Annotated in this window: 45 protein-coding genes, 2 tRNA genes and 1 pseudogene (1 of these 48 running past the window's edge); 16 read left to right on the top strand and 32 right to left on the bottom strand. The window is 66.2% G+C overall.

Annotation, left to right across the window (positions count from 1 at the left end; genetic code table 11):
* From OEX18_10440 to OEX18_10370, 15 genes and pseudogenes are all read right to left on the bottom strand, one after another.
* Window positions 1–2,169, bottom strand: the 5' portion of a protein-coding gene (locus tag OEX18_10440) for a Smr/MutS family protein (GenBank protein MDH4337675.1). The gene continues 198 nt to the left of window position 1, outside the view; only the first 2,169 of its 2,367 coding nucleotides appear in the window; it begins with the start codon at window positions 2,167–2,169; the stop codon falls past the left edge of the window.
* Window positions 2,170–2,225: 56 nt separating this feature from the next.
* A complete protein-coding gene (locus OEX18_10435; protein ID MDH4337674.1) occupies window positions 2,226–2,765 on the bottom strand; it encodes a CvpA family protein in 540 nt (179 codons plus the stop codon).
* 5 nt (window positions 2,766–2,770) lie between these two features.
* Complete coding sequence (locus OEX18_10430) at window positions 2,771–3,211, bottom strand: GatB/YqeY domain-containing protein (GenBank protein MDH4337673.1); 441 nt, start codon at window positions 3,209–3,211, stop codon at window positions 2,771–2,773.
* Between the two features lie 78 nt (window positions 3,212–3,289).
* The gene (locus OEX18_10425) at window positions 3,290–4,000 is read right to left on the bottom strand and encodes a 16S rRNA (uracil(1498)-N(3))-methyltransferase (protein MDH4337672.1); all 711 of its coding nucleotides are present in this window, start codon (window positions 3,998–4,000) and stop codon (window positions 3,290–3,292) included.
* 51 nt (window positions 4,001–4,051) lie between these two features.
* On the bottom strand, window positions 4,052–5,179 hold the full coding sequence (gene dnaJ, locus OEX18_10420) for a molecular chaperone DnaJ (GenBank protein ID MDH4337671.1): 1,128 nt from the start codon (window positions 5,177–5,179) through the stop codon (window positions 4,052–4,054).
* 193 nt (window positions 5,180–5,372) lie between these two features.
* Window positions 5,373–7,169: pseudogene (dnaK, locus tag OEX18_10415) on the bottom strand (molecular chaperone DnaK).
* Between the two features lie 120 nt (window positions 7,170–7,289).
* On the bottom strand, window positions 7,290–8,021 hold the full coding sequence (locus OEX18_10410) for a nucleotide exchange factor GrpE (protein ID MDH4337670.1): 732 nt from the start codon (window positions 8,019–8,021) through the stop codon (window positions 7,290–7,292).
* Between the two features lie 29 nt (window positions 8,022–8,050).
* Window positions 8,051–9,079, bottom strand: coding sequence for a heat-inducible transcriptional repressor HrcA (gene hrcA / locus OEX18_10405; protein MDH4337669.1), 1,029 nt, complete (start codon window positions 9,077–9,079; stop codon window positions 8,051–8,053).
* Entirely contained in the window at window positions 9,073–10,185 is a 1,113-nt protein-coding gene (locus OEX18_10400) for a coproporphyrinogen III oxidase family protein (GenBank protein MDH4337668.1), read from the bottom strand. Before OEX18_10400 ends, hrcA begins: the two co-directional genes overlap by 7 nt.
* A gap of 120 nt (window positions 10,186–10,305) precedes the next feature.
* Window positions 10,306–10,905, bottom strand: coding sequence for a signal peptidase I (gene lepB / locus OEX18_10395; GenBank protein MDH4337667.1), 600 nt, complete (start codon window positions 10,903–10,905; stop codon window positions 10,306–10,308).
* The gene (gene lepA / locus OEX18_10390) at window positions 10,906–12,717 is read right to left on the bottom strand and encodes a translation elongation factor 4 (protein MDH4337666.1); all 1,812 of its coding nucleotides are present in this window, start codon (window positions 12,715–12,717) and stop codon (window positions 10,906–10,908) included.
* A 4-nt stretch (window positions 12,718–12,721) separates the two neighbouring features.
* A complete protein-coding gene (locus tag OEX18_10385; GenBank protein ID MDH4337665.1) occupies window positions 12,722–13,438 on the bottom strand; it encodes a DUF5683 domain-containing protein in 717 nt (238 codons plus the stop codon).
* Window positions 13,439–13,487: 49 nt separating this feature from the next.
* A tRNA-Sec gene (locus OEX18_10380) sits at window positions 13,488–13,582 on the bottom strand.
* 158 nt (window positions 13,583–13,740) lie between these two features.
* Window positions 13,741–13,815, bottom strand: a tRNA-Asn gene (locus OEX18_10375).
* Between the two features lie 338 nt (window positions 13,816–14,153).
* Window positions 14,154–15,917, bottom strand: coding sequence for a T9SS type A sorting domain-containing protein (locus OEX18_10370; GenBank protein ID MDH4337664.1), 1,764 nt, complete (start codon window positions 15,915–15,917; stop codon window positions 14,154–14,156).
* A 425-nt stretch (window positions 15,918–16,342) separates the two neighbouring features.
* On the opposite strand from OEX18_10370, the gene OEX18_10365 reads away from it, so the two are divergent.
* Window positions 16,343–17,461: a T9SS type A sorting domain-containing protein gene (locus OEX18_10365; GenBank protein ID MDH4337663.1), complete on the top strand. Its 1,119-nt coding sequence runs from the start codon at window positions 16,343–16,345 to the stop codon at window positions 17,459–17,461.
* A 6-nt stretch (window positions 17,462–17,467) separates the two neighbouring features.
* On the opposite strand, the gene OEX18_10360 is transcribed toward OEX18_10365, so the two are convergent.
* The 8 genes from OEX18_10360 to OEX18_10325 form a co-directional block, all read right to left on the bottom strand.
* A complete protein-coding gene (locus tag OEX18_10360) occupies window positions 17,468–18,700 on the bottom strand; it encodes a hypothetical protein (GenBank protein ID MDH4337662.1) in 1,233 nt (410 codons plus the stop codon).
* Window positions 18,697–19,668, bottom strand: coding sequence for a metallophosphoesterase (locus OEX18_10355; GenBank protein MDH4337661.1), 972 nt, complete (start codon window positions 19,666–19,668; stop codon window positions 18,697–18,699). Before OEX18_10355 ends, OEX18_10360 begins: the two co-directional genes overlap by 4 nt.
* 155 nt (window positions 19,669–19,823) lie before the next feature.
* A complete protein-coding gene (locus OEX18_10350; protein MDH4337660.1) occupies window positions 19,824–20,219 on the bottom strand; it encodes a RidA family protein in 396 nt (131 codons plus the stop codon).
* A gap of 50 nt (window positions 20,220–20,269) precedes the next feature.
* Window positions 20,270–22,102 (bottom strand): glutamine--fructose-6-phosphate transaminase (isomerizing), encoded by a 1,833-nt coding sequence (glmS, locus tag OEX18_10345; protein MDH4337659.1) that lies wholly within the window; start codon window positions 22,100–22,102, stop codon window positions 20,270–20,272.
* A gap of 39 nt (window positions 22,103–22,141) precedes the next feature.
* Window positions 22,142–23,503, bottom strand: a complete 1,362-nt coding sequence (gene glmM / locus OEX18_10340; protein ID MDH4337658.1) for a phosphoglucosamine mutase — start codon at window positions 23,501–23,503, stop codon at window positions 22,142–22,144.
* Window positions 23,504–23,652: 149 nt separating this feature from the next.
* A complete protein-coding gene (locus OEX18_10335; protein ID MDH4337657.1) occupies window positions 23,653–24,357 on the bottom strand; it encodes a hypothetical protein in 705 nt (234 codons plus the stop codon).
* A gap of 216 nt (window positions 24,358–24,573) precedes the next feature.
* Complete coding sequence (locus OEX18_10330; protein MDH4337656.1) at window positions 24,574–26,115, bottom strand: MarR family transcriptional regulator; 1,542 nt, start codon at window positions 26,113–26,115, stop codon at window positions 24,574–24,576.
* A gap of 511 nt (window positions 26,116–26,626) precedes the next feature.
* On the bottom strand, window positions 26,627–28,957 hold the full coding sequence (locus tag OEX18_10325; GenBank protein MDH4337655.1) for a glucosamine-6-phosphate deaminase: 2,331 nt from the start codon (window positions 28,955–28,957) through the stop codon (window positions 26,627–26,629).
* 216 nt (window positions 28,958–29,173) lie between these two features.
* On the opposite strand from OEX18_10325, the gene OEX18_10320 reads away from it, so the two are divergent.
* Window positions 29,174–34,012: a T9SS type A sorting domain-containing protein gene (locus OEX18_10320; protein ID MDH4337654.1), complete on the top strand. Its 4,839-nt coding sequence runs from the start codon at window positions 29,174–29,176 to the stop codon at window positions 34,010–34,012.
* 39 nt (window positions 34,013–34,051) lie between these two features.
* On the top strand, window positions 34,052–36,055 hold the full coding sequence (locus tag OEX18_10315; GenBank protein ID MDH4337653.1) for a cohesin domain-containing protein: 2,004 nt from the start codon (window positions 34,052–34,054) through the stop codon (window positions 36,053–36,055).
* A 74-nt stretch (window positions 36,056–36,129) separates the two neighbouring features.
* Here the strand turns inward: OEX18_10315 and OEX18_10310 are convergent, their stop codons facing one another.
* Genes OEX18_10310 through moaA form a run of 7 tightly spaced genes read right to left on the bottom strand, consistent with a single transcriptional unit; the run spans window position 36,130 to window position 40,935 of the window.
* Entirely contained in the window at window positions 36,130–36,552 is a 423-nt protein-coding gene (locus OEX18_10310; protein ID MDH4337652.1) for a molybdenum cofactor biosynthesis protein MoaE, read from the bottom strand.
* Window positions 36,553–36,554: 2 nt separating this feature from the next.
* Entirely contained in the window at window positions 36,555–36,800 is a 246-nt protein-coding gene (locus tag OEX18_10305; GenBank protein ID MDH4337651.1) for a MoaD/ThiS family protein, read from the bottom strand.
* Window positions 36,797–37,012 (bottom strand): hypothetical protein, encoded by a 216-nt coding sequence (locus OEX18_10300; protein MDH4337650.1) that lies wholly within the window; start codon window positions 37,010–37,012, stop codon window positions 36,797–36,799. Before OEX18_10300 ends, OEX18_10305 begins: the two co-directional genes overlap by 4 nt.
* A 4-nt stretch (window positions 37,013–37,016) precedes the next feature.
* Complete coding sequence (locus OEX18_10295; GenBank protein ID MDH4337649.1) at window positions 37,017–38,249, bottom strand: molybdopterin molybdotransferase MoeA; 1,233 nt, start codon at window positions 38,247–38,249, stop codon at window positions 37,017–37,019.
* A complete protein-coding gene (locus OEX18_10290; GenBank protein MDH4337648.1) occupies window positions 38,246–38,998 on the bottom strand; it encodes a sulfite exporter TauE/SafE family protein in 753 nt (250 codons plus the stop codon). Before OEX18_10290 ends, OEX18_10295 begins: the two co-directional genes overlap by 4 nt.
* Window positions 38,998–39,909, bottom strand: coding sequence for a bifunctional molybdenum cofactor biosynthesis protein MoaC/MoaB (gene moaCB / locus OEX18_10285; GenBank protein ID MDH4337647.1), 912 nt, complete (start codon window positions 39,907–39,909; stop codon window positions 38,998–39,000). Before moaCB ends, OEX18_10290 begins: the two co-directional genes overlap by 1 nt.
* On the bottom strand, window positions 39,910–40,935 hold the full coding sequence (gene moaA, locus OEX18_10280; protein MDH4337646.1) for a GTP 3',8-cyclase MoaA: 1,026 nt from the start codon (window positions 40,933–40,935) through the stop codon (window positions 39,910–39,912).
* Between the two features lie 158 nt (window positions 40,936–41,093).
* Here moaA and OEX18_10275 point away from each other — a divergent pair, with 158 nt between their 5' ends.
* From OEX18_10275 to nrfD, 10 genes are all read left to right on the top strand, one after another.
* Window positions 41,094–42,320, top strand: a complete 1,227-nt coding sequence (locus OEX18_10275) for a LeuA family protein (GenBank protein MDH4337645.1) — start codon at window positions 41,094–41,096, stop codon at window positions 42,318–42,320.
* Window positions 42,320–42,796, top strand: coding sequence for a (2Fe-2S)-binding protein (locus OEX18_10270; protein MDH4337644.1), 477 nt, complete (start codon window positions 42,320–42,322; stop codon window positions 42,794–42,796). Before OEX18_10275 ends, OEX18_10270 begins: the two co-directional genes overlap by 1 nt.
* A gap of 4 nt (window positions 42,797–42,800) precedes the next feature.
* Window positions 42,801–45,146, top strand: a complete 2,346-nt coding sequence (locus OEX18_10265; protein MDH4337643.1) for a molybdopterin-dependent oxidoreductase — start codon at window positions 42,801–42,803, stop codon at window positions 45,144–45,146.
* Complete coding sequence (locus OEX18_10260) at window positions 45,124–46,065, top strand: FAD binding domain-containing protein (GenBank protein ID MDH4337642.1); 942 nt, start codon at window positions 45,124–45,126, stop codon at window positions 46,063–46,065. Before OEX18_10265 ends, OEX18_10260 begins: the two co-directional genes overlap by 23 nt.
* Window positions 46,043–46,945, top strand: coding sequence for an XdhC family protein (locus tag OEX18_10255; protein ID MDH4337641.1), 903 nt, complete (start codon window positions 46,043–46,045; stop codon window positions 46,943–46,945). The genes OEX18_10260 and OEX18_10255 overlap by 23 nt, the downstream gene beginning before the upstream one ends.
* Window positions 46,942–47,544 carry a nucleotidyltransferase family protein gene (locus OEX18_10250; protein MDH4337640.1) on the top strand — a complete coding sequence of 201 codons (603 nt, stop codon included), beginning with the start codon at window positions 46,942–46,944 and terminating at the stop codon, window positions 47,542–47,544. Before OEX18_10255 ends, OEX18_10250 begins: the two co-directional genes overlap by 4 nt.
* Window positions 47,545–47,563: 19 nt before the next feature.
* Complete coding sequence (locus OEX18_10245) at window positions 47,564–47,782, top strand: hypothetical protein (protein ID MDH4337639.1); 219 nt, start codon at window positions 47,564–47,566, stop codon at window positions 47,780–47,782.
* 111 nt (window positions 47,783–47,893) lie between these two features.
* Entirely contained in the window at window positions 47,894–48,673 is a 780-nt protein-coding gene (locus tag OEX18_10240; GenBank protein MDH4337638.1) for a hypothetical protein, read from the top strand.
* Window positions 48,670–49,479, top strand: coding sequence for a 4Fe-4S dicluster domain-containing protein (locus OEX18_10235; protein ID MDH4337637.1), 810 nt, complete (start codon window positions 48,670–48,672; stop codon window positions 49,477–49,479). The genes OEX18_10240 and OEX18_10235 overlap by 4 nt, the downstream gene beginning before the upstream one ends.
* On the top strand, window positions 49,479–50,684 hold the full coding sequence (gene nrfD / locus OEX18_10230) for a polysulfide reductase NrfD (GenBank protein MDH4337636.1): 1,206 nt from the start codon (window positions 49,479–49,481) through the stop codon (window positions 50,682–50,684). Before OEX18_10235 ends, nrfD begins: the two co-directional genes overlap by 1 nt.
* Window positions 50,685–50,689: 5 nt before the next feature.
* Here the strand turns inward: nrfD and OEX18_10225 are convergent, their stop codons facing one another.
* A complete protein-coding gene (locus OEX18_10225) occupies window positions 50,690–52,249 on the bottom strand; it encodes a GMC family oxidoreductase (protein MDH4337635.1) in 1,560 nt (519 codons plus the stop codon).
* 396 nt (window positions 52,250–52,645) lie between these two features.
* On the opposite strand from OEX18_10225, the gene OEX18_10220 reads away from it, so the two are divergent.
* Window positions 52,646–53,857, top strand: a complete 1,212-nt coding sequence (locus OEX18_10220) for a hypothetical protein (protein MDH4337634.1) — start codon at window positions 52,646–52,648, stop codon at window positions 53,855–53,857.
* A 321-nt stretch (window positions 53,858–54,178) separates the two neighbouring features.
* On the top strand, window positions 54,179–55,678 hold the full coding sequence (locus OEX18_10215; GenBank protein ID MDH4337633.1) for a T9SS type A sorting domain-containing protein: 1,500 nt from the start codon (window positions 54,179–54,181) through the stop codon (window positions 55,676–55,678).
* Window positions 55,679–55,807: 129 nt separating this feature from the next.
* On the opposite strand, the gene OEX18_10210 is transcribed toward OEX18_10215, so the two are convergent.
* Entirely contained in the window at window positions 55,808–56,968 is a 1,161-nt protein-coding gene (locus OEX18_10210) for a serine/threonine-protein phosphatase (GenBank protein MDH4337632.1), read from the bottom strand.
* Between the two features lie 117 nt (window positions 56,969–57,085).
* Between OEX18_10210 and OEX18_10205 the strand changes: the two genes are divergently transcribed.
* A complete protein-coding gene (locus OEX18_10205; protein ID MDH4337631.1) occupies window positions 57,086–57,667 on the top strand; it encodes a VTT domain-containing protein in 582 nt (193 codons plus the stop codon).
* The last annotated feature ends 4 nt before the right edge of the window (window positions 57,668–57,671 follow it).

Below are 57,671 nucleotides of genomic sequence, written 5' to 3'. Positions count from 1 at the left end.
GGCGTCCTCGCGCAGCATGCCGCGCACGTGCACCTCGGTCTCACCCACCGGTTCGTAATCCACACCGACGGCCGGCGGCGGCGGTGCCTTGTGTACGGGATCCGCGGCGGCGCGGTAGATCTTCCCGATGCGCGCGCGGATGCGCTTGCCGCCAATGTCCACCACCGCGCTCTTGCGCACCACCTCCACCACCACGCCCGCGGGCTTGCCACCCGGGCTGAGCGACACGCGGTCCCCCACCGCCACCGACGCCAGCGCGTCTGCCGCCGGTTCGCTGTCGCGCGCGCGCGCGCGCACGTCGCCCATCAATCGTTCCACGCGCTGGCGGCTCTCGCGGATGGTCGCCTTGTCCGCCGCGCGCTCACGCAACTGCCGCACGATGTCCTCGATCTCGCGGCGCGTCTGCGCCAGCATCTCCTCCGCCTCGCGCGCCGCCTTGCGCGAAGCCTCCTTCCTGGTGAGGGAGAACGCCTGCTCCTTTTCCTGCGCCGATGCCGTCAGCTTCTCGAGTTCGCGGCGCTCCGTTTCCAGCGCCTCGCGTTCTCGCTCCATCGCCGCGTAACTCTTCTCCAGCCGCGCCAGTGCGGACTCCAGGCGGAACGCGTCGCCGCCCAGAATCGCCTCGGCGCGCCCCACCAGTTCCGCGTCGAAGCCGGTGCGCCGCGCGGTGTCGATGCCGCGGCTGCGCCCGGCGATTCCCTGCAATAGACGAAACAGCGGTTGCGCCGTCTCCTCCGCGAAGGCCATGGATGCGTTGGCCACGCCGGCGGTCTCCAGCGCGAACGTCTTGATGCGCCCGTAGTGGGTCGTCGCGATTACCGCGGCCCGCGAGGCGAGCAGGCGCTCCAGCGTTGCGATGGCGATGGCGGCCCCCTCGTCGGGATCGGTGCCGTCCCCGATTTCATCCACCAGACACAACACGCGCGGATTGGCCAGCCGCGTCATGCGCGTCAGGTGGGAGAGGTGCGACGTGAAGGTGGAAAGCGACGACTCCAGGGACTGCTCGTCGCCGATGTCCACCAGCACGCGCTCGAACAACGGCAGTTCACTGCCATGCGCGCACGGAACCGGCAGGCCGCACTGCAGCATCAGCACCAGCAGCCCCACCGTCTTGAGCGCCACCGTCTTGCCGCCCGCGTTGGGACCGGTGATCACCATGAGGCGCTGCCCGCCCTCCAGGGTGAGATCCAGCGGCACCTGCGACGCCAGCGAACCGGCCCGGTTCAGGGCGAGCGTGAGCAGTGGGTGCCGCGCGCGCACCAGGTGCAGGCGCGGGGTGTCACCGCCGGAGATGTCGGGGGTGATGCAGCCAAAACGCGCCGCGAACGCCGCCTTGGCGCGTAACGCGTCCAGCCGTTCCACCACGTCCGCGTTGGCGGTGATGGCCGGTGCCGCCTGGCGCACGCGATCGCTCAACGCGCGTAGGATGCGGTCGATCTCTTCGTGTTCGTCGGCGAGACGCGTTTCGAGTTCGTTGTTGAGATCCAGCAGCGCCATGGGTTCGAAGTACAACGATCCCCCGGTCTGCGAGGCGCCGTGCACCAGCCCCGAGCCGCGTTTGACGCGGCCGCGCGGCACCACCAGCACGTGACGCGTGCCCATGACGGTGGCATGCGCTTCCGTGCCGATCTCGCCCAGCATGCGCTCCGCGCGTTCGCGCAGGCTGTTGCGTGCCGCACGGATGTCGCGGCGGATGGCCTTGAGGGCGGGGGTTGCGTCGTCGCGCACCTCTCCCTCGGCATCGAGCGCGCGGTCGATCTCCGCTACCAGCGTCTCGTTGGGTGTCGCGCCGGCGGCGATCGCGGCCAGCGCCGGAAACGACTCCCCCGCGGCCGCCACCGCGCGTCGCAGCTGTGCAATGGCCCGCTCGCCCTCACCGATGCGCCGCAACGCTTCGCCGCTGCCGCGGGCGCCCCCGGCGATCTCCGCCACCGCCCCGCGATAGGACGTGTCGGGGATGGCGATGTCGCCGGCGTCTTCGCGCATGCGCCGGTACTCGTCGATCTCGCCCAGCGACGTGCGGATCGCATCGGCGTCGTTGGTGGCGCGCAGGCCGGTGACGGCAGCGCGCGCGCCGGCGTTCACGCACGCGGATGCGACCAGCGCGAACACGTCGTGGAGCCCGAGTACCCGGGCGGCATGGTCGAAGGGCGGTGACTGAACGGTCATGCGGATCCTGCGCGGGCGGAGTGCCCGCGAACATTGTGAGTCAGGGAATGCGCCCGTCAGACGGGAGACGCGGCGGCGCGCATCGCGATTCCAGCCGCGATATGTCCGCTTTCCTGCGGAAAGACGGCCTCGAAGAGCCAGCCCGCAACGGGTTGCACGAACGCGCACACCGACGAGTCTTCGAGTCCGGAACGCAGGTCGTCGGGAATGGGCAGTTCGAGGAGCACGGTGGTGACGACACTCGTCACCAGCACCGCGGCCACCAGGCCCAGGGCGGCGCCGGCGAAGCGGTCGATGATACCCAGCAGCGTCATGTGCATCATGCGCTGGGCGGAGATGGCCACAAAGTGAAAGGCAACCATCCCACCCACGAACACGGCGATGAACGCGATCACGAGCGACGGCGTGTGCGGAATGGATGTGAACTCCGCGATCTGCGATGCAAGCCAGCTCGCGATGACGGCGGCGACGAAGAACGACACCACCAGGCCGACCAGTTCGATCACCTGCCGCGTGAACCCCTTGATTGCGCCGGTGATCATACCGATGGCAAGCATCCCCAGCAGCACGACGTTCACGACGGTAACGTCCGACATCCGCCTCAGCCCATCAACTCCCGCACCAGCGCGGAAACCACCTTGCCGTCCGCCTGCCCGCCGACCTCCGCCATCACCGACTTCATGACCACGCCAAAGGCCTGCGGGCCCGTGGCGCCCGCGGTCTCGATGTGCTTGCGCACCACAACGCGCAGGTCCGCCTCACTCAGTTGAGGGGGCAGGTAGGCCATGGTGATGTCCAGCTCCTGCTGTTCGCGCGCGGCGACTTCCTCGCGCCCGCCCGCGCGGGCGGCCTCCATGGCCTCGCGGCGCTTCTTGGCATAGCCGGTGAGCACCTTGCGCTCGGACGCCTCGTCGAGGTCCTCGCCCTGGGCGATGCGCTCGTTCTTGAGTTCGGAGAGGAGCATGCGAACCACGCTCAGGCGAAGCTTGTCGCCGGCCTTCATAGCCACTTTCATGTCTTCGGTCAGTTTCTGGGTGATCATGTTAACCTCTTCGCAGTGTAGGAGATAGGCTGCCGGGTGTCAATTTCCCCCGCACGCGGCGGTGTCCCGCGCCGCCGGTCAGCCCGGCAGGGATAGAAGCGAAACCAGCACGGTGGCCGCGGTTTCGGCCCGCAGCCGCTGGCGCGACAGCGCCACCCGCCGGGCACCGCCGGCAAGCAGGCGGTCGGTCTCGCGCTCCGAGAAACCGGCCTCGGGCCCCACGATGGCGAGCGTGTGGCCGCGCACGGCTCCCGGCGCCAGGGGTTCCCCGCCGGCATCGGCCAGCACCACGGATTGGTATCCGTCGAACGTGGCCACGAGCCGTTCGACATCCAGCGCGGGCCGCACGGGTGGCAACCAGTCGCGCCCGGACTGCTTCATCGCCGACACCGCCACGCGCGCCACCCGCTTCGCCAGCGCGGGCGTCCACACCCGCACGTGGCACCTCTCCGCATGAACCGGCACGAATTCGGTGACACCCACCTCCACGCACTGCGCAACCGCCGCATCGAAGTGCGCGCGCTGCAGGAGCGGAAGCGCCAACGCCAGGCGGCGCCCGGGCGGAGCGTCGGACTCGACGGCGGTGACACGCGCCAGGGTGGCGCGATCCTGCACCTCATCGACCGTGGCGATCACCATGAGTCCCCTGCCGTTGGTGACGCGGATGGTCTCCCCGCTGCGAACGCGCAGTACGCGCTTGAGATGCGTGTGCTCGTCGCCAGCGATGCTCACCCGGGTGTCGTCCGCTGTCATTCCCGGCAGGTAGAAAGAAAACGTGTGTGCACTCATGGGGCCCATTCCGCGCACGCCCGGCCGCACGGGCACCGGGTGGAGCTTCGGTCAGTCGACTCGCGGGGCCCGATCGGAGAGGGCCTTCTCGAGTTCCTTGAGGATTTCCTCTTCCTTCTTCGAAACCTTGTTCGGCACCCAGGCGATCACGCGCACCAGCTGGTCGCCGCGCCCGTGTCCGTTGAGCCTCGGAATGCCCTTGCCCTTGAGCCGCAGGATCTTGTGCGATGGTGTGCCCGCGGGGACCCGCAGCAGCACCTTGCCCTCCAGCGTGGGCACCTCGAGTTTGGTCCCCAGGGTGAGCTGGGTGTAGGTCAGGGGGATGTCGATCAGCACGTCGTTGTCGTGGCGCACGAAACGACCGTCCTCTTCCTCTTCGATCACCACATAGAGGTCGCCGTTACGGCCACCGCGCCCGGCTGCGTCGCCGTGTCCGCGTACGGTGATGTAGTTGCCGCTCACCACGCCGGGGGGAATCTTGACCTTCACCGTCTCCGACCCGCGAACGGTACCGGTGCCGTTGCAGTCGTGGCAGCGGTCCCGGATGATGGTGCCCTCGCCGTCGCACGCGCTGCACTCCACCACATTGATGAACTGTCCCAGGATGGTGCGCTGGACCTGCTTGATCTGCCCGGTGCCCGAACACGTCTGGCAGGTGGCCGGCGTCGAGCCGTCCTTTGCGCCGCTGCCATGGCAGGTCTCGCAGTCCACCAGCCGCGTCACCCGGATCTGCTTCTCGACGCCCTTCGCAATCTCCTCCAGACTCAGGTGCACACGCACCTGCAGATCCCGGCCTTTGCGGGAGCGTGTGGCGCCACCACCGGCCGCGCCGCCGAAGCCGCCCTCGAAGCCGCCGAACTCGCGCATGAACGCGCGCAGCGCGTCGGAGAGATCGAAGCCCTCGAAACCCCCGCCGAATCCGCCCCCGAACGGGCTGCCCGCACCCGCACCGCGGCCCATGCCCGCATGGCCCACCTGGTCGTAGATGCGGCGGCGCTCTTCGTCGCTGAGGACCTCGTAGGCCTCGGTGGCTTCCTTGAACTTGTCCTCCGCCTCTTTGTTGCCGGGGTTCTTGTCGGGGTGGTACTGGAATGCGAGCTTGCGGTACGCCTTCTTGATCTCGTCCTTGCTCGCCCCGCGCTGGACGCCCAGAACCTCGTAGTAGTCTCGCTTGCTCATCGCGGGGGAATATAGCCCACGGTCAACCATCGCGTCAGGGACAATTTCACGGCCACAACCAAACGCACACGCGCCCGGGAAGGCCCGGGCGCGTGCGCTGGCTTCGTCCCGCCGCCGGGTTCGTTACCGCGGCCGCAGGGCGACTCAAGAAACTTCCGGTCTATTCGACGCTGCCGCCGCCCTCCGGGGCGCTGTACATGAGTTCGGCAAAGCGGTGCATGATCGTCTGCAGATTGGCCGTGGCCTGGCGGATGGCTTCCAGGTCCCGTTCGTCTGCATTGCGCACCACCCGGACGTCGACCATGGCGGACTTGATCTGCTCGAGGTCCTGCGAGGAGAAGCGCTCGGCGTAGTCCTTGAGCGTCGCCTCGGTGGAGTACAGCAGAATGTCGGCCTGATTGACGACCTCCTGCACCTTGCGTTTGACCTGGTCTTCTTCCGCGTGCTTCTCGGCGTCCTCCACCATTTTCTGGATCTCCTTCTCGGAGAGTCCGCTCGCCACCTTGATGGCGATTTCCTGCTGGCGGCCGGTGCCCAGATCCTTGGCCGACACCTTGACGATGCCGTTGGCGTCGATGTCGAAGGTGACCTCCACCTGCGGCACGCCGCGCGGCGCCGGCGGAATCCCCACCAGGTCGAAGCGGCCCAGCGTGCGGTTGTCCTTGGACAACTCGCGCTCACCCTGCAGCACGTGCACGCTCACCGCGGGTTGGTTGTCGGATGCCGTGGAGAAGATCTGTGTCTTGCGCGTCGGCACGGTGGTGTTCCTCTGGATGAGCCGGGTCATCACGCCGCCCAGTGTCTCGATGCCGAGCGACAGCGGGGTCACGTCGAGCAGGATAACCTCTTCCACCTGGCCGGTGAGCACGCCGCCCTGGATGGCCGCGCCCTTGGCAACCACTTCGTCCGGGTCGACGCCCTTCTGCGGGTCCTGATTGAAGAACTTCTTCACCGATTCACGAACCGCCGGCATGCGCGTCATGCCGCCCACCACGATTACCTTCTGGATCTGCGTGGTGCTGATGCCCGCGTCGTGCAGTGCCTGGCGGCACGGGTCGATGGTCTTGCGGATCAGCGGCTCCACGAGGTTCTCGAGCTTGGCGCGCGTCAACTGCAGTTCGAGATGCTTGGGACCGCCGTCGTCCGCGGCCAGGAACGGCAGGTTGATGGTGGTCTCCAGCGTAGTCGACAGCTCGATCTTGGCCTTCTCGGACGCGTCGCGCACGCGCTGCATGGCCATCTTGTCCTGACGGATGTCCACGCCGCTCTGGGACTCGAACTCCTCGCACACCCAGTCCATGATGACGCGGTCGAAGTCGTCGCCGCCCAGGTGGGTATCGCCGGAGGTCGACTTGACCTGGAAGACGCCGTCGCTCAGCTCGAGGATCGAAATATCGAACGTGCCGCCGCCAAGGTCGTACACGGCCACAACGCCGTTGTTCCTTTCCTTGTCGAGGCCGTAGGCGAGCGCCGCCGCGGTGGGCTCGTTGATGATGCGCAGGACGTCGAGGCCGGCGATGCGACCCGCATCCTTGGTGGCCTGGCGCTGCGCGTCGTTGAAGTACGCGGGCACGGTAATGACGGCCTTTTCCACCGTCTCGCCCAGGAATTCCTCCGCCGTGGTCTTCAGGGTCTGCAGGATCATGGCGGCTATCTCTTCCGGACGGAAGGTCTGCCCCTTGACGTTGAGCAGCACCTCACCGTTCTTGCCCGCCTGCACCTGATAGGATACGCGGCCCGCCTCTTCCTTGACTTCGTCGAGGCGCGCGCCCATGAAACGCTTTACCGAGTAGATGGTCTGGGTGGGATTGGTGATCGCCTGCCGCTTGGCGATGTGTCCCACCAGCCGCTCGCCGTTCTTGGCGAATGCCACCACCGATGGCGTCGTGCGCAGCCCTTCGGGCGTGGTCACGACGGACGGACTGGCATCCTCGATGTAGGCGATGCACGAGTTCGTGGTTCCGAGATCGATCCCGATTACCTTCGACATCTCCGGCTCCTTGCGCGCGTGATATCCAACCCCGCACGGGTCGCGCCGGTGCGGCATTCCAGCATGGGAGACGCCGCACGGCGCGCCGTGCAAAACTCGAAATCTCAATGAGTCCCGCTGCTACTTTGCAACGATGACCCGGGCGGGACGAATGAGGACTCCGTTGAGGGAGTAACCCTTCTCGAGGACCTCGGCGACGTGGCCGGATGGAGCCTCGTCGGTCTGGATCTGCCCGACCGCCATGTGGACGTTCGGGTCGAAGGGTTGGTGGAGGGCTTCGAGCTCGGTTACCCCGAGTTTTTGCAGGCCTGAGAGCAAGTTGTTATAAATCAACCGAATACCCTGAACAAACTCGCTCTCTTCGGCCCCCGCCACCACTGCAAACGCCCGCTCGAAGTCGTCCAGCGAATTGAGCACCTCGAGGATGACTTCGGACTTTGATTGCTGCTTAAGCAATTCCCATTCCCTGGCGGAACGCTTGCGGTAGTTTTCAAACTCGGCGGCCGTACGCAGCCAGCGGTCCTTGTGGTCCCTGGCCTGCTCGGCAAGATCTGCCGCCTCCTTTTCGAGGCGGTTCTTATCGCGGGTCAGTCTTGCGATGACCTCGTTCTTCTCCTGGAATCGATCCAGGATCTCCTTGCGCGACACGCGGCGGCTCGCGCGCGCGGCGCCGGCATCTCCTCCGGCCCCCGATCGCGCTTCGGCCTCGTCGTCCGTGTCATCCGGGGCGAACGCGTCGTCGCCGTCGTCGTCGGGCTCGACGTCGAGGTCGTACACCGGGGGCTCACGATCTTCGTCGTCGTCCGAGGCGGCGTCGATCTGGGTCTGATTCTGCCGTTCCTTCTCGTCCATCAGAACTCCCCGGTTCGGGAAACAGTTGCCTACTGAAAGAACTCTTCGCCGATGGCGCGCAGTTCTCGTGATACGGATCCGACCAGCGAAATCGCATGGTCGTATCGCATCCTCGTCGGCCCCATGAGACCAACAACCCCCCGCGCCGCGCCCATGCGATATCCGGCCGTAACGAGGCTGAACGGCCTCAGGGACTCATCCCCGTGCTCGACCCCGATGGTCACCTGGGTCCGGTCGAGGGGGCGGCTGGCGAGAATCGAAGTCAAATAGTCGCGGTTGTGCAAGATTCGTAACAGGAGATGCAGGGTTCGCGGATCGGAGAGCTCGGGCTGGTCGAGCATGCGCCCGCGCGCCTCGAAACACATCTCAACCGCCGGCGGCCCGGAAAAAATTTCTTCGCGCCGCGACGTGATCTCGCGCACAACGATCCCCTCGTCGGTGACATTGTCGCGCACCAGCTCGCCCAGTGCGGCGCGGGCGCCGTCCAGGCTCATCCCGCCCACCAGGCGGTTGAGCAGCCCCTCCACGGCCGACACGGTCTCGGGCGACGGCTCGCGGCCCAGGCGCAGGGCCACCGTGCGCTCGTAGTCCGGCACCAGCCGCACCACCACCAGCAGACGCCCGCCGTTGAGTTGGAACAAGCGCACCCCGCCCACGCGGCACTCCTGCACCACGGCGCCGTAGACCAGGGCCACGTTGCGCGACATCGCACCCAGCATTTGCGAGGTGTGCAGCATGAGCGCGCTGATGTTGTCGCCCTCGGCACGCAGTTCCTCCCGTACCGCGGGAAGCGCCTCACCCGCCGCGAGGGTGCGCTCGGCTTGCAGTTCGTCGACGTGGAGGCGATAGCCCTCGTCGGTGGGGATGCGCCCGGAGGACACGTGCGCCTTGGCGATCAACCCTTCGCGCTCCAGTACCGCCATGCGGTTGCGGATGGTGGCGGTGCTCATGGCAAAGCGCCCCGCATCGCGCACGCGCCGCGAGCTGACGGGGTCGCCCTCGCTGACGTACACCTCGATGATGGTGCGGAGTATTTCGCGATCCTTCTCGATCAACATGTCGGTTCGTTTGTGGCTGCGGGCTCCGCAAGACGGAGCACCAGGTCATTCAGGATCAGGAAACCGCGCTCGGTGCTGAACACCCGCCCGTCGCGCATTTCAACGAAACCCCCGGCGGCAAACTCGCCCACGCGCGCGGCATCCAGCCACTCCGCCGGGGCGCCCCGGTCGGTGCGCAGCGCCAGCATCACCCGCTCGATGGCCCCGCCGCCGGCGTCGTCGCGCACACGGGCCGCCAGGTGTTCCCGGCCCGAGCGCCGCAGGTAGGCGTCGAGCGACGGTTCGTTCCAGAAGCGCCGTCCGCCCAGCGCGGAGTGCGCGGCCGGTCCCACCCCCAGGTAATCCCCACCATCCCAGTAGGTCCGGTTGTGGAGGGACTCGAATCCGGGGCGGGCGAAGTTCGAGACCTCGTAGTGCCGGAACCCCCCGGCACGCAACGTCTCGCACACCCTCAAGTATTCATCAGCAACGCGGTCCGGGTCAACCGCCTCGAAGAAGCGCTCCACCTCGTGCGACATGTCCCCGCCGGGCTCCAGGCCGTACACGGAGAGGTGCCGCGGCTGCTGCGCCAGCAGCGTCCGCAGGGTCGCGTCGAGATCCGCCGGCGTGGTCTTCGGCACACCCAGCAGAACGTCGAAACTCACGTTGTCAAAACTCCCGCGCACGATCTCGATGGCGCGCGCGTTTACTTCCGGGGCGCAACGCTTGAGCACCTTCTGCCCCACCGGATGCATGGACTGCACACCCAGGCTGGCCCGATTGACGCCCAGCCCCCTCAGGAACGCCACCCGTGCCGGCTCGACGTCCTCGGGGTTCATCTCCACGGTGAACTCGGCGGGCCCGCCCGCGGGAAAGAACGGCGCGATGGTCTCCACGATGCGCGTCCAGCACGCGTCGCCGAGAACGGTCGGCGTTCCCCCGCCCACGAACACCGTGCGCAGCTCGAAACGCTCGCCGAGGTCGTCGAGCGCAAAGCGCATCTCGTCCAGCAGCGCGCCGGTGAACGCCTCCTCGCGGCTCTTCTCCGCCGGAACGTGATAGAACGAGCAGTACGAGCACCGCCGCGTGCAGAACGGAACATGGATGTAAAGCGAGAGTTGTTTCATGTGTTTGACCGGGCGGCGGGCGCGCGTGACACCGATCCGACGCGATTTCCGCAGCGCGATTTCAAATGTTTCGCGCGAGGACCATGAGCGGAGGAGCGGTGTCGCGCGCACCCTCGACTTTCAACGAATGATGTCGCCGATGCGCGAGAAGCGAATCGTGTGCGAGCGCGGATTCCAGGAGAAATAGATGAACATCGCCTTGCCCATGATCAGCCGCTTGTCCAGCGGTCCCCAGGCGCGGCTGTCCGCACTGTTGTCCCGGTTGTCGCCCATCATGAATATGTGCCCTTCCGGCACCGTGAAGGGGCCGAAGTGGCGATCCGGGCGCGAACCGAACACGTACTTGGTGAAGTCCTCGTCCTGGAGGATCCCGTCGACGTACAGGTGGTTGTCCACCAGTTCCACCGTCTGCCCTTCCACCGCGACACAGCGCTTGATGTAGTCGATCTTCTCGTCACCCGGGTACTTGAATATGATGATGTCGCCCGGCTTCGGGTCGCGAATGGCCGGCAGGCGGACGTCGAGCAGGGGCAGCTTGGGACCGTAGACGAGCTTGTTGGCAAAGAGGAAGTCACCCACCAGCAGCGTGTCTTCCATGGACTCCGACGGGATGCGAAAGGCCTGCACGAAGAACGTGCGCACGAACAGGGCCAGGGCCACCGCGAGCACGATGATTTCGGTGTACTCGCGAATGACTGATTTCTTCTGCTTCTTTGCCATTTAGCTCGTTCTCTCCACTTTGAGGACCGCGAGAAAGGCTTCCTGTGGAATCTCCACCTTGCCGACCATCTTCATACGGCGCTTGCCCTCCTTCTGTTTCTCGAGGAGCTTGCGCTTGCGAGTGATATCGCCGCCGTAGCACTTGGCGGTGACGTTCTTGCGCAGCGCCTTCACGTTGGTGCGCGAGATCACCTTGGAACCCATGCAGGCCTGGATGGCCACTTCGTACATCTGGCGCGGGATGACCTCCTTGAGCTTGGAAGCAAGATCCCGGCCCATCATGTACGCGTTCTCCTGGTGGACGATCATCGAGAGCGCGTCCACCGGGTCGCCGTTGATGGCGATGTCCAGCCGCACCACGTCGCTCTCGCGATGCCCGATGTAGTCGTAGTCGAGGCTCGCGTAGCCCCTGCTGAGGCTCTTCAGCTTATCATAGTAGTCGATCAGGATCTCGGCCAGCGGCATGTCGTAGCGCAGCACCGCCCGGCCCCGAGTCACGTACTCCATGCCCAGGTATACACCGCGGCGCTCCTGGTTGAGCGACATGATGGCGCCCACGTAGTCCGAAGGTGTCACGATCTCCACCTTCACGTAGGGCTCGCGCACATGCTCGATCTTGCCCTCCGCCGGGAAGTGGGCGGGATTGTCCACCACGATCTCCTCGCCGTTCTTCTGGCGCACGATGTACTCCACGTTGGGCATGGTGGTTATCAAATTGAGATTGTACTCGCGCTCCAGCCGCTCCTGGATGATCTCCATGTGCAAGAGGCCCAGGAAGCCGCAGCGGAAGCCGAACCCCAGCGCGGTGGACGTCTCCGGCTCGAAGATGAACGAGGCGTCGTTCATGCGCAGCTTCTCCAGGGCGTCGCGCAATTCCTCGTAGTCCTCTGCGTCCACCGGGTAGAGGCCGCTGAACACCATGGGTTTTACGTCATGGTAGCCGGGGAGTTGCGCCTCACAGGGATTCGCGTCCAGGGTGATGGTGTCGCCCACCTTGGTGTCGTGGATGTCCTTGATCCCGGTGACCACGTAGCCCACCTCGCCCGCCTCCAGCACCGGCGCCGGCACCATGCTGATGCGGAAGTACCCCACCTCCATGGTCTCGAAGGTCTTGCCGTTGGACCACATGCGCACCAGGTCGCCCTTGCGCAGGCGCCCCTGCTTGATGCTGACGTAGATCACCGAGCCGCGGTAGGTGTCGTAAAACGAGTCGAACACGAGGCCCTGCAGTTTCCCGTCGCGGTCGCCCACCGGCGCCGGGACCCGCGCCACCACCGCTTCCAGCAGGTCCTCGACGCCGGTGCCCTCGCGGGCGCTCACGCGCACGATCTCCTCGGGCTCCGCGCCGATCAACTCGTGGATCTCCTCGGCCACTTCGTCGACGCGCGCCGCGGGCAGGTCGATCTTGTTGATGACCGGCAGCAGTTCCAGGCCGTGATCCACCGCGAGGTAGACGTTGGAGACCGTCTGGGCCTGGATGCCCTGCACCGCGTCCACCACCAGGATGGCGCCGTCGCAGGCCGCGAGGCTGCGCGAGACTTCGTAAGTGAAATCGACGTGACCCGGCGTGTCGATGAGATTGAAGAGGTAATCCCTGCCGTCCCGCGCGCGGTAGACCATGCGGATGGGATGGCTCTTGATGGTAATGCCCCGCTCGCGCTCGAGGTCCATGGTGTCGAGCACCTGGGCACGCATCTCCTTGTTGGTGAGCGTGCCGGTCTTCTCCAGCAAGCGATCGGCCAGCGTCGACTTGCCATGGTCGATGTGCGCGATGATGCAGAAGTTTCGAATGCGATCCTGCGGAAACGTCATGATCTCACTTGAACGATAGTCCAAACCCCAGTGTCAGGTAACTCACTTCGCCACCGGTGTGCGGAACACCCGCATCGGGCGGCGGTGGTGGCGTGTACTCGCGCACGTCGTAGAGGTGCGCGTCGATCCACGAGTCCAGGATGCCGATCAACCACACGGCACCGGTCCACCACATGTAGGTGCGCGCCTCTTCCTTGTAGAAAGCCGCCAGCTGGTCCGCCTGCCGGTAGTTGAACGATCCCGGCGTATACTGGTCCCGCTCCACCGTGTAGGCCTCGTAGTTCTTCCAGTTGAGGATCATTCGTCCCGCGTAGAACGACGTGAACCCCACCATCAACCCCACCTTGAGGCGCCGTCCATTGTACGTCTGCCCCAGCCCGGGCAGCAACATGGAGCAGATCATGGCCGTGCGCGGGTTCTTCTTGCGCTCCCACGTGGTGCGGCCCTCGACTTCGCTCGAGCCCATGCGCCCGAGAATTTCCTTCATCTCCACCGGATCGTAGTCGCTCTTACCCTTGAGGGTTCCCGGAATCCCCAGCGAATCGGTCACCGTGATCGAGCGTAGCGAGTCCACCGGAGCCGCGGCCGTGGTATCGGCGCGCACCGCGGTGGTATCCGTGGCCGCGGCCTGTGCGCGGCTCGGCGCAGGCCCGGCCGCCCCGGTTGCTGCCATGAGCGCTGCGATCACCCAGATGACGACGATCTGTCTTTGCAATGGCACTCGTTCAATCCACGGGGACGCCGGAACGCATCGCTCGTGCAGGACAGAGTGGCGGGAATGTGTGGGAATCGAACCCACCTCGGACGGCATCGCCCGACAAAGGGATTTGAAGTCCCCGGGGTCCACCAGGGCCCATCCATTCCCCCGGGCGGCCGATCCCGGCCCATAAACGAGGTGCCCTTTCGGGCACGTTCGGCACGCTGGAATATAACAGACGGGCGGACGACCGTAGAAGCGGAGAATTCGGGCCCGCCCGGAGGGCTAACAGATTGCGGGCCAAGGGGATTTCCCCGGGGAGGGAGTGGCTGCGGGGGGAGGATTCGAACCTCCGATATCCGCATTAACAGTGCGGCGTTGTGCCACTCAACTACCCCGCAGTGGATGATATTCTACAGCAAGTTACGTGCACGCGCCTACTCACGTGACCTTGCGTGTGTACGCGCCCGATGGATCGCGGGTCCGCACCCTTGCGGACCGGTCTACGGGACCCGGCGCGCAGCGCGCGCTGTGGGATGGAACGGACGACCGTGGAAACCCGGTCGCATCGGGCCCTGTACTTCTATGAGCTGCGTGCAGGAAAGGTGAAAATGACGCGAAAGATGATGCTCCTCAAGTGATTTGAAGCGGCTGTCATCAAGTTGATTCAGGTTGGAGAGGGTCGGCGTTGCCGACCCTCTCCTCATTGTTGGTCTACATGAACGCGCAGTGAGCCGGTCTAGCGCACCACCGTCATCCGGCCGGTCGCGGTGGAGCGGGCGCTGGTGACCCGGTAGAAGTACGTGCCGGTGGGCAGCGGCGAGCCCTCATCACTCAGGCCCCGGAACCAGTAGTTGTTCTCGCCACGGACGCCCGCGCGACGTTCCGTGAACACGCGCCGTCCGGCGACGTCGAACACGTCGACGGTGGCAGGACCATCACCGGAGAGTGTGAACGTGATCCGCGTGCTGGACGCAAAAGGATTGGGCGAGTTGATCAGCGCCGGACCGAGCAGCGGCCCACCCCTCACGCCGGTTGCACCGTCGCCGAGCGAGCCGTCCGCGTTTACGCCCTGCGCGTAGATGTCCTCATCGGGCGGATCGTTGCGCTGGTCCTGCCAGACGATTACGGCGCCGTTCGACGTGTCTGTGACCGCTCGGGGTGCGTACGAAAAATGGCTGCAGATGCGCGCACCCTGGTCGGGCCAGTCCGCCCAGATGTCTCCCGTGACCGAAGAGAGATGTTGCGCGTAGACGTTGGTGTACGGCGGCAGGGCGCGGTCGTCGCTCCACGAAACGATCACGCCGGTGCTGGTGCGCACGAGGTCGGACCAGTTGAGGTACGCGCCACCGCTGACGTTGGCCACCGTCATCACCGGCACGCCATAGGAACTTCCGCCCCAGAGGGCATTCCCGCTGGCGTCGATGCGCTGCGCCTGGATGTGCGCCTGGCTGTCCACCAGCCACGCGATGTACACGCCACCGGCGCCGTCGGAGGTCGCGATGGGCCACGTTCCGTAACCCGCCGGGTCCGACACCCGCACGCCGGCGCCCCACTGCGGCGTACCATTCTGATCCAGGCGCTGCGCGTACACGGCGGGCACGGACAGATTGTCGAAGCCCATCCAGACGATGACGGCGTGGTTGTCGAGGCTGGACACCACGCTGATGTTCTGCTGGGTCGTGCCCATCGTGGGCGCGACGATGATACCGTCCGTGGCCCAGTTCATCGAACTGCCGTTGAAGCGCTGTGCGTAGACGGCGCTTCCGGCCACACCCGACGTGGGCCGGAAATCTCGCCACGCGATCACGATGCCACCGGTTCCGATTTCCGCCATGCTCGCAGATCTCTGCACGTTGGCTGCGAGAGAAACCGGAACGCCGACCGGGTCGAGGCCGGCATCGCCGGCGCCATCCATGACCTGGAGATAGAGATCACCGGGGTCACTGCGTTCGTCGTTCCACACGACGACGGTTCTTGGCGGGGTGCCGAGGAAGCTCGTCGGCTTGGGGAGCACGTCTTCGAGGTACTGCCCGCCGGGGTTGTCGCACACCGGGAAGCCGGAACCCCCTGACAGCAGATTTCCGTTGCCCATGATCCAATCGAAGTAGACTTTCGGGTCGCTGGCACCGTTTCGGTAATCGGTCCACAGGATGGTCACGCCGCCCGCGCCGTCCGATGCCAGCTGCGGCTGGCCCTGGTCACCCGTCCACATGGTCACGGCCTTTCCGTTGAGTGGCGACCACAGCCGGTTGCCGCAGTTGTCCAGTTTCTGGATATAGATATCGACGTCCGGGGAGGAGGACCAGTCTTCCCAGGCGACAAAGGCGCCGCCCGTGCCGTCGGAGACCACGGTCGTCCGGTTCGTTCCGGCCGGGTAATGACCGGTGGTGACCGGCATGTTGATGGAGGGGCCGCCCGGGTAGCCCGCGCGGGCGGTCAGCGGGCCCAGGCTGCAGAGGGCAACGAACAGCAAAGGCATGAGAATGCTGCGAATACTCATGATGTTCCTTTCGCGAATGGGGGGTCTCTTCCGGCAGTAATGATTGTACCAGAGCAGGACGGATCCGGGTGGAGTAGCCGACGGCGCGTCCGCAGCTGATCGCGTTGAACAAGAGAAAAGACGCTCCGTTACTGAACTACGATGGATGGGAACAGCCGGTGAATTGTGTTGCTCCACCCGGCGGCAGCACGTGCGCGGTCAGGCTGGTATCCGCACTGATCGGTCCGATCAAAGTTACGTGCTTGCAAGTACTGATCGGCCTCGCCCCCAATCCGTGCCCAGCAAACACCCATTGTGCCCCGGCCACCCAGGCCCGTTATTGGACGCATTCGCGACTGCCCCTCGCGACGATGCTTTCAACAACATCGCCCCGGGCGTGGCCGCGCGGATCCCCCGACTCGTGTGCCCCGCGGAAGGAGACCTCCGTGCACCGAGTCGCTCGAAGCGGCAACGCCGCCGCATGCCTTGCACCCGTGCTCCCGCTCCTGATCGTAACCACCTTTCCGGATTCCGCGGGCGCTCGCCCCGTACGCATCATCGCCTTCAACGCGCCGCCCAACGTGGCCTACGACGCACAGCTCAACGGTGTATCGCGCCAGACCATCGCCTCTTCGGAGACCGGATCCCTGGATTACACCTTCGAGGCAATCGACGGCGACATCGCCTCCTTCGAGACGGCCGATCTCGCTCCACCGCCGCCGCCGCTGCTCGCGTCCGTGGTCCCCGACGGTGCCGGCTGCGCGCTTGCCTCCTGGATTCCGAGCGGCGACCCCACCGTGGTGGGCTACGTGCTCTACGCCGGCGTTCGTTCGGTGGCGTCGGGCGAGGCGGCGTACTACGACGTGGCGGTGAACGCGGGAAGCGGTTCCAGCGCCAGCGCGTGCTCGCTTCCTCCCGGCGTGAACTACGTGGCGCTTCGCGCGCGCAACTATGCGGGCGTCCTCAGCGCCTTCTCCGCGGAAAAGGCCGTCACCATCACCACGGTGGCGGTGCTGTTCACGTCTTTCGACGCGAATGCGGAAAAAGACGGTGTTCGTCTCTCCTGGGAGGTGGAGACGGACGAGGTTGTGCAGGGTTATCGCATCTATCGAAGCGAGGGGAACGAGCCGGAGGCGGACATCGTGGACGAGCTTCTATCCGCAAACACGCGCGAGTTCGTGGACGGCGGGGCGCGCAACGCCACATCCTACGAGTACGTGCTCGGCGCCACGCGCGAGGACGGCAGCGAGATCCGCTCGGTACCGATCACGGTTTCGACCCCCGGGATTCCGCTCGAACTGGGGCAGAACGCGCCCAACCCGTTCAATCCCTCCACACAGATCCCGTTTTCCCTGGACCGGGGCTCACGCGTGGTGGTGCGGGTATACGACGTGCAAGGCAGACTGGTAACCACGCTGCACGAGGGAGAACTGGCCGAGGGGCGCCACGCGCTCACATGGAACGGCCGGGATGAGGCCGGCCAGCCGGTGTCGTCGGGGATATATATCTACTCCCTCACCGCGGACCGGCGCACGATATCAAAGAAGATGACGCTGCTGAAGTAGGCGGCGCTACTCGAGAAGCACGGCGCGGGCCACCAGGTCGCCGGCGCGGGTACGGATGCGAATCAGGTAGACCCCGGACGACACCGGGCGACCGTTGGCATTGCGCCCATCCCACCGGATCGAGTTGTCCCCCTCGGGAAACGCCATATCGCGCACCAGTGTGCGAACCCGGGCGCCCTTGACCGACCACACTTCGGCGGTGACCGTCATCGCGGACGGCAACTCGAAGTTGACCGACGTCTGCGGATTGAACGGATTCGGGACGACACCCTTCAGGCGAAACTGGTGACTCGTAGGCTGCCGAACGACAGTTACGCTGGTCGTTGGACGGCACGAAACCGGAATCGTCATGGGTGATCCCCCGCGATCGTGGAAAACCTGCACACTGCAATTTGCGGGAGCAACCGTGTGCGGTGTCGCGCAGATGCCGAGCGTGGTCTGTCCACCCGGTGGCAGCCGGTGAGACGTCATCGAGGAATCGATCGCAAACGTCACGGTGCCGCAACCGGCGATACCGCGGATCGTGAGCGTGTCCACCCCGCTGTTGGCGAGGACGACCGTGGCACACGCGGTGGTGTTGAGCGGGACGTCCACCAGGCTCACCGCCGCGGGCGCGGCGCTGAGCGCCGGTGGCACGAGGGACCGGTATGAAACCAGGAACTCCCAGTCGCCGGTGAACCCGATTGCACGGGCATCCTGCCATACGCCACCCGAGTTGACGAAGTTCCTCCCCGCATGGCAACCGTTGCCATCGTGCACCACGCTGGGACTGAAGATCATGCCCGCGTTGCTGTTTGCCAGTTCCAGCGCCACGGTGAAGCTTCCCGCGTCGACGCGTATCGGCCCCACTGCGAACTCGTTGGTGGTCCCTGCGTTCAACGTCGGCAAATCGATCGAGTACGCCGGGACGCCCAGGCTGGGCGGGGTGCCCAGATAGAGGCGGACGGCACGCTCCGTAAACGCGCCTCTGACGCCAAACTGCGCCGCCCACACGACGCTCACACCCGTGATTTCGATTGGATACGCTGAAGCGGGAGCGTTGAAGACCACGGCGATCTGGTCGCCCGCCACAAAACACGGACATACCAGCTTCCCGCCTCCGCTGAAGTACTGCACCGTCTCGCGCGCGGCGGCTGGCGCCGCCTGCATGACCGCGAACAGCGCGGCCAGCATCACCGCTATTGCGCGGGCCGCCTTCCCCGTTCCCCGCCCGCTGCTCGTGCGACAGGCTGTATTCACTGCGCCACCACCGGGGTGTTCAACGCGACGGTCTTCTGGTGGGTCCATCCCCACTTGCCGCCCGCCCAGACCAGCGTGTTGTTGACCGCGTCCCACCCGAATATCCAGCTCGCCGCACTCAGCGTCGTGGGCGTGATGCGGATCACGACGAACGACTCCGGATACGCCGTGGTAGGCGCCTGCCGCACCGAACCAGGCGTATAGGTGTCGTACCCCTCCCAGACGTAGTGCCGCGAATAGTGGTCGTGCCCGAACATGATCGCGATCACGTTCTTTCCGGCGAGCATGCCGCGATAGGCATCGACCGCCAGCGGATCCCACTCCGAGATGTAGCCGGTGGGCGCGCTCACGGGCCGGTGGTGAAAGAGAATGACGGGAGTTCCCGCCGGCAGCCCCGACAGACTCGCGTTCACGGTGGCGATACTTGCTACCGAAGGCAGATCGCTCAGACTCTGAAAACGAACGCCTCCGATATCGACGTTGTAGAGGAGATCGCCGTGGCGCTGGACGATCATGTCCCGCACCGGCTGGCGGTCGTGGTTGCCGTCGCACTCATAGACCGGCCACGGCACCCCGCCCGTGCAGCCGTTACCGGAATAGTCGGTAAAGAACTGGACTGGCGACGCCGCGTCCTCTACCAGGTCACCGAGCACGAACACCGCGTCCGGCGTTGCCACCACGCCCCCGATCGACGCCGGGTACGGCGTGCCCGGAAGCGCGCGCACCGCGCGCAACTGGTTCTGCTCGGTTGAGTCCGCGACGAAACCGTAGTGCGTGTCGGCGATGACGAAGATGGTGATATCCGCCCGCGCGGCGGGTGCAAAGCACAGTCCCGCCAGGGCGACCAGCGCCAGGAGAGGAATTCGAAAGGATGGGGGGAACGCGCAGCGCGCCGGGCAGGACCGCGTGCGCGCAGGGTCTACATAATCCAACAGCCGGGTATCACCCGGCTGCCCAATCGTGCTCATACGTGCTTGGCGGCTCCAGCGCCTGTTGTTATGGGAACCAGTATAGCATCACGATTTCGTTTCTTCAAGAGGTGCGCGCGGCGTCAAAAAAAGGGCCGCGTCCTGAAGACGCGGCCCCTTTTCCGGCTCAAGAAACCTGATTCTCCACTCCTCTATCAGGGCGACGTCACCGGGCGGCGCATGGCGATCACGTCGATCTCCACGAGCGCATCCATGGGAAGGCGCGCCGCCTGCATGGTAGAACGCGCCGGCGGGTCTTCGTGGAACATGTCGCCGTAGACCTCGTTCACCGCGCCAAAGTCATCCATGTTGGCCAGAAAGATGGTGGTCTTGACCACGTGCTCGGGGGTGAGCCCGGCCGCGGTGAGGATGGCGCGCAGGTTCTTCAGCACCTGGTCGGCCTGCTCCGCGGCGGTTTTGCCCTTTATCTTGCCCGACGCGGGGTCGATACCGATCTGCCCGGAGATGAACACGAAGTCCCCCGCGCGCATCGCCTGGCTGTAGGGTCCGATGGGCTTGGGGGCGTGGACGGAATGCAGGGGAGATTTCATGGGTCACTCCTTCTTCTGTGGTCGAACCAGCGCCGCAGCAACGGGCGGCGCTACTCGACCGTCACACTCTTGGCCAGGTTGCGCGGCTGATCCACGTCGCAGCCGCGCAGCACGGCAATGTGGTAGGCCAGCAACTGCAACGGCAGCACGGTCAGAATCGGGTACAGGAAGTCGAGCGTGCGCGGAATGGTGATCACGTGGTCCGCCATCTCCGCCACCTCCGCGTCGCCCTCGTTGCAGATCACGATGATGCGCCCTTTGCGCGCCTTCACCTCGGCGATGTTGCCGAGGATCTTGTGGTAGGCATTGTCGCGCGGGCACATCACCACCACCGGCATATTCTTGTCGATGAGCGCAATGGGGCCGTGCTTCATCTCGGCGGCCGGGTAACCCTCGGCGTGGATGTACGAGATCTCCTTGAGCTTCAGCGCACCCTCGAGCGCCACCGGGAAATTCGCACCCCGTCCCAGGTACAGGAAGTTGGTGTCTTCCGAGTACACCTTCGCGATTTCCAGGATTTGATCGTTCTGGTCGAGGATCTGTTTGACCTGCTCGGGCAGGCGCTGCAGGTGCTCGATCTGCTCCTGCCCCTCGCGCTTGGACATCACGCGCAGGCGTCCCAGCAATAGTGCGAGCAGCGACAGCACGGTGATCTGCGAGGTGAACGCCTTGGTGGAGGCGACGCCAATCTCCGGGCCGGCGTGGATGTACACGCCGCCGTCGGACTCGCGGGCGATGGTCGAGCCCACCACGTTGGAAATACCCAGCACGCGCGAACCCCGCCGGCGCGCCTCGCGCATGGCTTCCAGCGTGTCGATGGTCTCGCCGCTCTGGCTGATGGCCAGGGTGAGCGTGCCCGGGTCGATGATGGGGTTGCGGTAGCGGAACTCGGAGGCGTACTCCACCTCCACCGGGATGCGGGCGTGCTCCTCGATGATGTACTCGCCAATCAGGCCCGCGTGCCAGCTGGTGCCGCAGCCGAGGATCATGATGCGGCGGATCTCGCGCAGCTCGTTGTCGGTCATGTTGAGACCGCCGAGCTTGGCGATGCCTTCGTCGTAGACCAGGCGCCCGCGCATGCCGTTGGTGATGGTCTCGGGCTGCTCGTAGATCTCCTTGAGCATGAAGTGATCGAAGCCGCCCTTCTCGATCATCTCCAGGTCCCAGTCGACCGAGTGGACCTCTTTGTTGGTGGTCACGTTGTCGAGTGTCTTGGTGACGAAGTGGTCGCGGTACACCGTGACCATCTCGTGGTCGTCCAGGTAGATGACCTTCTGGGTGTGCTTGAGAATGGCAGACACGTCGGAGGCGAGGAAGTTCTCGCTCTTGGCGATGCCGATGATGAGCGGCGAGCCGTTGCGCACACCGATGATCTTGTCGGGCTCGCGCTTGCTGAGGATGACGAGCCCGTAGGTGCCCTCCAGCTGCAGCACCGTCTTGCGCACCGCTTCTTCCAGCGGTGTTCCTTCGGTGTAGAACTTCTCGATGAGGTGCGCGATCACCTCGGTGTCGGTCTGGGTGACGAAGTTGTGGCCTTCCTTGAGAAGGCGCTGCTTGAGTGCGGTGAAGTTCTCGATGATGCCGTTGTGGACGACGGCCAGCTCACCGTTGCAATCGGTATGCGGGTGGGCGTTCTCGGTGTTGGGCTCGCCGTGCGTCGCCCAGCGCGTGTGCGCCATGCCCACGGTGGCCTTCCACTTGCGGCCGTTCACCAGGCCCTCGAGCTCGGAGATCTTTCCCTTGGTCTTCTCGACGGTGAGGGTGCTGTTCTCCAGCATGGCCACGCCCGCCGAGTCGTAGCCGCGGTATTCGAGGCGCTTGAGCCCCTCCAACAGGATGGGCATGGCCGGGTTGTCGCCGATATAGCCGATGATTCCACACATGGGTCAAATCCTCCGTTCCCGTCCGCCGATTGCGAAGAATCACCACGAGGCGGCGAGCGCCTTGCGCGCGATCTTCTGGAGGGCCTCTACCCTCCCGGCGTCCGGACCTTCCGCGATCACACGGACGATGCCTTCGGTGTTCGATACCCGAAGGTGCAGCCACCCGTCCGCAAATGTCGCCTTGACACCGTCTTGTGAGTCGAGTGTAACAGGATTGTTGAGCCGCAGCGCATCCGAAATCCGATCCGGCTTGAAGGTACCCGCCAGGGGCACCTTGGCCTTGGACATCAAGAGGGGCGGGTAGCCGGCGACGATCTCCGCGAGGGTCGCGCCACGGTCGGCTAAGAGCTGCAATATCAATGCCATCCCCAGCATGGCGTCGCGCCCCGGGTGCAGCGCCGGCAGGATCACCCCGCCGTTGCCCTCACCACCCACCACGGCGCCGTCGCGCAGCATGCGGTCCACCACGTGCGCCTCGCCCACCGGGGTCCGCGCCACCGTGACCCCGTGCAACCGCGCCACGTGATCGATCCAGCCCGAGGTGGAGAGGTTGACCACGACGTTTCCCTTGCGCGTGCTCAGCACTTCATCCACGGCCAGCGCAAGCGTGTACTCCTCGCTGATCGGCTGCGCGCCTGTGCCACCGGTGACCAGCGCGAGACGATCGGCATCCGGATCGGTCGCAAAGCCGAGGTCCGCGTTGCTCTTGCGAACGCACTCCACCAGGTCGGCCAGGTTGTCGGGACGCGGTTCCGGGTCGCGATAGAAGTTCCCGTCGGGAACGCAGTTCAATTGAATGACGCGCACACCCAGCACGTCGAGCAACTGGGGGGCGATCACACTGCCCGCGCCGTTGATGCAATCGAGCACCACTGTGAAGCGGCGTGCGCGGATCATCTCCGCGTCGACGAAGACCAGGCCGCGAATGGCCTCGACGTGTTCCTGCGCGGCGGTGCGGTACTCGCGAATCTGCCCCGTGCTCTCGCCGTCGGCGAGCTTGAACGCCCCGGACTCGAAAGTGGCGAGCAGCTTCTCGCTGATGTCTTTGGTAATGAAGATGCCGCGGTGATCGAGGAACTTGAGCGCGTTCCACTGGATGGGATTGTGGCTCGCGGTGACGATGATGCCAGCAACGGCGTCGGTGCGTTCGGTGATGAGTTCCACCGTCGGCGTGGTGGCGATACCCAGGTGGATGACGTCACGCCCGGTCGCGGTCACCGCGCCCATCACCGCGTGCGCGAACGATTCCCCGCTGGGCCGCGTGTCGCGACCCACCACCACGGGACCGTCCGGAAGCGTCGAACAATAGGCCAGCGTCAGACGGGTGACGACGTCGACATCGATCGTCTCGCCGACGATGCCGCGCGCGCCGGCCACAGAGAAGAGGAGCTTTTTGGCCATGATTGGGCGAGGAGTCGGTGGCCGCAACGGGCGGCCCCGTCCCGCGATGCCCGAATATAGGCGCGTCCCGGGCAAGCCGCCAACTTGAAAAAAGGCGCCGGTCCCGAAGGACCGGCGCCGATGCAAGGCTGTTTCCGTCTGCCTAACGGCTAACGATAGATCGACTTGACGTGACCCCAGGTGGACTGCTCGGTGGGAACCGGGCAGTAGATGTTCAGAACGATGTCGTTGGTGTCCCCCCACACGCCGAACTGGTGCGCGGCGTCCGCCGGCGAGCAGTCCGCGGCGAGGAACGCCGGGTAGTCGGCCGGCTTGGCGGCGTACGGGGTCTCGCCCACGCCGAATCCGTTCCCGAATGCGAACTCCAGCGAACAGGCGCTGTTGTCAAAATTGCCCGACGTGTACGCGGTGAAACTGGAGGAGATGGGAACGAAATTCTGCAGGAACACCTGCGAGGTCACCTGGGTGACGTTGAGCGTCGCGGTACCCGAGCCCCAACCCACGTTGGCGTCCGGGTAGATGGTCAGCGAGCCCCCGTTGAACGTCTGGTGGTAGGTGATGAACCCGGTTCCCGTCACCTGGTTGAACTGCGAGTAGTCCGGGGCCTGTCCCACGGCCTCGATGCCGCAGGACATCTCCCACTGCGTTCCCAGTGTCGCGCCATTCCACGACTGACCGTGGAAGACCTTGGGGAAACCGGAGTTCACCGTGGGACGGGCGACGGACGAACGCCCCACGAACACGTTGCCGCCGCGATTAGGCGACACGTATGTGCCGGTCACCGGCTGCGCCACCGCCAGCAGCGGCAGCGCGGTAAACACAATCATCAGAAGCAGAATTGACAGTTTGCGCATTAGAGGCCTCCTTCAAGAGCACCTGGTTCGAGAATCAGAACAAACCGTTGCCTCCCGGAATACCGAAAGCCTCGGCCCCTGCCCACAAAACAAGAACGCAGCCGACTACACTCCCCCAGTGTGTGGAGAAACTCACGGCTGCGTTTCGCGCCGGCCCCCGGGCCGACGATGGCGGGATTGTACCACGCTGGCGCGCGGCCTCCAATGACAAACCCGTCAATCGGCCGGTGGCGCGACGCGGGTGGTGTCCGCGGGGGCCGCCGAGCGCCCCCCCTCCAGCAGCGCCCGGCGGCGCTGCGCATCCTTCACCTCCGCCGCCGTGTAGCACCGGCCGAGTTCGGTGTAGATCATCACTTCGATGCCGGGATCGTCGGACGGCGGCGGTTCCGCGGGGGGCACGAACAGCACGTCGAGATCGGGGCTCTCCAGGAAGAGCCGGATCGCGCTGCCCTGTCCGAGTGCGGCGTGCACGTTGCGCCAGTTGGCCAGGATCTCGGGGTAGGGGTAGACCAGCACCATGCGTCCCGGTTGGCCGCGCAGCGCCGAGCGCGCGAGTATGTCGTCGCGCATCCGTCCTGCGAGCATGGCGCGGCGCAGCACGAAACTGCGCGGCATCTGGAAGGACTCATCCACGATGGCGGTGGTGTTGGCCCGCACCGACACGCTCGACACCACGCACACCAGGACGGCCATCAGCGCGAGCGCGGCGTGCACCGTGCGCTCCGACCCCGCGCGAACCCGCGCCAGCAGGTCGTCCACCGTAACCGCGGCCAGAAACCACAGGCCGATGGCGGGGACATAGAGGTGAAACGAATGCGTGTGATCGCGCACGAACAGCACCGGCGCGAGCAGCGCGAGGAATGTTCCCAGCCCGAACGCGAGTTCGGCGAAGCGGCGCCGGTATAATAGATACCCCGCAACGGCGATCAGCACCGCGTGCGACGCGGTGAACCCGGCCGGCAGACCGTACGCGGGAAAGACGACCCACAGCGCGTAGGCCAGCCCGGTGTACTCGCGCAGGTTGCTGAGCACGTGCGTGCCCAACCCCATGGCGTAGGGGCCGGAATCCGGCACGCCGCGTACCCCCAGCGTGAACAGCAGGTAGAGCACCAGGATCACGGGCTGCTCCCACAGCCGGGCGCGGGCGGTGGCGACGGTGGCGCGCGCGCCGCGGCGCATCGCGCTCCATGCCAGCAGCACCAGCGGCGCGGCCAGCGTCTGTTCGTAACTCGCCAGCGCGAGCACCAGCGCCAGCGACGACGCCACCCGGCGCCGCACGCTCCCGCCTTCGAGCGCGTCGATTCCGTAGATCAGCGACAGCAGCATGAACCCGCAACCGATCAGCTGCTGCACGCACGACACCCACGCCACCGCCTCCAGGTAGCCCACGTTGAATGCGAACAGCGCCGCCACGAAACGGCTCACCGCCGCGGAGATCCCCATGCGCCGCAACAGCACCGCAACCAGGATGGCGTTGGCGGCATGCAGCAGAATGGAAAGCACGTGGAACGCCACCGGGTTCAATCCCAGCAGCGGCCAGGTCACGAGGAAATAGAGCCCCTTGGTCAGCGGGCGGAACTGTCCGGGACGGGCTTCAAAAAACGTCCCCACCGCGGAGGCGAAGCCATGCGACGCCTGTTCCAGCAGGATGAAGTCGTCCTGCGCAAAGTAAAAACGGGTGAGCGGCCAGAAGCAGACGAGCGTCAGAAGAACGACGGCGGCATCGAAAAGGAGCGGGGTGAGTACCCCGCGTCGCACTCCCGTTGCAGGAGCGCGCTTGGAGTCGGCCTTCTTCGCGCACATAACGAGCGGGCAGTATAGCACGCAGCCCGCGCGGGCGAAGAAAACGCCGCGACGGACCGGACCGGCAAGCCAGTGAGCGAGCCGGTGGCCGGTGCCGTCGCGGCGGGAAGCGGCGACGACGTGGGGGCGTGCGGAGCGCCGTGGCGGTCGGTGCCACGGCGTCCCGGCACACGCCGCCGCCTGCAGTGCGCCCCGGACAAAGTAGTGGGCGCCCGACCGACCTGACCTACCAGCAGCCGTGCATGGACGGTCGCGGTTCGGGGGCGAGCGCCCTCCACGCCGCGATCAGCGCGCGGCACAGAAAGCCTGTCAACGACGGTCATTTCCCGCCTCATATTGAGAAGCGCAATCGGGACAATTTGCGGGCAGCCGTCAGCCCGGGGAAACGCAGAATGAGTGGGCGCAGCGATGGGTGCACTTCGGCGCGTGCCTGCGATGAGGCGGCGACGCCCGGCCGGGGTGGCGCTCAGGCGTTCTCGGTGGTGCGCCTGAGTTCGCGTGCGTGCGTGTACAACTCGGCCGGCGTCATGCGCTTGAGCAGGACGAGGCCGCGCGTGGCGCGGATCAGCGCGCTGGGGTGCTGGTAGAAGAAGTCGCGGCCCAGGCAGGCCTTGACCGTGCGGTACTGGTCCACCTGGATCTTCTGGGCGAGCTCACAGAAGGGGCCGTCGTGGTCGGGGCTGGGAAAGGACGCCTCGCGCTGCGAGCTGAACGTATTGAGGAACGCGCTCTCCTGCAGGGCGAACATGCCCATCGACACCGGCACGAAGAGGTCCGCTTCCGCCGGATGAAACCGGTACCACACGTTGCGGTAACCCAGCACGGTGATGTCACGCTCGCTCTCTTCTTCATATAACTTGAGCGATTCGCACGTGGCCTGCAGCGCCTTGTAGTGCGTGTCCGGCCCGCTCGCTTCGGGGTCGAGCGCGAGGGTGATCACGTCGGGTTTTACGTCGCGCATCAGCTCGAGGAGGTGCGGGACGTCGCGATCCAGCGTGGGCTCTCCGGTGAAGATCTCGCCGGTGTAGAACTCCAGCCGCAGGTGCCGCACCGAATCCCCCTGCCACCCGAAATAACCCCACAGGCACTCGGCTTCGAACTCCCGGCACATCCCCTTGAGCTTCTGCGCGTGATCGACGTCCTTTTCGCCCGGGTATACCGACTCGAAATAGGCGATCAATTCCGTCACCCGCGCCGCGACCGCCGCGGCATCGCTCTTCGCGAACAGCTCCACCAGGTTGCGGTACAGCCGGCGCGCCTCGGCCTCGTCCTGCATGGAACGGCGCTTCGCCGCCAGGCCATCCAGGTAGTGCCACACGTCGCCGTTGCGGTGGGCGTCGTTGGCGGGGTCGAAGTATCCCTTCGCGTCGAGCGTCGCGAACGAGGCCGACTGCATGAACGCCTGCAGGTTGCGCAGGTGGCGCAGCATGAACGTGCGCGTCACCGCGGTGAACCCGCTGGTGAGGGTGGCGAAGTAGTGACGCGTGGTATGATCGCGGATGTGGCGCGCAATCAACGGCAGGCACCCCAGCATGAGATCGTCGTGGTGGGGTTCGGTGTGCAGGAAGGTGGTTTCGCGCCATATCTGCGATCCCTCTTCCAGACGATCCCGGAGCCGTTGCGCGGTGCCGCGGCCCAGCTTGCGGGCACCCCCGGGCCGCCTGGCGAGCAGCGCGGCGGCGGTGGGATCTGAGCGGAAGTCGTCCTCGCTGAGATCCTCGATGCGCTTGTCCCGGGCCATGGCCAGGTCGATCACGATGCGGTCGGCGTGGGCATCGCTCACCACGCTCGCGTCATTCACCGCGAGTAGCTGGCGCGCTTCCAGGTTCTTCGCCGCGCCCCGCGTGAGGTAGAAGCGGGCGTTGGACAGCACCTGCAACGCCGTGGCCGGGTAGCGCACGTGTCGATCGTGCTGGATCGCGTCGCGTACGATGTCGGCCTTGGCCTCGCCCGCGGCCATGATGATGGCGGTGCAATCCGGGTTGTACGTGATGGTGGCCGGCCCGATGGTGATGACGAGACGCTTGCGCGCCACCTCGATGCCCCCCAGGTCGGTGGCGGCGGCGGCCTGGGTTTCGTAGTTCACCTCGCACAAGCGTGTGGTGGCGTGCAGGTCGGAGCCGCGAACGTTGAAGCCGATGTGCCCGTCCGGCCCGATGCCGCCCAGAAAGAAGCCGATGCCGCCCAGGTCGCGGATGCGTTGTTCGTATTCGACGCACCACTGGTCGATGCGCTCGATGGTGTCGCGCTGGAATTGCTCGAGCTTGGACACGGCCATGCGCAGGCGCAGGCTCAGGTCCACGGCGGCGCCGGGCCAGATGCTGGCGAGGCTCTCCCCCGGGGCCAGGCCGATGCGGCTGCAATCGATGAACAGGGCCCGCTTCGGGTCCAGGCCGAAACCCCCCATGTAGAAACGGTTTACGTAGTAGTGGAAGCTGTTGTGCTGCGCGGGGTCGATGGGATAGAACTCGTCGATCTGTACGAAGCGCAGGCCGCGCATGTCGCACTTCTTCGCGGCATCGACACCCGATTCGGCAAGTTCGTGCCGGACCGCCTTCTGCTTCCATCCACCCAGCAGGCGATTGACCTCGCGGATGAAGTGCTCGGGGGTGCGGCCGGTGGGAAGCGCGATGACGCCTTCGGGGTTGTCCTGCACCCATTCGATGAAACGCAGCGCGGCCAGGTTGCCGAGCGCGGGAAACGAATCCACCACGATCACACCGATCTTCTCGGCGGGCGGGTAGGCCAGCTCCCTCCCGGATCGGGCCAGGGCCTTCTGTTCAACGGGTGACGTCATGGTGGTTCGCTGCCGGGCGCATCATAGCACCGGCGCCCGTCGCGACAAATCGATGAAATCGGCTGTGATTTTGTGCTATGCTAAGCGTCCCATTCCTTGGCGGGGTGGGGCGACGGCGCCCCGGGGCGCCGTCCCTCGTGATCCCCGAAAACATATCTTCTTGATTTACTCGATGTCTCTGAGTCGGTCGAGTTCCTTCTCCCGAGAGGTACGATCGTGAAGCGCTTCCCTGTCGCCGTAGTCGTTGCTCTGCTCCTGCTGTTCACCGTAAATCCCGCTGAAGCAGCCAAGTTCATCTCCGGAACCATCGCCAGCAATACCACGCTGGATACCGTCGGGGGCCGCGTCTACCAGGTCACCGGGCCGATCACGGTGAACCCGGGTGTGACCCTCACCATCAGCCCCGGCGTGGTGCTAAAGTTCAACCTGAACACGTATATGACCGTGAACGGGAAGATCGTGGCGGCGGGCGGATCCACCCCGGATTCGCTGATCTATTTTACATCGATCCGCGACGACAACGCCCCCGCGCCCGCCGGTGAGGACACCAACGGCGACGGAGGGACCACCACCCCGGCCAACAGCAACTGGTACTACGTCTACTTCACCGCGGGCTCCGACGACACCAGCATCCTCAAGCACTGCGTCCTCCGCTACGGCGGCGCGGGCGCCACCGGCATGGTCCTGTGCCAGGACGCCAGCCCCACCCTGGAGGACTGCGACCTGTCGGCCGCCTACTATGGTGTGCGCTGCAACGGCGCCTCCAAACCGATCATCCGCGACACCTCGATCAACGCCATGACCGATGTGCCCATCGCCATCGAGATTCAGGCCGACCCGGTGCTGGACAACCTGGCCTTCGGGTCCACCCAGGACAACGGCTTCGACGCGCTCGGGCTGCTGGGCGGCACCCTCACCGGGGCCAACACGCTGCGCATCCGCGGCGCCACCCTGGGCGTCACCCCGATTCCCAACCTGGTCTACATCCTGATTTCCGACTTCACGGTGGCAAACGGGGGTTCACTCACCATCCAGCCCGGCGTGGTCGTCAAGCCCAAGGCGGGCGTGAACGTGCTGGTGCAGGGAACACTCACCATGGACGGCACCGCCAACCCGGACAGCCAGATCGTATTCACCTCCTTCAAGGACGACACCTACGGCAACCCCAACGACACCAACAACGACGGTTCCATCAGCGCCCCCGCGCGCGGCGACTGGGGACAGATCGAATTCCAGCCCGGATCGAGCGGGTCGGTTTCCCGCGCCATCATCAAGTTCGGCGGATCCAACAGCGCCGAGGGCGTAATTCGTTGCATGAACGTGAGCCCCCCCATTTCCGACTGCCTGATCTCCGACACGTACTTCGGCATCGAGCAGAAGGGTACGGCGAGTTCGGTCATCACCAACGTCACCATCAGCAACTGCGCCAAGACGCCGATCTACATGTCGACGACGGCCAATCCGACCTTCGCCGGCCTGACCTTCAACAACAACACGCTCACCGCACTCGGCATCATCAACGAGACGGTCTCCACCAACTCGGTGCTCAAGGTGCGTAATGTTGCAGGCTACAACAACATCACCTACTGGCTGTCGGGTACGCTCACCATTGCGGGGGGTTCGCGGCTGCGGGTCGAACCGGGCGTGGTGGTCAAGGTCGACCAGTACTACATGGACATCAACATCGACGGGGCCCTGACCGCCGATGCCAAGCCCGAGAGCCTCATCGTCTTCACCTCCCGTCCCGACGACGCCTGGGGCAACCCGGCGGACACGGAGAACAACGGCGGCGCCACGGTTCCCGCCCCGAACAACTGGGGCCACATCAAGTTCTCCGCCACGTCGAATGACGCCCAGTGCATCCTGGACAACTGCGTGCTGTCATATGGCGGCTACGACCCCCTGGGTGCCTACCGCGGTGTGGTGTGGTGCAACAGTGCATCGCCGACCATCACCAACTGCCAGTTCAAGACCAACACCATCGGCATTACCACCGACGGCAATTCGGCGCCGACGATCGCGACCAACGACTTCTTCAACCACAGCAGCGTACCGCTGGCCACGTCGGTGGTGTCCGACCCGCAGTACTCCCTCAACACGTTCAGTCAGAACGCGTACCACGCCGTGGGCATCCTGCCGGAGACGCTCTCACAGAACGCCAGACTGGAGAAGATCTTCGTGGGTGGGCCGCCGCAGTTCTCGCAGTACTTCCCGTACATGCACCTGGGCACGCTCACCATCGGCACCGCCGCCAAGTTGACCATCGATGCCGGCGTGGTGGTGAAGGTGCTGAGCGGCAACCCCATCACCGTCAACGGTGCTCTGGACATGCTGGGCAAGAGCATTCCCGACAGCATCATCGTGTATACTTCCATCCACGACGACTCCAAGGGCGGCGACTCGAACGTCAACGGATCGTCCACATCGCCCTCCGCGGGCAACTGGAGCTCCATCCAGTTCAACAGCACCGCGACCGCCAGCCTGATCGAGCACTCGCTGTTCCGCTTTGGCGGCTCCAACTACGTGATCCGCATGGCCTCGGCCAGCCCGACCATCCGTAACTGCGAGTTCGAAATCAACACCTGGGGGCTGTGGATCCAGAACACGTCCAACCCGGTGGTGCAGAACAACCTGTTCCGGCTGACCACGTACCTGCCGGCCTCCTGTTCGATCATCGCCAACCCGGTGTTCTCCGGCAACACACTGGACAACAACGGCTACGACGCACTGGGCATGATCGGCGAGTCCCTGGGTCAGGACGCAACCGTGCACAAACGCAACTTCGCGGGTTATTCCAACATCACCCGGATCCTCGTGGGCGGGAGTCTCAACGTTAACTTTGGTGTGACACTGACCATCGACGCGGGCATCGTGCTGAAGATGGGTCGGATTGGCTACGAACCATTCAACGGTTTCATCGGCGTCGACGGGGCTCTGGATGTCAACGGAACCCTGGCCGAGCCGGTCGTGTTTACGTCCTCGGTCGACGACGAGTACGGCAACCCGCCGGACACCAATAACGACGGCGCGCTTTCGCTTCCGGCCGCCGGCAACTGGCAGTACATCGAGTTCCGCGACGTCAGTACCGACGCAAACAACATTCTGCAGCACTGCCTGTTCCGTTACGGCGGCTACAACAGCTACGCGATACGCATAGTGACTGCGGGGCCGACGTTCCAGGACTGCACTTTCTACCGGAACAACAGCTACGCCATCCGCATCGAGGGTGCCAGCAACCCGGTGATCAACGCGTGCGTCTTCGACTACCACACCATCACCCCGGTGCAGATGTCGCTCATCAGCAATCCCAGTTTTGTGGGGGCCAACCAATTCAACCCCACCAACACCTACCGGGCCATCGGCGTCATCGGCGAGACCCTCGCCCAGGACGTCCTGTGGAAGCGCCGCAGCGTGGGGTCCATTGCCAGTGTCCCCTACGTACTGACCGGAAACCTCACCGCGGGATTGAGTTCCATCCTGCGCATCCAGCCCGGCGTGGTAATCAAACCCACCTCGGGGGTCGGCATCACGGTGCAGCGGGGTCTCATTGCGGAGGGCAAGGCGCTGCCGGAGAGTCTCATCGTATTTACCTCTCCGCGCGATGACTTCTACGGCGGGGATACCAACAACGACAGCACGCTGACCAACGGCAGCTCGCTGCGCTGGGGCTCCATCCAGATCGCCAACGAGGCCATCGACGACAGCACGCGCTTCAGCTACTGCGTGTTCCGCTACGCCACCAACAGCTCGACCATCGGCGCGGTCAACGTGACCAGCGCCCATCCCGACTTCAACCGCTGCATCTTCCAGCAGAACGGTGTCGGCGTGAACTTCAACGGCGCCGCAGGCGATTCCACCAAGGGCAAGATCGAACGCTGTGACTTCCTGGACAACACGTACTACGGCGTCAAGAACACGGGGCTGAGCTTCGTGGTGTCCGCCAAGAACTCGTGGTGGGGCGACGCCAGCGGTCCGCTGGACAACTCCGACGACACCAGCACCGGTGGCTGGTACAACCCCACCGGTCTCGGTGACCCGGTCACCAACAAGGTGGACTACACCGGCTGGAAGACCGGCGGCGTGCAGAACCTCCTGCTCGGCGACGTGAGCCTCAACGGTGAAGTGCGCGCGTTCGACGCTTCCCTGGTGCTGCAGCACCTCGCACTCCTGATAACGCTGAGCGCGCAGCAGCAGACCATCGGCGACGTGAACTGCAGCAACGTGTTGAGCACGCTGGATGCATCCTTCATCCTGCGCTACGTGGCCGGACTCCTCTCCTACTTCCCGTGCGCGCTGGCGGGCCCGGAGGGCAGCCCCGCGCTCCCGGTGGTGGCGGACGGGCTCTACCTCCCCGGCTCGGGACACGGCAACTTTGACGTCCGTCTCCCCGCCTTCACCCTTGAGCCCGCCAACGAAACCACGGTGCGCGTGGAAGTCGGCGGCGACGGCGAGTTGCTCGGGCACGAGTACCACTTCGAATACGACCCCAACCTGGTCGAGGTCGCGGGCGTCCGCCTCACCAAAGACGCGGAAGGTGCCATGCTGTACTGGAAGGCGGACACCGAGGGCCACCTCCACGTCGCGGTAGCGGCCATGGACCTGCTCCCGGTGAAAGCCGCGGTGGAACTGGTGCTGCGTCCCAGGGGCAATCCCGCGGACGGAACCCGCGTGGCGTTCGACTTCACCCGTGTGGTACTGAACGAGCAGAACCTCACCGATGTGGCCCTTTCCGACGGCGGCACCGTGAACGTGTCGCGCAAGCTCCCGGGGGAGTTCGCGTTGATGCAGAACCGGCCCAACCCGTTCAACCCCACGACCACCATCGAGTACGCGATCCCGGCATCGGCCAGTTCGCTGCGGGTGAGCGTTTCGGTGTTCGACGTGGCCGGGCGCCTGGTGCGGACCCTGGTCGACCGTACCGAGGCACCGGGGCTCCACAGCGTGGTGTGGGACGGACGCGACGATCGCGGCGTCGCGGTCAGCAGTGGTGTGTACTTCTACCGGATCAACGCGGGCAGCTTCCGCGCCGATCGCAAGATGGTGCTCCTGAAGTAACAACAACGGGAAGACACCTCAAGAAAGAAGGAGCCCATCATGCGGATCGCAATACTGGTTCTGAGCGCGGTGCTGACGCTGGCCGCCGGGCCCGCCCGCGCCGTCACCCTGGACATCGGCAACGGGGCCGGCACGGTGGGAGACACCGTGCTGGTCGCCATCACCACCACTGACCTCACCGGCCAGGGTGTGTACTCGTACGAACTCGCGGTCACGTGGAATGGCGCGCAGGCCACCGCCATCGGTGCGCCGGTGGCCGGCACCGTGACCAGCGCGTGGGGAGCGGTCACCGCGAACCCCACGCCGGGAAGGATCGAGGTGGCGGCGGCGGGCGCCACGCCGCTTGCGGGGGCGGGCAACCTGCTCTACCTCCAGTTCGTACTCGGGCCCGGCTCTGGCACGGTGACGCTCACCTTCAGCGAGTGCTATTTCAATGAAGGCTCACCCACCGCCACGCTCGTCAACGGGCAACTCAGCATCACGGCGCTGCCGGTGGTGAACATCTCGCCCAATAGCGGTATCGTGCTGGTGGGCGAGACGCTGGCGTTTGGCGCAAGCGGTGGAACCGCGCCGTACACCTTCACCACCTCCAACCCCGCCATCGCGACCTTCGGGGGTACGTCCACGCTCACTGGCGTGTCACCGGGTTCGGTGACCGCAACCGCAACCGACCAGAACGGTATCAGCAAGACAACGAGCGGGGTCGTGCAGGTGCGGGCGCTGCGGCTCACGGTGGGAGCGGGGGCCGGGGCGCCGGGGGATACCGTGCTGGTTCCGGTGAGCATCACCAACCCGGTTCCCTACGCCATCAAGTCCGCCGAGTTCGAGGTGACGTATAATGAGACCTACCTCACCGCAACCGGCGCTTCCCAGGTGGGAACCATCGCGGCGGCCGCGGGCTGGGCAGCACCCACCGCGGGCATTTCGTCCGGCACCATCCAGGTGGCGCTGGCGGGGGCGAACAACCTGGCCGGGCCGGGGGTACTCACCTACCTCAAGTTCGTCATCGACCCCATCGGCTTCAGCACCAGTTCCCCGCTGTCCGCCGTCAGCGGGCTGTTCAACGAGAGCTACCCGTCGATCAACGTCAACGGAACCGTGTCGGTGACCGTACTCTCGACCATTACCGTGTCTCCCAACACGGCCACCATCGTGAAGGACGACCAGTTGCAGTTCAACATCTCCGGCGTCACCACACCGCCGGTGACGTGGGGTGTCACCAACCCGGTGGTGGCCAGCATCGATGCCACGGGCAAGCTCACCGCCAAGGCGTCGGGCGTCACGCAGGTGCACGCGACCGACAACCTCGGACGCACGGACATCACCGACATCATCACCGTCTGCGACCTGTACCTGAACGCGCCTTCGCAGTCCGTCTTCTACACCCAGCCCACGGCGGTGGCGATACAGCCGGACCGCAGCCTCACCGGCCTGGGAATCTATGGATACGAACTCACCCTCTCCTTCGACCCGGCCAAGGTCTTCGTCGTCGGGGTCTCCACCGCCGGCACCGCCACCGCGTCGTGGGGAACCCCGGTTTACAACGCATCCATACCGGGCAAGGTAGTCGTGGTGCACGCCGGGTCGTCGCCGCTTTCCGGCGTTCTGCCGCTGGTCAAGGTGCTCTTCCAGTCGCTCGTCGCAACCAACGGCTCGCAGACCACACTCACCATCAGCAAGATCCTGTTCAACGAGGGCCATCCCTGCGCGCTCGTGGGCGCGGGTTTCCTGGTGGTGACCGGCGTGGGTGACACGCCACCAGCGCCGCTCTTCCTCGAGCAAAACATCCCCAACCCCTTCAACCCGCGCACCAGCATCCTCTACCGGGTGCGTGACGACGGCGGGGCGACGTTGCGCATCTATGCCATGAACGGATCGCTGGTCCGCACGCTGGCCGACGGCGGGCAGCGCGCGGGCGTGTTCAATCGCGTGGAGTGGGACGGGACCGACGACAGCGGGCAGCGCGTGGCGAGCGGGGTCTACTTCTACCGGCTCGAGAGCGCCGGCGAAGTCCTGACGCGAAAAATGGTGCTGCTGAAGTAAACGCGGCGATTCCCTCGCCGGGGCTTGATTGCCGAACGGCCACGCTCACCCGGGCGTGGCCGTTCTTTTTGAGGCTACAGCCAGCGCGACTCGCCGCCGGCGTAGAACTCCTTCTTCCAGATGGGCGCGCGGCGCTTGAGCGCCTCGACGATGTCGCGCAGTGCGTCGAAGGCCTGCGCGCGGTGGGCCGCCGCCACCGCCACCAGCACCGAACTCTCCCCCGCGCGCACCAGCCCGGTGCGGTGCACCACGCGGGCGGCGTGCAGGTCGTGCCGCGCGGCAGCGGCGCGCAACACGGCCAGCATCTCGCGCTCCGCCATTTCCCGGTAGCACTCGTACTCGATCGCCTCGACGGCGCGGCCCTGGTTGTCCGCGCGCACCACACCCCGGAAGAGCGCCACCGCGCCACAGGTGTCGTCCGCGATGCCCGCGGCGGGATCGTCTCCGATGGGCGTGTCGACCATGCGAACGACGAATCGTTTCGGGTGCTGCGTCACGCTCATCCCCCGGCGAACGGCGCCAGCACCGCCACGCGGTCGCCCTCGCCGGGCACGTGGTCGGCGGAAACAAAGGATTCGTTCACCGCGAAGCGGTATGGCGGGAGTGTCGCGGCGTCCACGCCGCGCGCCGCGAAGAACCCGGCGGCAATCTGCGCCACGTTTGCGTCGTCATCGGCATCGACCAGGCTGCGATCGGTTCCGCACGCCTCGCGCAGGCTGGCAAACAGGAGCAGTTCGATGGTCATGGCCGCGGGTCCTTTTCGTTGCCGGGCTTGCCGCGCTTCTTGAACGACGCCAGCATCGCCGTGGCCAGCGCCAGCAGGATCTCGTCGGCGAACGGCACCATGTCCGGCACCAGCACGTCGATCAACAGGAGCGCTCCGGTCAGCATGACCAGCTTCGGAAAGCGCAGCGTGGCGGTGTACTCGCGAAAACGCGTCATCAGCGGTGTGTTCATGGCATCATCCCCCGGCGTGCGAGAGCGGGAGACATTGCACCCGTGTTCCCGCCGCCACCTGGTTTCTCTTCGAACCCTTCTTCGCCGGCGGCAGGATCACCAGGTGTGTCGCGTGCCCCAACGGTGTCGACATGTGTGAGCCCTGGCGGGCAAAGACCTGCACCTTGGACGGCGCGCCGTCGGGCACGCGCGCGCGCAGCAGGCGCCAGCGACGGGGGTTTGCGGTGGCCGCGTTCATAAGGACCTTGCGTTGCAGGGCGGGGACGGGCCGCGCGTGTCCAGCGAGCGCGCGCAGCGCCGGCAGCACGTGCATGCAGAAGCACACGAAGGCGCTGGCCGGATTGCCGGGCAGACCGAACACCATGCGGCGGCCGCGCATTCCAAAGTAGAGCGGCCGGCCGGGTTGCTGGCTCACGCCCCAGAAGACCTCGCGCACACCCAGCGTCGGCAGTGCCCCGCGCACGAAGTCGCGCGGACCCACCGACACGCCACCCACCGTGATCACCACGTCGCTGTGCGCCAGCGCGTCACCAATGGCGCTTTCGATGGCGCGCGCGCTGTCGCGTACGCGGCGCACGCGTTCCGGCTCGATGCCCGCCTGGCGCAGGAGTGCCGCCAGCATCGGCAGACTGCTGTCGTAGACCTGTCCGTGCGCGAGCGCGCGCCCGGGCGCGATCACCTCATCGCCGGTGGTTATGACGGTCACGCGCGGCGCACGCACCACGCGCACGTGGCTGCATCCGATTGCGGCCAGGCTCCCCACCGCGCCCGCGTGGATCACGCCGCCACGTTGCAGAATGAGTGAACCAAGGCCTATCTCTTCTCCCTTGTAGCGCACGAACTTGCCGCGCGCCACCGCGGTCCGCACCACAAGATTGCGCCCCGCCACGCCGACCACCTCGATGGGCAGCACGGCGTCGGCGCCCCGCGGCATTGCGCCTCCGGTGGCCACCGCCATCGTCTCTCCCGCGCTCAGCGCGCGCGGGCGGGGCCCGCCGGCGTGAATGGCGCCCGCGATGCGCAGCAACACCGGGCGCGCCGCGGTGGCGCGCGCGCAATCGCGCGCGCGCACCGCGTAGCCGTCCATCTGCGAGTTGTCGAAGGGTGGCAGCGCAATGCGCGAGCGCACGTCTTCGGCGAGGACGAGACCGAGTGCGTCTTCCAGCGCGACGCGCTGCGCCACCAGCGCTTTGCACGCCGCAAGCACCCGGCGTTGTGCGGTGCGCGGGGTGATCATGCCTGCCACGCGCCCCACAGCGTGCGCAACGCCACCGCAATCAGGAGCAGCGAGAGCACCTGGCGCAGGCGCAGCACCGGCAGCCCGCGTGCGCCCAGCCGCGAACCAATCTGCCCGCCGATGACCGCGGCGAGGAGCAGCGGTACCACCGCGACACCGATAAGAAGCCCCTTGTTGACCTGCCCGGCCAGCCCCGCCACGGAGTTGGCAAACGTGAACACCGCCACCATCCCGGCCGCACCGCGCGCGTCGGTCCAGCGCGCCAGCACCAGCACGCTGGCGAGAAACACCCCGCCCCCGATGCCCACCAGCCCGGCCACCAGCCCCAGTGCGGCACCCACCGGAACCCCCAGCGCCCACGCGCGCGCCGCGCTCATGCGGCGCAGTTCGCGCGCCGCGGGTGTGGCCAGCATGCGCACGCCGGCGGCGAGCAGCGCGAGGCCCAGGATGAGCGCGAAGGGGCGCGGCCCGATGGGGATGCGGCCGCCGAGGTACGCGGCGGGAATGGACGCGACCACAAACGGCAGGCACGCCCGCCACGACACGTGGCCCGCGCGCCGGAAGTGCCACACGCCCCCGGCGGTGACCAGCACGTTGCAGGCGAGACCCACCTGTGGAATGGCGGCGTACGGAAACCCCATCACGGCGAGTGCGGCCACGTACGCCGAGCCGCCGCCAAGGCCGACCATCGCGTACACGACCGCGATGGCAAAGAACACCACCGGCACCCACAGGGGGATGGTTTCCATCACGCGGGCGGGTGTCCCTCTCCGCGCATCACCGCGAAGGCGTGGAGGAGATCGGGCAGGAGTGCGTCGAGCGAATCCGCGACACCGGACGGAGAACCGGGCAGGTTGACGATCAGGGTGCGCGCGCATACCCCCGCGATGCCGCGCGAGAGCATGGCGCGCGGCGTGCGCGCCTGGCCGTGGGCGCGGATGGCTTCCGCGATGCCGGGCAGCTCGCGCTCGATCACCGCACGCGTCGCCTCCGCGGTCACGTCGCGCGGGCCCAGGCCGGTGCCGCCGGTGGTGACCACCAGGTCGACCTCGCGTGCCACCAGCGCCTTCAACAATTCGGTGATGCGCGCGGCATCGTCCGGCACCACCTCCAGCCCGGCCGTGACACCGAGTGCGGCGAGGCGTTCCACCGCCACCGCCCCCGAACGATCCTCGCGCTCGCCGCGCGACACACCGTCCGACGCCACCACCACCACCGCCTTCAGCGCGGACGGCACACTGCGCGAGCGATCGGAGCGGCCGCCGGTCTTGGTCTCCAGGTGGATGCGCTCGATCACCAGTTCGCGGTCGTCGGGCTTGAGCATGTCGTAGATGGTGAGTGCGGCCACCGACACCGCGGTGAGTGCTTCCATCTCCACGCCGGTTCGCGCCACCGCCTCAACCGTGACCGTGATGTCCACGGTATCTCCCTTTGCCTCGAGTACAACGTCGACCGCATCGATGGGCACGGGATGGCAGTACGGAATGAGATCGGCGGTCTTCTTGACCGCGGACATGGCCGCCACGCGCGCCACCACCAGGATGTCCGGCTTGGAGGTTCGATTCTCGCGCAGCCGATCGATGGTCTCTCGCGACGCACGCACGCTGCCGCGCGCAACCGCGCGCCGCAGGGTGGTGGTCTTGTGGGTGATGCGCCGCATTCAGCCTCCGATGGAACGAATGGGCGGCCCGCCGGCACCCGCGAGCCCCGCGGCGTCCATGCGCGCCAGCGGCACGTCGTTGAAGGCGCTGCCGCGCGGCTTGTTGCGCACCGCGGTGAGGAGCGCCTCGCGAAGGGTCGCGTCGCTCTCCCCCGCGCGCAGCAGCGAACCCAGGTCCACCGCGTAGTCGGAAAACAGGCAGGGGCGCAGGCGCCCGTCGGCGGTCAGGCGTATGCGCCCGCAGGCATTGCAGAACGGATCCGACAGCGGCGCGATGAACCCCACGCGCCCGCCGCCGTCGATCATCTCGAAGGCGCGCGCCGGCGCGTCGTGGCGCGGCAGTTCGCGCAGCGCGAAGTGCTTCTCCACCAGCGCCTGCACATCCGGAATGGGATACACCGTGTCCTTCTCCCACCCGCCGCCGCACAACGGCATGAACTCGAGGAAACGAACCTCCACCCGGCCACTGCCGGCCAGCCTTGCAAAGGCGATGATCTCCTCGTCGGGCATGTCGCGCAGCACCACCACGTTGATCTTCACCGGGAAGCCCGCGTCGATGGCGGCGTCGATGCCCGCGCGCACGCGCGCGTAGGTCTTCGAACCGGTCACGCGCAGGAAGCGCGCCGCCTCGAGGCTGTCGAGGCTCACGTTGATCCGGTCCAGACCCGCCCGGTGCAGCGGCGCCGCCAGCTCGGCCAGCCGGCTGCCGTTCGTGGTCATGGAGAGCTGCTCCACCCCGTCGATGGGGCGCAGCGCGCGCACGACGTCGAGGATGTCACGCCGCACCAGGGGTTCCCCGCCCGTGAGGCGGTAGCGCGAGACGCCGAGTGATGCGGTCAGCCGCACCACGCGCGCGAGGTCGGTCACGGACAGGAAGTCGCCGCCTGGCAGGGCGTCCAGCCCCCCGGGGGGCATGCAGTAGGTGCAGCGGAAGTTGCAGCGGTCGGTCAGCGAGACCCGCAGCGTGGTCACCCGCCGCCCGTGCCCGTCCTGCAAGCACCCACCCTGCCGATCCTGTTGTTCCATGGTCCCTTACTGTAGCCGACGCAGCGCCGGGCGCTCAAGGACATGCTCAGGTCACAATATATCACGATATTAATATCTGGTTGGCTTAAACAACCTCCCGCCTCTATAATCCTCCCGTCAGGCCGCGCCGTTCTGCTCTGCTCGAATCGGAGGTCAAGATGGACGACCGCAATCTGATCTACGACTGGAACGAGCGAGACGCCCCGGCGCAGCCGCGCCGGATTGTCGACCTCGACGACGAGACTCTGCGCGACGGCCTGCAATCGGCCTCCGTGTCCGACCCCCCCATCGAGGCCAAACTCGCCCTGGTCCACCTCATGGTGAGCCTCGGCATCCGCTCCGCGGACATCGGCCTGCCCGGAGCGGGCAAGCCCACCTTCGAGTCCGCGCTGGCCATCGCCCGCGAGATCGCCACCCACCACCTGCCCATCAACGCCAACTGCGCGGCGCGCACGGTGGTGGCCGACATCGAACCCATCGCCACCGTCTCACAGATGGCCGGCATCCCCGTCGAGGCCTCGCTCTTCATCGGGTCCAGCCCGGTGCGGCGCCTGGTGGAGAAATGGGAGGTCGACCACATGGTGCGCATGGTCGAGAAGGCGGTGCGCTTCGCAGTGGACCACGATCTGCCGGTGATGTTCGTCACCGAGGACACCACGCGCGCGGACCCCGCGGTGCTGCGCGCGCTCTACCTGGCCGCCATCGGGTGCGGCGCGCGGCGCATCTGCCTGGCCGACACGGTGGGGCACGCCACGCCCGAAGGCACCCGCTCCCTGGTGCGCTGGGCGCGCGAGCTGGTGCGCGAGAGCGGAGAGGACGTGAAGATCGACTGGCACGGGCACAACGACCGCGGCCTCGCACTCATCAATGCCCTGGTCGCGCTGGAGACGGGCGTCGACCGCGCGCACGGAACCGCCCTGGGCACCGGCGAACGCAGCGGCAACACCCCCATGGAACTGCTCCTCATCAACCTGCGCATGCTGGGCGTGATCGACAACGACTTGAGCCGGCTGTCCGAGTACTGCGAACTGGTGTCGCGCACATACTGCATCCCCATGGCGTACAATCACCCGGTGGTCGGCGCGGACGCGTTCCGCACCAGCACCGGCGTGCACGCCTCGGCGGTGCTCAAGGCCACGCGCATCGGGAAGGGCTGGCTGGCCGACCGGGTGTACTCCAGCGTTCCCGCCGCCTGGGTGGGCCGCAGCCAGGTGATCGAAATCGGCCCCATGAGCGGGTCCTCCAACGTTATCCACTGGCTGGAGACGCGCGGCTACCCGGCGCGGCCCGACGCGGTGAGCGCCATCCTCGATGCGGCCAAACAGTCGCCGCGGCTCTTGTCCGAAGAGGAGATACTGGGCATACTGCAGGGGTGCCCGCACTGATGAAACGGACCGTCACCGTCACCGTGAACGGCACGCCGCGCGAGATCCTCGTGCCGGCGGAGCGCACGCTGCTCGAGGTGCTGCGGGAGGACCTGCGCCTCACCGGCACCAAGTTCGGCTGCGAGCAGGGCGAGTGCGGCGCGTGCACCGTTTTGCTGGATGATGCTCCCGCTCTCTCCTGCCTCACGCTCGCCCGGTTGTGCGATGGCAAATCGGTCACCACGGTGGAAGGGCTGGACGGTCCGCACGCGGAGGTGCTGCGCGAGGCATTCGCCGAAGCCGGGGCATCGCAGTGCGGCTACTGCACACCCGGCATGGCGGTCATGTTCCACCACCTCCTCGGCCGGCGCGCCGCCGGCGAGACCATCGATCCGCGGCGCGAACTGTCCGGCAACATCTGCCGGTGCACCGGGTTCACCAAGATCCTCGAGGCCTATGAGCGAAGCGCACGAATCGCGGAAGAAAACGGCGCATAGCGTCGTGGGTGGACGCGGGCCGCGCGTCGAGGCATTCGCCAAGGTTTCCGGCCGCGCCACGTACACGGACGACCTGCACCTGCCGGGCATGCTGGCCGGCAAGCTCAAGCGCAGCACCATCGCGCACGGCACCATCCAGCACATCGACACCAGCCGCGCGCGCGCGCTGCCGGGCGTGCACGCCGTCCTGACCGGCGCCGACCTCCCGGTGCGCTACGGCATCCTGCCCGTGCATCAGGACGAAACCGCGCTCGCGGTGGAGCGCGTGCGCTACGTGGGCGAACCGGTGGCCGCCGTATGCGCCGACACCGAGGCCATCGCGCAGCGCGCGCTGGAACTGATCGACGTTTCCTACCGCCCGCTGCCGCACATGCTCTCGGTGGAAGAGGCGTTCGCCGCGCCGGAACGCCTGCACGAGTCGGAGAAGTTCACCGGCAATGCGCACCGTGTGGTGGCGCTGCAGTTCGGCGACGTCGACGCCGCACTGGCGCAGAGCGAGTACACGCGCGAGGACATGTTCTACTACGCGGGCAGCACCCACCTGCCCATGGAGACGCATTCGACGCTCGCCGACTTCGCCGACGGCCGCGTGACGCTGCACGTTTCCCACCAGGCGCCCTACTACCTGCAGCAGATTCTCCCGCGGGTACTGGACATCCCGCCCTGGGCGCTGCGGGTGGTGGTGCCGTACGTGGGCGGCGGCTTCGGCGGCAAGCTGGATCCCTTCCCCGACACCATCTGCGCGGCGAAGTTCGCCATGATGACCGGGCGTCCGGTCAAGATCACGCTCACGCGCGAAGAGGTGTTCTACAACCACCGCGGCCGCCATCCGTCCCTCATGTGGATCCGCACCGGTATCCGCGACGGGCGCATCGCGGCGGTGCACTTCAAGGCGTTCCTGGATGGTGGCGCCTACGGCAGTTTCGGCACGGCGGCCGCGTACTACCACGGCGCGCTGCAGCCCACCACCTACCGCTTCGGCACCTACAAGGCCGAGGTGGTGCGCTTCTACACCAACAAGCCGCCCTGCGGCCCCAAGCGCGGGCATGGAACACCGCAACCGCGTTTTGCGCTGGAGTGCCACCTGGACCGCGTGGCCGAGGACCTCGGCTTGCCGGCTGACGCGTTGCGCCGCCAGAACCTGATTGCGCCACACTCCACCACGGTCAACCACCTGCGTGTCACGTCGTGCGCGCTCGACGAGTGCCTGCGTCGGGTGGTCGACGCGTCCGGCTACGCCGCGAAGCACGGCGCCCTGCCCTTCGGCGAGGGCATCGGGATCGCGGTGGGCTGTTACATCTCCGGCGCGGCACTGCCCATTTACTGGAACGAGATGCCCCACTCCGAGGTGGTGGTCAAGGCGGACCGCTCCGGCAAGATCTCCGCATACTCGGGCCACACCGAGATCGGCCAGGGCGCGGACACGGTGCTGGCGTGGATCGTGGCCGAGGTGCTCGGCATCGCGCCGCGCGAAGTCAGCCTGGTTCTGCGCGACAGCGACGCGGTCCCGCCCGACCTGGGCAGCTACTCCAGCCGTGTCACCATGATGATGGGCAACGCCGCGCGCCAGGCGGCGGAGCGGCTGCGCGACGCGCTGGCGGAAGCCGCGGCGCGCGCCCTCGAAGCGGAAGCGGGCGAACTGGGCTTCGCGGAGCGGCGTGTGTTCGTGAAGTCCGATCCGTCGCGATCGATCAGCCTGGAGGAGGCCATCAAGCACGCGGAGACCGCGCAGGGCATGCTCTCCTTCACCGGCAGCTACACGCCGCGGCCGCAGTACGGCGACTTCAAGGGTGCGGGCGTGGGACCGTCGCCCGCGTACAGCTACACCGCCTGCGCCATCCAGGTTCGCGTCGATACCGACACCGGGCGCGTGTACCCGGTGAAGGTGTGGATCGCGCACGACATCGGGAAATGTATCAGCCGCGTCAACGTGGAGGGACAGGTGGAGGGCGGCGTGTACATGGGACTGGGCGAGGCGCTCATGGAGGAGATGGCGTTCACGCGCGAGGGGCTCCTGCGCAACGCGGGGCTCTTGGACTACAAGACGCCCACCATGATGGAAACGCCGGAGATCGAGACCTTCCTTATAGAGGATGGCGACGCGGAAGGGCCCTTCGGGGCCAAGGAGGTTGGGCAGGGTCCGCTGCTGCCGGTGCCGCCCGCACTGGTGAACGCGGTGTACGACGCCATCGGCGTGCGCTTCGACGAGATCCCGGTGACACCCGACAAGGTGCTGCGCGCGCTGGAGCGCAAGTCGCAGCGGGTGGGCCCGCGCAGCGTGATCGATTTCCCCTTCCCTGAACCGGTCCGGGTGGAGGTTCCGGAGCATGCTGAGAATCGAACCGTTTGAACTGCTGCAGCCGCGTACGCTCGCGGAGGCAACCGAGATGCTCGCCACGCGCGGGCACGCGATGGTCATCGCCGGGGGTTCGGACCTGGTTCCCAAACTCAAGCGGGAGCAGTTCTCACCCGGGGCCGTGGTATCGCTGGCCGGCGTGGACGGCATCACCGGCGTCACGCGCGAAAAAGACGTGGTGCGCATCGGCGCGCTCACGCGCCTGTGCGAGCTGGAACGCGCGCCCGAAATCGGCGGGCTCACCGCGCTCCGCGAGGCTGCCGGCGTGGTGGCAACACCCATCATCCGCGGCATGGCCACGGTGGGTGGAAACCTGCTGCAGGATACGCGTTGCCGGTACTACGACCGCGGATCGTTCTGGCGCGAGGCCACCGGATCGTGTCTCAAGAAGGACGCCGACGTGTGCCGCGTGGCCAGCGGGGGCAACCGCTGCTTCGCCACGCTGTGCTCGGACCTGGCGCCGGCGCTCATCGTGCTGGGCGCCAGCGTCACGCTGTGCGGCAGGGAAACACGCTCGCTGCGCCTGGAGGATCTCTACAGCGACGACGGCATCGCCCCCTTCAAGATGAAGGGTGAGATCCTCACCCACGTGGAGGTTCCGGCGAAGGAGCGCTTCTCGCGCTACCGGAAGTTACGTATCCGCGATTCGTTCGACTTCCCGGAGGTGGGGGTCGCGGTGAGCATCGACGGCGCCGGCGAAACGCTGCGCGTCTCGGTGGCCGTGACGGCGGTGGCGCCGTCGATTCCGGTGTTCCGCCAGGAGGTCGCGCGCGACCAGCTCAAGGGCGTCGCCGACACCGTCTACGCGGCCATCAAGCCCATGGACACCCTCTTCTTCCCACCCGCGCACCGCAAGAGCGTCGCGCGAAACTTCCTGCTGCGCATCTTCGATGAATTTCTCTCTGCTCGATAGCATCCTGCGCACCAGAGACGGCGTTCTGGCGACCATCATCGGCGCCAGCGGCCACACCTACAAGAAGACCGGCCAGCAGGCGCTGTACGCGCCCGGCGGTATCGAACCCGTGCACGGCAACCTCGGCGCGCTGTGCGCGGACCAGGAGATCATCGCGCGCGCCGACGAGGCGCGTGCGTCGGAAAAGCCCCTCACCGTCACCATCGACACCACCGGCGCCATGGACGAACTCATGGGCAGCGGCACCGGCTGCGGTGGCACGCTGACACTGCTGCTGGAACCGATCGGACCGGCGCACAAACGTACCTACGCGCAGCTGGGCGCGCACCTGAAGTCGGGGCCGGCGGTATTCCTGGTGCACGACACCGAAACCGGCGACCTGCGCGTGGAGACCGGGACGCCGCGGCCGGGTGAGTCCCTTCATATCGAGAGAATCGCACCCCTGACACCGCTGGTGCTCTTTGGCGCCACGCCGCTCGCCCGCCGTATCGCAGCGCTTGCCGCCGACATGGATTTCGTGGTGCACCTGGCGGACTGGCGCCCCGCATTCCTGGACCTGTTCCGCAGCATGCCCGGCATCGAGATTCAAACCCGGGGGTTCTCGCCGCCGCCGGATGCGTGCGTGGTGCTCATGTCGCACAGCTTCCAGCGTGATCTCGCGGCGCTGCGCGACTGCCTGGGCGCCGGGTGCCGCTACGTCGGCGTGCTGAGTTCGCGCAGCCGGCGCGACCGCATGTTCGCGGCACTGGCCGCAGAAGGCGTATCCGCGAACGCGCTCTCAAGCGTTCATTCCCCGGTCGGACTCGACATCGGTGCGCAGACCGACGCGGAGATCGCGGTGGCCATCCTGGCCGAGATCATCGGGACGTTGCGCGCGTGATCATCGGCGTGGTGCTCGCAGCCGGGCGTGGTGAACGCTTCGGGTCCGACAAGCTGCTGCGGCCGCTGGGCGGGCAACCCGTCATTCTGCGGACACTGGCCAATTGTCTCGCGGCGTCGCTGGATGCGGTGGTCGTTGTGGTGGGTGATGCGGGTAGTGGCGTGGAGGCCGCGGTTCGCGGCGCCTTCGCGCACGAAGCGCGCGTGTCCGTTGTGCACAATCCGGACGCCGTACGCGGGCACATCACCTCGCTCAAGGCGGGCCTGCGCGTTCTTCCCGGTGACGCCAGCGCGGCCGCTGTCTTCCTGGCTGACATGCCGCTGGTGGCCCCGGCAATCACCGACGCGGTCCTCGATGCGCATCGCGCAACCGGGCAACTCACCGTGCCGCTGTGCGCAGGCGTATGGCGCCACCCGCGGGTGATTCCCGCCGAACGCTTCGACGACTTCCTCGCGCTCGGCGACGGCGCTGGCGGGGGCGTCATTTTCGAGAGGTTCCGCGACCAGGTGACCGCGGTTGAGGCCGGCGAGCCCTGTAACTATCTCGACATCGACACGCCCGAAGACCTGGCGCGCGCCGAGTCGTTCATCCTCCCCTGACGAACCCCCCGGCCATCAGGTGGTCGGCCAGGCGCAGGGCCAGGGCCACAATTTCACGCTGGTGGCTCCGGCGACGGTGCGAATGGCCGTCTACGACGTCACCGGCCGGCTGGTGCGGAGCCTGGTGAACGAGGACCTTCCGGCTGGCGTGCACGCGGGCAAGGGGGACCAAAGGCGTACCCCCCTGTTCAGTCAGCTGGTGGACGGAATGAGTCCGGCTCCCCGGGCCACGCGGTGAATACTTCCCGCCCCGGCGAGAACAGCGGAGTAGACGATCCACAATTCCACATTGACAGCGGGGAGCCGCTGCGGTTTCATCTCCGGAAAGGCCGCAGGAAAGGCGCCGATCATGCCGGCGGAAGATTGGGTATCGAGGCTCGTCGGTCTGTGGAAGGGATTGCCCGAACAGGTCAAACGGCTTGCGGTCGTCCTGGCCGTCATCATCGTAGTGTTCGCGCCGGTCAAGCGCCTGCTGGTGCCGGCGGACTTCGGCAGGATGGGACACTACCGCGCATCGGCGCTCGATGACGCGGCCGCCGTCCCGCTGGTCTACGCGGGCCGCGCGCTGTGCAACGACTGTCACGACGACGTCGTCGACACCAAGGCCCAGGGTTACCACGAGGACCTCGCGTGCGAAATCTGCCACGGCGCGGCGTTGGTCCACGCCAACGACCCCGATTCCGGCGTTCCGCCCGCACCGCGCGATCGTGGCTACTGCCCCATCTGCCACGAGTACCTGCAGTCGCGGCCCACGGGCTTTCCGCAGATCGTCTCCGTCTCGCACAACCCGCTCAAGCCTTGCATCACGTGCCACGACCCGCACGATCCGGTGCCGCCGGAGACGCCCAAGGAGTGCAACGCGTGCCACGCCTCCATCGCGCGCAGCAAGGAGTCGTCGCCACACGTGTACCTGGAGTGCACGGATTGTCACGACGCACCCGAGGAGCACCGGGTGAGCCCGCGCCAGTATCTGCCCGGAAAACCTTCCGCGCGTGAGTTCTGCGGCGGCTGCCATGATACCAACGCGGACAGCAGTGCCGAGATACCACGCGTCGACCTCGAGACACACGGCCAACCTTACGTGTGCTGGCAGTGCCACTACCCGCATCATCCGGAGGCCCGCCGATGAACGACGTACAGATCACGACCAGCCAGACGCCCGAAAACCAGGAACTCCCGCGGCGCGACTTCATCAAGAAGGCGCTGTGCACCATCGCCGCGCTGCTGGTTCCCCGCACCCTGGTGGCGAGCAAGGAGATGGAAGAAGCGCCGGTGTGGGTGCTGGCCAACGGCTACAAGCCCGGCGAGCACTACTGGGGCATGGGCATCGACACCAGCAAGTGCATCGGGTGCGGGCGCTGCGTGGAGGCGTGCAAGACGGAGAACAATGTACCGCGCGAATCCGCGTACTTCCGCACCTGGGTGGAGCGCTACCGGATCACGGCCGAAGGCGAGACGGTGGTTGACAGCCCCGACGGCGCCATCAACGGCTTCACCGACGACGGCGAGGTTCCCAATCCGCTGCGGACGTTCTTCGTGCCCAAGCTGTGCAATCATTGCGACAATCCGCCGTGCGTGCAGGTGTGCCCGGTGGGCGCCACCTACAAGTCGCCCGACGGCGTGGTGCTGGTGGACAGTTCCTACTGCATCGGCTGCCGCTACTGCATCCAGGCGTGCCCGTACGGCGCCCGCTTCCTGCACCCGGAAACCAAGACCGCCGAGAAGTGCACCTTCTGCTACCACCGCATCACCCAGGGGCTGCTGCCGGCCTGCGTGGAGGCGTGTCCCACCCAGGCGCGCGTGTTCGGCGAGGTGCGAAAGAAGCCCAGCCCGCTGCAGCGCTTCCTGCGCATGAACCGCATCGGGATCCTCAAGCCGTACCTCAACACGGAACCCAAGGTGTTCTACGCCAACCTGGACGGTGAGGTGAACTAGTGGGTACTTCGTTCAACGACATTCAGGGGTTCATCTACCCCAACGAGATCGAACTCCACTGGAGCATTCTGGTGGTGGTTTATCCGTACGTCACCGGGCTGGTGGCGGGCGCCTTCATCCTGGCCTCGCTGGTCAAGGTGTTCAAGGTGAAGGAACTGCAGCCCGTGTACCGGCTGGCGATGCTCACCGCCCTGGCGTTCCTGCTGGTGGCGCCCCTGCCGCTGCTGGCCCACCTGGGACACCCGGAGAAGTCGTTCGAGATCTTCCTCACGCCGAACACACGCTCCGCCATGGCCATGTTCGGTTTCGTGTACGCGTGGTACCTGATGGCGGTGTTGCTGCTGGAGATGTGGTTCGACTACCGCAGGGATCTCATCCTGTGGGCGCGAAAGGAGCGCGGCTTCACGAAGTTCGTGCACCGCGTGATATCGCTGTTCTCCTTCGACGTCTCCGACAGGGCAATCCGTTTCGACCGCCGCGCCGTGCAGGCCATCACTATCATCGGCATCCCGTCGGCATTCCTGCTGCACGGCTACGTGGGCTTCATCTTCGGGTCGGTGAAGGCAAATCCCTGGTGGTCCAGCGTGCTCATGCCCATCGTGTTTCTGTTCTCCGCCATCGTGTCGGGCATCGCGCTGGTGCTGCTGATCTACATGATCGTCACCCCCATGCGCGGCTCCCAGATCGACATGTCGTGCCTGGACCGTCTGGCGAGCTACCTCTTCTACGCAATGATCGTGGACTTCTCGCTGGAGATCCTGGACTTCGTCCACCGCATCTACGAGTCCGAGGAGTCCATTGAAATTCTGGGCCAGCTGGTGGAAGGGCGCCTCTTCGTGAGCCTGGTGGTGATCCAGTTGCTGATGGGCATGGTGGTGCCACTGATCGCCATCGTGGTGGTGAAGCTGTTCCGCTTCCCCGCCGAATTGCGGCGGACCCTGTACTTCCTTTCCGCAATCCTGGTTCAGGTGGGCATCTTCTCCACGCGCTGGAACGTGGTGATCGGCGGACAGCTCTTCTCCAAGAGCCTGCGCGGACTCACCACCTACAAGATGTCCATTCTGGGCATCGAGGGTCTGCTCACGGCCATCGCGATGCTCGTGCTTCCGTTGCTGATCCTCGCCGTGTTGCTGCGCATCCTGCCCCCGTGGCCGGAAGCACGCAACCCGGAGCATCCGGCGCCGGTGACGCCCGCAGCCACCTGACGGGGTTACGGGAGTCGCGTCTTGAGGTGCTCCGCCAGGCGCAGCGACAGCGCGGCGATGGTGTACACCGGGTTGGCGTAGCCGTAGGCCGGGAACAGCGACGGGCCGGCAACGAACACGTTGTCGCACCCGTGGATCCGGCAGTCGCGGTCGGTGACCGATGTGCGCGGGTCGTCGCCCATCCGCGTCGTCCCCATGAAGTGCGAGTGAATTCCAATCAGGGGCCACGCCTGCGCGGTGCGCAGGCGGCCGTAGTCCATGCGCGCGACATCGTCCGCCCGCATCTCCCGCTCCAGCAGCTCGAAGAATGCGATGACGGAGGCACGATCCTCCGGCGAGAAGGTCCACGTCACGTCGGCCAGCGGCATCCCGAATGCGTCCCGCCTGCCGGAAAGCGTGACGCGGTTGTTCGGGTTGGGATACTGATCCAGAAACGCGCGCAGGATGAATTTGCGTGCGCGGCGTTGCATACCGCCCAGCCGGCCCATCATCTCAAATGCAATCTTCCCTGCCCCCGGGATGAAACCGCTGATCAACGGCGAGCGATCGATCAGGGGAGAATTGAACGCGTGTGATCCGCGCCAGGCGTCGAAGAGTTTGTTGGCGCGATACTCCGCGAACGGCAGGACCTGGACGTAGTGGTTGAGCAGCCGGTGCTCGCGCTGGGCGGCCGCGGTGAAGCCCACCCCGCAGCGGGCGGTGCCCCCATTGGACGGCTGGTCCGAGAAGAGCGGGTGGCGGGTCGAAACACGCTTCATGAGGATCACCGTGGCCATGTTGGCCTTGGGGTGGGTGGAGAGATAGCGGCCGACGGCGTCGCCGCCGATGCCGGCGGGACGCACCGCCGTCGAGTTGAGCAGCAGACGCGGCGTCTGGATGCCGCCGGCGGCGACCACGAAACGCCGCGCGTGCACGCGGACGATCTTTCCATTCGGCAGCGCGACCTCGGCGGTCTCCACCGATCCCGCGTCGCCCCGCTCGCACAGACGCACGACGGGCGCGTTCATCATAACGCGCAACCGGTCCATCCTGCGCGCGGCCTCTCTCAGGTAGTCGGCCGCATTGAAGTGCCGGTTCGCCCACTGGAACAATTTGAACTCGATTGCTCCGGCGGACAGGAAGCGCGGGCGCGTGTGGCCCGGTGCCGCCAGGAGACCCGAATCCTGGAGTCCGAGGATCTCTCCCGCGCGGCGGTACCAGGGCTCGAGGTCCTGCATGGACAGAGGCCAACCGCTGTGAGGAACCCATGCCCGCTGCTCAAAGTCGATCGGATCCAGCGCGGCCAGCCTCCCCGCCCACAAATTGCTTGCGCCGCCGAGCTGCCGCGCAAACCCAAAATGAAGCTCGGTGCCACCGGACACATCCACGCGGTCCAGCATGGCGTCGAGGCGGTGGTCGGGCGCCTCCGAGCCGGCCTCCAGCAGGAGGACGTCGATACCGGCCGTGGCCAGTTCGACCGCAATGATGGCCCCGCAGAAACCGGAACCGATGACGCACACGTTCGTCCGCAGAGTGGTGTCTCCCGCGGGATCGAACATGTCCGAGGGTGTTGTAGAGAAGGTCATTGAACCAACTATCGCGTGCATGCAACCGGTTCACACACCGTGTCACCCGCAGAATAGAACGTCCCGGTGCGCAACGGCAATTGCCAACACGGGAAACGACGTGCCAGGGTGCGTTCAAAGCGAACGAGCTGACAGTCAACTCCGGCGTGGCCGCCCGGACGCTGCTCGGTTCAACCCCCCTGCTCGCTTCCCCTCAAGCCCCACTCCTCCCCGGGGACAGCCGCGCTCCTTCCCCAGGGTGTCCGTGGCGACTACACCGCGGACCGCCGGTCCGGCGGGACTTGCATCATCCAGTCATCCGGGCTAGAATACTGACCCGCCGACCGCGTGAACGTGACTGCTCCTTGATTCACGCATCCTTCGCGCGTTCCAGGAGCGAGACTGGAGGTTCGTATCATGCGTTACCTGCTTGCGCCGACCGCCCTTTTGTTGATCGCCGCCGCCTGTCAGCAGCAACCCGCGTCTGACACCCCGTCGGGTGCTTCCCTCCTCACCAATGCCACCACCAGCGCCAGCGATGAGCGGGGGCGCCATGTCGACTACGACTGGAACGCCATCATCGACGGGAACAGCAATGCCGATGACCGCGAGGTTGCTACCGGGTCATCCGTCGGCGCTGCGGCGGCGCCGGATGCGGCCGCGGTGGTGACCCGGGTTATCGACTTCGAAACGCCCTCGCTGGGCTTCGCCGGATCGATGGTGATCAATCCATACGTCGATGCCGCAACCGGTGTCGTGTTCACCGCGTCATCCACGCAGTATCCAAACGCGGTCGTGGGACTCGTGAAGAACTCCAGCACCAGCGCGTGCGTCGACCCCGCGAACGCCGATCAGAAGCTGGCGTCGGGCGTGGGCACCACCGTCGGGCTGTCGGGCTTTCCCATCCACGCCAACTTCCCGCAGCCGCTTGCGCCGCCGTGCGCGGTTTCGGTCGAGGTGCAGATCGGCGTCAACGCCACCGTGCTCCTCACGCTGATCCACCCCGACGGGACCAGTGCAACCATCACCCAGCGTGCACTGACCCGGGACGGGACCTGTGGTTTTCCCGGTGACGACCGCTCGCGGCTCGTCATCTCGGCCGCGTCGGAACAGCCGGTGTCGAAGATCATTGTGGGGGGCAACACCGCCGCCCGGGTGTTCGTGATCGACAACTTCACCTACGAGTACACACCGGTGTCGCTTGCACTCGACATCAAGCCCGGCTCGTGCCGCAATCCGCTCAATCCAAAGTCGATGGGCGTCCTTCCCGTGGCCCTGCTGGGCACGGGCATCACACCGGTGGACGACGTGGACGTGTCGACGCTGCGTCTGGCCGGCGTGGCGCCGCTGCGCAGCCACTCCGACGATGTCTCCGGACCCGGCGAAGACGGCGGCTGCGCGTGTCCCGTGGACGGGGCGGACGGACTGGCCGACCTGGTACTGCATTTTGAGACCAGCGAGATCGTGGCCGCGCTGGGACCTGTGAGCGCGGGCGATTCCCGCGTGCTGGCACTCTCGGGAGAGCTCTGGGACGGCACGCCCTTCACGACGAGTGATTGCATCGTCATCGTAGGCCGCGGTCCGGCGCACGCCGCCGGGGCCGACGGGACGTTCGTCATCTCCCGCTAGGGCCGAATGATACGGTTGCATCATTGCGCCCCCGCGCCGGATGCACCCAGAATGGGCGCGATGCGCCGGATGCGAGATCCTCCGGCGTTTCAGCACCGCAATGCACCAGCACCGCCGCGGAAGCGGCGAGGGTCTGGCTGAAAGAATCGTATATCCTCTTCCGTTCCCGCCTGCTCGCAACAACTCCCGGTGTCCACGACACGCCACCCGCGATGCGCAGAGGACCGTTTGAACAGTCAACAGTCAAAATGATGCACGTGCATGATTGCAGTCTGCCGCGGAGTGGACAATCGTCGTGAAAAGGGCAGAAAGGAGTTTGTCATGCACGCGATACGGTACGTTTCGGTGGCACTGGTCTGCCTGCTATGCCTGTTCATTGCGGGCGCCATCAGCACACCGACCGCACTGACGAAAGAGCAGCCCGGCACGCTGCCTCTCGTCGACGCAACTCGCGCCAGCCCGGACGGTGCTTATTGCCCAACCACGGAGGAGCTCGGCAAGCTGCTCTTCTTTGACACCAACCTCAGTTATCCGACCGGACGGTCTTGTGCCAGTTGCCATAGCCCCGCAACGGGGTTCGCGGACCCCAACAGAATCAACCCCGTTTCCACGGGCGCCGTCAACGACGTATGCGGAAATCGTAACGCACCCACGGTGGCATATTGCAGTCACAGCCCGGCGTTTCACTACGACGCCGCCAGCGGCAGCTTCGTCGGCGGGCAGTTCTGGGACGGCCGCGCCGCAACCCTGCCGGAGCAGGCGAGGCATCCCTTCGTCAATCCGCTGGAAATGAACAACTACAGTTTGATCAACGTGGTTCAGAAAGTGAGCATGTCTTCGTACGCCAATCTGTTCAAAGAGGTCTACGGTGACGATTGCTTCAACGACGCAGAGGCGGCGTACGGGATGATCACCAACGCCATCGCGGCGTACGAGCACAGCAAGGAACTCAATCCGTTCAGTTCCAAGTACGACCACTACCTGAAAGGAACCGCTCCCCTGGGCCGTCGCGAAGCGGCGGGCCTCGCGCTATTCGAGGGCAAGGGCGGTTGCAGCGGCTGCCATCCGAGCGCTCCCGGCGCAGGAGGATCTCCCCCCCTGTTCACGGACTTCAGCTACCACAACGTCGGCGTTCCAAGGAACCCGTACAATCCGTACTACAGCCTTCCGCCACGGCTGAACCCGGCCGGCGAAGCGTGGGTTGACGGCGGCCTGGGCGCCGTACTCAATGCTCCGGAACTGATGGGCAAGATGAAGGTGCCCACGCTGCGCAACGTGGCACTCACCGCCCCCTATGGACACAACGGCCTCTTCAAGTCGCTGCGGGGGATGGTGGAGTTCTGCGCCAATGCAAACGTGGGCCACCGGCTGGAACCGGAAGTACCCACCAACGTGAACCTCACCGACTTCGGAAACGCGGGGTTGCGCGAGCGCGAAATCGACGCGCTCGTGGCTTTCCTCAACACACTGAGCGACGGTTATGTCCGCCCGGTCTACAAGGACCCGGGTGATCCGATGCTCACGCCGGATACCCCGCCGATCCGCCGCGATGTGGCGCTGTCGATTGCTCCCAACCCGTTCAACCCGGCCACACGCATCGAGTTCACGCTCAACGCGCCGGCGCCGGTGCGATTGGCCGTCTACGACGTCAGCGGCCGCCTGGTCAGGCGTCTCGTGGACGAGGAGCTTCCTGGCGGCGTCCACGCGGCCACGTGGGATGGGACCGATGCCTCGGGCACCTCGGTGGCATCGGGCATCTACTTCGTCCGCCTGACCACGGGCAAGCAGACGCTGGTTCGCAAGGCCGTGCTGACGCGGTGATTCGATCCTGAGGGCAAGATGGATTCGAAGGCATCCGCCTTCGGTCCACAAACGAACTCCCCCGGAGGGTTCTCCGGGGGAGTTTCGGTCTCTACTTCAAGACAGCCTCCCGCGCGAACGCACCGGCGTCTACTCGACGCGCAGGGCGAGGCAGGTGATGTCGTCGCTCTGGCGGGTGCCGCCGACGAACCGGTCGACCTGGTCCAGCAACGAACCGATGGCCGCCGCCGCGTGCGTGTTGTCCAACGCGCGCACCGCATCCACCACGCGCGCGTCGCCGAACTCGTGGTCGCCCGCGTCGACCGCCTCCGCGAGCCCGTCGGAGAAGACAAACAGAAGTTCACCCGGTGCCAGGGTCACGGTGCCGGACGCGTAGTGCTGCCCCGGGTCGATGCCGAAGGGCATCCCGCCGCGCTCCAGCCGCTCCGTGCTGCCTTCCGGGTGCCGGAGCACCGGCTGGTTGTGCCCCGCGTTGACGTAGTGGAGCACGCGCGTGGTGAGATCGAGCTCGGCCAGAAACGCCGTCGTGAACCGTTGTCCGCCCAGGCTGCGCGTGCAGGCGAATTCGTTGAGGCGCACGGCGAGTGACGGTGGCCCGTGGCAGTCGCGCGCGCAGGAGTGCAGGCACGCGTGGAACGACGCCATCAGCAGGGCCGCCGGCACGCTCTTCCCGGCGACATCCGCCACCACGAGGAGCAATCTGTTGCTCTGTTCGTCCAGCAGGAACGCGTCGTAGTAGTCGCCGGACACGGTGTTGGCCGGGCGGGTGGTGAAGCTGATGTCGATGCCGGCCACGCGCGGCGCCTCGTTGGGGACCAGCCAGCGCTGGATCTCACGCGCGATCTGGAGATCGCGCTTCATGGTCACCCGATCCGCCAGCTCGAGCACGAGCACGACGAGGAGCAGCAGGAACCCGAGGCTGCGGAAGTTGAGATCGAGTTCCGCGTCACGAAACGCAAAGTGCCACTGCCCGAACACGCCGAAGAAAAGCGCCAGCACCAGCAGTACCCGACGTGCCGGCGAGAGTTTCATCGCGATGGCCCAGAACCATGCCCGCGCCACCCGCGTCCACCCGCGCACGCCACGGATCTTCCCCAGGTCTTCTTCGTCGACGTCCAACCGGTAGAGTTCGTAGCTGGTGCGGGCCTCGGAGCGGAACTGATCCCACAGTTGCTGGACTTCGAGCCCATCGGAGAGGCGCCGCCAGAAGCGCCCGAGGTGACGCGGTCCGCGCGTCCAGCGGGAGCCGGCGTCGGGCGTACGGATCTCTTGCGGCGGGACTGTGGACACGTCGGGTGAACCTCCTGCGGATGGAAGGCTCATTATTCGCCATCACGGCCGGGCCGACAAGGAGCATCTCGTTGTGCCAGGCTTGACCACGAGGCCCGCCCCCTTCAGAATCGTGGCATGAAGCGGCCTGCAGAACGAACGCTCCGGAGCGCGTTATCGCAGACCGTCCGTTCCTCGTTCTTCTGGACACTCGTCGCGGTGGGAGCAGTGGGCATCGCCGGCAGGCTGTGGATGAACTCCCAGAGCGACCCGGCCGGCGCCGTGCGTGCGTTCGGCGTCATGGCTCCCCTGGCCGCGCTGACATTGCAGACGATGACCATCGCGACCCCGATGGGGTCCAGCGTGATTCCGGTGGTAAACGGTATGCTCTTTCCGCTGGCACTCGCGGTGGCGTTGAACCTTGGCGCCGGACTCGCGGGTGGCACCGGAATGTATTACGTGTTTCGCAGGGGCGAGCGAGAGGTGGGCATTCAGAAGCGGGTGAGTGCGATGCCCGCCTGGGCGCGTCGCTTTGCGCGCACGGACCTAATGTCGCTGGTCATCCTGCGCATGCTCCCCTGGGCCGGCGGAAGCCTGGCCACCGCGCTGGCGGGCGTGTACGGTGTTCCCCTGCGCGTCCATCTGCTGAGCGTCTTCCTCGGGTCGATACCCGGGTCGGTCATTTATGCCCTGCTCGGCGCGGGCATCATTTCGCGCTGAGAAG

This window comes from Candidatus Krumholzibacteriia bacterium (assembly GCA_029865265.1).
In the GTDB taxonomy this organism is placed as follows: Bacteria; Krumholzibacteriota; Krumholzibacteriia; order WVZY01; family JAKEHA01; genus JAKEHA01.
The sequence above is the reverse complement of the archived record's forward strand: the minus strand, read 5'-3'. Positions and strand labels throughout refer to the sequence as shown.

What these genes read in the sequence shown, in the direction of transcription:
- OEX18_10400 (MDH4337668.1), bottom strand. Translation starts at nt 10,185, where the DNA reads ATGAAACAACTCTCGCTTTACATCCATGTTCCGTTCTGCACGCGGCGG.
- moaCB (MDH4337647.1), bottom strand. Translation starts at nt 39,909, where the DNA reads ATGCGGCGCATCACCCACAAGACCACCACCCTGCGGCGCGCGGTTGCG.
- lepA (MDH4337666.1), bottom strand. Translation starts at nt 12,717, where the DNA reads ATGACGTTTCCGCAGGATCGCATTCGAAACTTCTGCATCATCGCGCAC.
- OEX18_10435 (MDH4337674.1), bottom strand. Translation starts at nt 2,765, where the DNA reads ATGTCGGACGTTACCGTCGTGAACGTCGTGCTGCTGGGGATGCTTGCC.
- OEX18_10350 (MDH4337660.1), bottom strand. Translation starts at nt 20,219, where the DNA reads ATGAAATCTCCCCTGCATTCCGTCCACGCCCCCAAGCCCATCGGACCC.
- OEX18_10300 (MDH4337650.1), bottom strand. Translation starts at nt 37,012, where the DNA reads ATGAACACACCGCTGATGACGCGTTTTCGCGAGTACACCGCCACGCTG.
- OEX18_10225 (MDH4337635.1), bottom strand. Translation starts at nt 52,249, where the DNA reads ATGACCTTCTCTACAACACCCTCGGACATGTTCGATCCCGCGGGAGAC.
- OEX18_10430 (MDH4337673.1), bottom strand. Translation starts at nt 3,211, where the DNA reads ATGATCACCCAGAAACTGACCGAAGACATGAAAGTGGCTATGAAGGCC.
- OEX18_10275 (MDH4337645.1), top strand. Translation starts at nt 41,094, where the DNA reads ATGGACGACCGCAATCTGATCTACGACTGGAACGAGCGAGACGCCCCG.
- OEX18_10410 (MDH4337670.1), bottom strand. Translation starts at nt 8,021, where the DNA reads ATGGACGAGAAGGAACGGCAGAATCAGACCCAGATCGACGCCGCCTCG.
- hrcA (MDH4337669.1), bottom strand. Translation starts at nt 9,079, where the DNA reads ATGTTGATCGAGAAGGATCGCGAAATACTCCGCACCATCATCGAGGTG.
- OEX18_10290 (MDH4337648.1), bottom strand. Translation starts at nt 38,998, where the DNA reads ATGGAAACCATCCCCCTGTGGGTGCCGGTGGTGTTCTTTGCCATCGCG.
- lepB (MDH4337667.1), bottom strand. Translation starts at nt 10,905, where the DNA reads ATGGCAAAGAAGCAGAAGAAATCAGTCATTCGCGAGTACACCGAAATC.
- OEX18_10305 (MDH4337651.1), bottom strand. Translation starts at nt 36,800, where the DNA reads ATGACCATCGAACTGCTCCTGTTTGCCAGCCTGCGCGAGGCGTGCGGA.
- OEX18_10370 (MDH4337664.1), bottom strand. Translation starts at nt 15,917, where the DNA reads ATGAGTATTCGCAGCATTCTCATGCCTTTGCTGTTCGTTGCCCTCTGC.
- OEX18_10205 (MDH4337631.1), top strand. Translation starts at nt 57,086, where the DNA reads ATGAAGCGGCCTGCAGAACGAACGCTCCGGAGCGCGTTATCGCAGACC.
- OEX18_10255 (MDH4337641.1), top strand. Translation starts at nt 46,043, where the DNA reads ATGAATTTCTCTCTGCTCGATAGCATCCTGCGCACCAGAGACGGCGTT.
- OEX18_10240 (MDH4337638.1), top strand. Translation starts at nt 47,894, where the DNA reads ATGCCGGCGGAAGATTGGGTATCGAGGCTCGTCGGTCTGTGGAAGGGA.
- OEX18_10295 (MDH4337649.1), bottom strand. Translation starts at nt 38,249, where the DNA reads ATGATCACCCCGCGCACCGCACAACGCCGGGTGCTTGCGGCGTGCAAA.
- OEX18_10260 (MDH4337642.1), top strand. Translation starts at nt 45,124, where the DNA reads ATGCTGAGAATCGAACCGTTTGAACTGCTGCAGCCGCGTACGCTCGCG.
- OEX18_10235 (MDH4337637.1), top strand. Translation starts at nt 48,670, where the DNA reads ATGAACGACGTACAGATCACGACCAGCCAGACGCCCGAAAACCAGGAA.
- OEX18_10215 (MDH4337633.1), top strand. Translation starts at nt 54,179, where the DNA reads ATGCACGCGATACGGTACGTTTCGGTGGCACTGGTCTGCCTGCTATGC.
- OEX18_10355 (MDH4337661.1), bottom strand. Translation starts at nt 19,668, where the DNA reads ATGAGCACGATTGGGCAGCCGGGTGATACCCGGCTGTTGGATTATGTA.
- OEX18_10335 (MDH4337657.1), bottom strand. Translation starts at nt 24,357, where the DNA reads ATGCGCAAACTGTCAATTCTGCTTCTGATGATTGTGTTTACCGCGCTG.
- OEX18_10315 (MDH4337653.1), top strand. Translation starts at nt 34,052, where the DNA reads ATGCGGATCGCAATACTGGTTCTGAGCGCGGTGCTGACGCTGGCCGCC.
- moaA (MDH4337646.1), bottom strand. Translation starts at nt 40,935, where the DNA reads ATGGAACAACAGGATCGGCAGGGTGGGTGCTTGCAGGACGGGCACGGG.
- OEX18_10220 (MDH4337634.1), top strand. Translation starts at nt 52,646, where the DNA reads ATGCGTTACCTGCTTGCGCCGACCGCCCTTTTGTTGATCGCCGCCGCC.
- glmS (MDH4337659.1), bottom strand. Translation starts at nt 22,102, where the DNA reads ATGTGTGGAATCATCGGCTATATCGGCGACAACCCGGCCATGCCCATC.
- OEX18_10270 (MDH4337644.1), top strand. Translation starts at nt 42,320, where the DNA reads ATGAAACGGACCGTCACCGTCACCGTGAACGGCACGCCGCGCGAGATC.
- OEX18_10425 (MDH4337672.1), bottom strand. Translation starts at nt 4,000, where the DNA reads ATGAGTGCACACACGTTTTCTTTCTACCTGCCGGGAATGACAGCGGAC.
- dnaJ (MDH4337671.1), bottom strand. Translation starts at nt 5,179, where the DNA reads ATGAGCAAGCGAGACTACTACGAGGTTCTGGGCGTCCAGCGCGGGGCG.
- OEX18_10325 (MDH4337655.1), bottom strand. Translation starts at nt 28,957, where the DNA reads ATGACGTCACCCGTTGAACAGAAGGCCCTGGCCCGATCCGGGAGGGAG.
- glmM (MDH4337658.1), bottom strand. Translation starts at nt 23,503, where the DNA reads ATGGCCAAAAAGCTCCTCTTCTCTGTGGCCGGCGCGCGCGGCATCGTC.